Origin of the sequence: Enterobacter sp. EGD-HP1 (genome assembly GCF_000733275.2) — a bacterium.
GTDB lineage: Bacteria > Pseudomonadota > Gammaproteobacteria > Enterobacterales > Enterobacteriaceae > Enterobacter.
Map to the genome: position 1 here is coordinate 1 of NZ_AVOP01000006.1, position 56328 is coordinate 56328.

Sequence of the window (56328 nt, forward strand, 5' to 3'; positions counted from 1 at the left end):
GTGTGATCAAACCATTTACATAATATCATTAAATTTTTATATCTTACATTCATGAAAAAGCTCTTTTCAAGAGGATAGAGCAACTAATTAGACAAGACAGAAATTTAACAAATAGTGATATGAGAAGAATGACTTGGTGCCGAAGGCCGGACTCGAACCGGCACGTATTTCTACGGTTGATTTTGAATCAACTGCGTCTACCGATTTCGCCACTTCGGCACTGAAGGGGATGCGGAAACGTTGTGGATTATACCTGTCGCGCGCCGCCATGCAAGCGACGACGCGCTAAACCCGCGCTAAGTGCCCAAAAAACCAGCGTCCTTCGTCACTCCAGCTCAGACACCGCCAGCCGAATCACCCCTGCCGCCTTCTGCTCCGGCAGCGCCAGCACCTTCGCCCACATCTCCTGCACCATATCGCAGGAGAGCTTCTCTTTGCCCGCCGCCTTCTCCGGCATCTGCAGCAGCTGGATGTCCTCGCCGTACTTATCGGCAAGTGCCTTCATAATCGGTCGCACATCTTCGACAGCCGCCTCGCGTTCGGCCGCGGTCACGGTGTGGCGGTTTTTGCCGTAGGCCGCGCGCATCATGTCGGCGTCGGCCTGCATGCGTCGCGCCATCAAATCTTTATCCAGCATGCGCATCGGGTTAACACCGCCCTTCACCATCGGGTAGAGGAAGCGGAAGCAGGCGTCGTCGCTCACTTTCTGGATGGCAGCAGTCTGCTCCATGTTGATGGTCATGTAGTTCACCACGTTGGCGTCCGGGGCGTTTTGCAGGCGCGACATCTGCAGATGCAGGATCTGCGGCTGGATGGTGTCGATAATCTGCTGCTCCGGCTCGCCCGCTTTTTGCAGGGCGGCCATCTGGTCGAGGATGCGCTGATGCAGCGCGGGCTCCTGCTCCTTAATCACCTGCCAGGCGGGCATCGCGTTGAGGGCGGAATCCATCTGCCGTTCAGGGGCGCGCTGCCTGTCGAAAAACACCCAGAACGCCACGGCGGCAGCCGCAATGACGACAATCACAATACGGGTCCACGTTTTATTCATCTCGCATCCTTATCCTTGAGTTATGCCGGTTTACACCGGCACGCCGCTGTGGAAGCGAAACTCGTGGTCCGGTGTCGAGATAAGTGTGGCTTCAATTTCGCCAAAAAGCTTTATGCGCGGTGAGATATCGTCGTCGCTCACCTGCCGGGCAAGCGTCAGGTAGTCCTGATAGTGCCGCGCTTCCGAGCGCAGCAGCGAGAGATAGAACTTCTGCAGGTCGTCGTCGAGGAACGGGGCCAGCGCGGCGAAGCGTTCGCAGGAGCGGGCTTCGATGTAGGCGCCGCAGATGAGCTTGTCAATCAGCGTCAGCGGCTCGTGGGTGCGCACTTCCTTCAGCATCCCTTTGGCGTAGCGGCTGGCGGTGATTTTGACGTACGGAATGTCGCGGGCCAGCATCGCCTCGCGCACCTGCCAGAAGTGGTGCAGCTCCTCTTTAATCAGCAGCACCATGCTGTCGATGAGCGCCTGGCCCCACGGGTCGTCGGTTTTGGGCATCACGCTTTTGCCAATCTGCCTGTGCAGGGCGATGAAGTCCGGCTCCGGGCCGTCGCGGAAGGTGAACTGTTCGTAGGGTTTGAGCCAATCGAGCAGCGCGTCGGCACCGCTTTCGTCGGCGACGTATTTACGCACCAGCAGCAGCGCGGTCTGGGCGGCCTTGAGCTCGCATACCATGTGGTCGGTGAGCAGCAGCGGCAGGTTCGCCGGGTCGCGGGCTTTATCAATCCATGCTTGCGGGGTTGGGCACTGGAGGAAGTTGAGTACGGGGGCGAGTATCTGCGGGTAATCCATGGTTCTGCCTTGAAAAAGCGGTGGCGCGCGCCACCGCCTGAAACGCTTAGTGACGCACGCCGTCGTCGTCTTCGTCGACGTAATCTTCGTCGTCGCCTTCTTCGCCGTCTTCACCGTTCGGATCTTCGAAGTAGGTTCCCCAGCCGTCGTATTCCACTTCAAACTTCTCGGCCAGGTTCATCAGCTGTTCTACCTGCGCGTCGATCAGCTCCGCCTTCAGCGCGCCTTCGCTCAGAATGTCGCAGCAGATGACGGTGTCGCCCTCTTCCACTTCCAGCTCTTCCGGCTCGGTCACTTCGTAACCCAGCTTGAAGGCTTCCACGGCCAGCTTTTCCAGCGCGTCGAAATCATCCGCAGAGAAATGGTGCTCGATGGTGTACAGCGCGTCCGGATCGCTACCGTCTTCCAGCAGTTCTTCAATAATCAGACGCGTCTCTTCGCGTTGCTCTTCCAGGTGTTCCGGGTTTGCCATGGCTCAATCCTCTTTAAAGTGCGGCAGATACTTCTATTTTCACACACGGACGGGTTTGCCTCCACCTTTGTTGGAAAGATTTGTGAAACGGGGTTGCAAATGAATAATTACACATATAAAGTGAATTTTAATTCAATAAGTGGCGTTCGCCATGTGAGGATAAAATGTCTGATCTGTACAAGAAACACTTTCTGAAATTGCTCGACTTTACCCCTGCACAGTTCACTTCTCTGCTGACCCTTGCCGCACAGCTCAAAGCCGATAAAAAAAATGGCAAGGAAGTACAAAAGCTTACTGGCAAAAACATCGCGCTCATCTTCGAAAAAGACTCAACCCGTACACGATGCTCTTTCGAAGTTGCCGCATTTGACCAGGGTGCGCGCGTTACCTATTTAGGGCCGAGCGGCAGCCAGATTGGGCATAAAGAGTCAATTAAGGACACCGCGCGCGTGCTCGGACGGATGTACGACGGCATTCAGTATCGCGGCCACGGCCAGGAAGTGGTTGAAACGCTGGCGCAGTATGCGGGCGTGCCGGTGTGGAACGGGCTGACCAACGAGTTCCACCCAACGCAGCTGCTGGCGGACCTGCTGACCATGCAGGAACACCTGCCGGGCAAGGCGTTTAACGAGATGACGCTGGTCTACGCGGGCGATGCGCGCAACAACATGGGCAACTCGATGCTGGAAGCGGCGGCGCTGACCGGGCTGGATCTGCGCCTGGTGGCCCCGAAGGCATGCTGGCCGGAAGAGAGCCTGGTGGCGGAGTGCAGCGCGCTGGCGGAGAAGCACGGCGGGAAAATCACCCTGACGGAAGACGTGGCGGCAGGCGTGAAGGGCGCGGACTTTATTTATACCGACGTGTGGGTGTCGATGGGCGAAGCCAAAGAGAAGTGGGCGGAGCGTATCGCGCTGCTGCGCGGGTATCAGGTGAACGCGCAGATGATGGCGCTGACCGGCAATCCGGACGTGAAGTTCCTGCACTGTCTGCCGGCGTTCCATGACGACCAGACCACGCTCGGCAAGCAGATGGCGAAGGAGTTCGATCTGCACGGCGGGATGGAAGTGACGGACGAGGTGTTTGAGTCGGCGGCGAGCATCGTGTTTGACCAGGCGGAAAACCGGATGCATACGATTAAGGCGGTGATGGTGGCGACGCTTGGGGAATGATTGACTCCTCTGCGGCCTGATGCCCTCACCCCGGCCCTCTCCCACAGGGAGAGGGAGAAAACACTAAAAACAACAACAGCGTTATCGTCAGGCAGAAAAATTCATTTTACTGACGCTTTCTCAGATACGCATTAACCATAATAAGAATTTATGTTTTTATTAACCATTATTTATTGAGTAGATAATGGTTAATATCAGGTCATTATCAATTACAAAACACCGTATATTATCGGCGTAATATTTCCTTATTGCTGCATTTCGTTAATAAGGATTATTCATGTCATGGAATAAGCATGAAGCTGTGTCATACGCCCGTAGCCACGCACTAACCCATACTGGACACTATTGCGCTCGAGCAATCGCCGCCGCCATTCGAGCCGGAGGGCTTAAAATCGAAGGGGCAAACGCTAAGGATTTCTGGCGTTCTCTTGAAAAAGCAGGGTTCTCAAAAGTCTATGGCACCCCCATAGAGGGGGATATCGCGGTGATTGATGCCTTGCCCGGCCAGAATCAGTACGGGCATGTCTGTATTTACGATGGCGCTGGAACCTGGTATTCAGATTTTAAACAGAGAACACTGTACCCGGGGCCAACCTATCGCCAACTCCAGCCAGCAATAACCTTATACAGGCATTATTAATATGAATAAGCTCATCTTAATTGTGTTATTCAGCACAGCCGCATTGGGGGCCGAAGATTTTCAGATACCGATGCAGCGCGCCCTTGAATTCAATCGCTGGTACGTCAAACAAGTGAACAACGATCGTTATCCCATCCAACAGGGAAATGAAATCGATAAGTTCGTTACGGCCAGCACCATGAAAAAATTACGTCATGCAGACGATCCCCGTTATGCCGACGCTGAATTTTACGAGGCTGATTTTTTTATGAAATCGCAGTATATCGGCGAGGACTGGGCTGAGAATGTGGCTATTGATTCGTATGATTCAGACCCGGTCTGTGTAAACGTGAATATCACGTTTGGCAAAAAGACCCAGCACACAGTCATTGATTGCATGGTGAAAGAAGATGGGATCTGGAAAATTCAGTCTGTCGCCGCTCGGGATAATAATTGATGCCCCCCGCTAACAATAATGTAGCCGGGTGGCGCTGCGCTTACCCGGCCTACACAACCCGTAGGCCCGTGCAAGCGAAGCGCCGCCGGGCAAACCGGCGCCATTTCATTGATTTTTCACCCCGAAAAAGGTACGTTTTCGCCTTAATTCCAGCGTGGACATACCAGCATTATGCCGATTATTCAGTCTGTTGAACGTGCGTTGCAGATCCTCGACCTGTTCAACGAGCAGGCCACCGAGCTTAAGATCACCGACATCAGCAAACTGATGGGGCTGAGCAAGAGTACCCTCCACTCGCTGCTGAAAACCCTGCAGCTTCACGGCTATATCGATCAGAACCCGGAGAACGGTAAGTATCGCCTCGGCATGAAGCTGGTCGAGCGCGGCCATTTTGTCGTGGGCTCCATCGATATTCGGCAGAAGGCGAAAGGCTGGCTGACAGAGCTGTCCCAGCGGACCGGGCAGACCACCCATCTGGGGATCCTGGACGGGCGTGAAGGGGTCTATATCGAGAAGATTGAAGGCAAGCTGGCCGCCATCGCCTATTCGCGCATCGGCCGCCGTCTGCCGGTTCACGCCACCGCCATCGGCAAGGTGCTGATTGCCTGGCTGGGCGAACCCGAGCTGAACGCCCTGCTGGAAGGCTATCAGTACACCACCTATACCCCTTCCACCCTCGCCTCTCGTGAAGAGCTAATGGCCGCCCTGACGCTGACCCGCGAGCAGGGCTATGCCCTGGACAGCGAAGAGAACGAGCAGGGCGTGCGCTGCGTGGCGGTGCCGGTGTGGAACCACGAGTCCCGCGTCATCGCCGCCCTGAGCCTGTCGACGCTGACCTCCCGGGTGGACGACGCCGAGCTGGCTAACTTCCGCGAACAGCTTCAGCAGGCCGGGCTCCAGCTCTCACGCGCGCTGGGCTACCCGGCCTGAGCCGTTAGGCCGGCTCGTAGGTGAAGTAGTCGAAGTCCGCGTGGCAGCCGTCGCCGCTGATGTCCTCGCAGTGCAGCCCCACAAACGCGCCGGTGAAGAAGCCGCGCCCGCCGATGTAGTCGTCCGACAGCTTCCACGCCTCATAGGTTACCGGCACGGCGTGCCACGTCTCGCCGTCGAACGAGTAGCTGTAGCGGTAGACCAGCGTATCCACATCTACCCGCAGCCAGACGCTCTCCGCACTCTCCGGCACCGGAATCGGCTGCTCGTGCAGCGGCCACGACGGCACGTTGTGGTCGAGCTGGATCACCTTAATCGTTCTGCCCTGCCCCTCCTCGTAGTCCACAAAGCAGTAGCTCCAGTTTTTGCTGTTGTAGTAGCAGGTCAGCCCCGCGCTCTGCTGGAAGTGGACCGGCGAGAACTGCATCCGCGTTTCTGAGCGGAAAGCGAAGTGCTGCCAGCGGCGCGCCACGGTCGACTGGGTAAAGGTCGAGTTGAGCGAGTCGTTGCCGTAGAGCCGTAAATAGCCGAGGCGGGCGGTGAGCGAGCCGAGGGTGTCGTCGAACGGAATGCGCAAGGTCTGCAGTTCCGGGTCGAGCGAACTGGCGTCGAAATCGTCCCGCCAGCTGCTCTGAACGGCAGCGGTCTGCTCGGCCATCTGCGGGCCGGGCACGGTCAGCTGCGCGTGCTTGCCGCCTTCCACGTACGGCCAGCCGTCGCGCCACTCAATGCGGGCGATACCGGTCTCACGGCCCAGCGGGCAGTAGCCGCGTCCGCCGGAGGCCAGCAGCGGCACGCCGGGCAGGCGCAGCGGGCGGCTGGTGAGGTAGGCCATGTACCACTCTCCAGTGTGGGTCTGCAGCAGCGAGCCGTGGCCGCTCTTCTGCAGCGGGTTCTCCGGCAGGTGCCAGCTGGTCATCATCGTCACGTCCGGGTGAAGCTCGTACGGCCCGTCGATGGTTTTTGCACGCAGCATCACGACGGCGTGCTCGTAGCTGGTGCCGCCTTCGGCGACCATCAGGTAGTACCATCCCGCGTGGCGATACAGGTGTGCGCCCTCGGTGTAGCAGAGCGGCGTGCCGGTAAACAGGGTTTTGCGCTCGGGCGAGAGGGTGCCGGTCTGCGGGTCAAACGCCTGCAACACGATGGTGTTGTGCGGGTTGCTGTGGTGGCGCGGCCCCCACGGGCGGTAGATATAGTACTTGCGGCCGTCGTCGTCGTGGAACAGGGACGGGTCAAACCCGCCGTTGCCCATCGGGATCGGCTCGCTCCACGGCCCCTCGATGGACGGCGCGGTAACGAGGAAGTTGCGGCCGTTTTTCCACGGCGAATCGACAATCTTCACGTCGGTGTAGAGCAGCCAGAATTTGCCGTCGGCGTAGCTCAGGCACGGTGCCCAGATGCCGCCGGAGTCCGGGTTGCCCTTCATGTCCAGCATCGACACGCGGTCCAGCGGGGTGCTGACCAGCGACCAGTTTTTCAGGTCGCGGGAGTGGTAGATGCGCACGCCCGGGAACCACTCGAAGGTCGAGGTGGCGATGTAGTAGTCCTCGCCCTGGCGGCACAGGGACGGGTCGGGGTTGAAGCCGGTGAGTATCGGGTTAGTGATTTCCATATTGCCTCCGGTTAATGGGATGCGGCTGTCGCAGCGTCGGGAACGGCCTCGCCCTGCGCCGCGCGGTGTTTGATCAGCTGCTGGCTGATGGCCTCCACGCGGGCGTCGGTGAGCTTATAAAACGAAAGCATGATGAACATGCCCGCGTAGAGCACCACCGGCACCACGCAGAACAGAATTTTGATGGTGGTCAGCACCTCGACCGGCTGCACGCTGCTGCTGGCGGAGTAGTTCACGTACGCGAGGATCCAGCCCACCACCGCCCCGCCAATCGCCAGGCCAATCTTCAGGCTGAACAGGTAGGTGGAGAACACCAGCCCGTCGAGGCGGCGCCCGCTGCGGCTCTCCTCGTAGTCCACCACGTCAGAGGCCATCAGCCACTGCAGCGGCGTGGTGGTGTTAAAGACGAACAGGAACAGGATGTTGAGGGCGAAAATCAGCGCGATATGCTCGGCCGGGGTGACGAAAATCAGCAGGCTGATCAGCGAGTAGGCGACGATGATCCACTTGAAGGCGGTAACGCGGTCAAAGCGGCCCAGCAGGCGGGAGGAGCAGAGCGAGCCGAACATGGTGGCGAGGCTGCCGTAGAGTAAGAACTGGGTCGCCATCTCCGGGTGATCCATCACGTATTTCACGAAGTAGAGCGTCGCCCCGCCGCGCACCACGTTAGAGCAGGTCGCCATCATCTTGAACGCGCACATGATCCGCCACTGGCTGTTGCCCAGCAGCAGCTTAAGATCTTTCGCCACCGACGAGCCCGGCTGCACCTCAAAGGTGTAGCGCTCTTTGGTGGTGAAGAAGCAGACGTAGAGCAGCACCACGCCGCTCAGCCCGAGTACGCACATGGCGCCGAAGTAGCCCACCTGCTCGTTCCCTTTGCCAATGATGCTCACCAGCGGCAGCGCGATGCCGCTGATGGCGAGCGAGCCCGCCGCCGCCAGGAAGAAGCGCCAGGACTGCAGGGCGTGACGCTCTTTCGGGTCGGCGGTAATGACGCCCGGCATGGCGCAATACGGCACGTTAACGAAGGTGTAAACTAGGGTCAGGAGAATGTAGGTCACGCAGGCGTAGATGATTTTGCCCTGCGCGGAGAAGTCCGGCGTGTAGAAGGTCAGCACGCAGACGATGCCGAACGGGATGGCGCCCCACAGCAGGAACGGGCGGAACTGGCCGTGCCGCGTGCGGGTGCGGTCTACCAGCAGCCCCATCAGCGGGTCGGTGACGGCGTCGAGCACGCGGGAGACCAAAAACAGCGTGCCCATTATGCCCGCGGAGAGACCGAACACGTCGGTGTAGAAATAGGCCAGCAGGAACATCGTGGCCTGCCAGACGAAGCCGCAGGCGGTGTCACCCAGCCCGTAGCCAATTTTGTCTTTCATGGTTAATTGCGTCATCAGAATTACACCCTTATGTAGTGTGCTGAATTACAACATCGTGTTAATGGAGTGTAATGAGCTGTTCAATTAACCAGCAATGGTCATATCTTATTTCTGAATTACGTTATTTTGCTTTTGTGACGCCAACGATATATCGCAACTTATTGTTTAAATTGATAAATAACAGGAACAGAAAAACCGCCCGCGGAATATTTCCCGCAGACGGTTTTATCTCTGAAAATAATTAAATGCCGAGCGCTTTTTTACCGGCGTTAATTACCTCAATGATTTTATCGGTGTCATAAATGCAGCCTTTCCAGGTGCCGCCGCTCACCGACTGCAGCGCCGCCCACAGCCGGGTATCGTCCGGCAAAAAGTCGTGGGCGTGCAGGTCCGGGTGCGTCTGCCGCCGTGCCAGCTCGCGCGCCCCCTCTTCCGGCATCAGCGGGTTGTCCGCGGTGCCGATAAAGTTGACGCTGCCAGTTAACGTCAGACGATCCACGGCAATCTCGATGATGTCGTTATCGCGCAGCTTGCCAATCGGCCCGCCCTCCAGCGCCTCCGGCGACACGTGGCCGAAGCAGGCCCCCGTCGACACGCCCGAGAAGCGGGCATCAGTAATGAGCGACACCGTTTTGCCCCACGAGATATGTTTGAGCGCGGAGGTGAGCTGGTAGGTCTCTTCCATGCCGGTGCCGGACGGCCCGCCGCCGATCACCACCATGATATCGCCCTGCTTAATCTCTTCCCGCTTGATGGCCTTAATCGCCTGCGCTTCCGAGACAAACACCCGCACCCGGCCGGTGTGGCGGTAAACGCCATCTTCGCCCACCACCGACGGGTCAATGGCCGTGGCCTTGATCACCGAGCCTTCCGGCGCGATGTTGCCCGTCGGGAAGCAGACCGTCGAGGTCAGCCCTTTCGCTTTTGCCTTCTCCGGCGGCAGGATCACGTCATCCGGCTCCACGCCGTCCTGCTCGCGCAGGCACTGGCGGAAGCGCGCCCGGCGCTCGGACGCCTGCCACCAGTCGAGGTTCTCGCCCACCGTCTGGCCAGTAACGGTCATCGCATCAAGATGCAGCAGGCCGAGATCGCGCAGGTGGAGCATCACCTCCGGCACGCCGCCCGCGAGGAAGGCGCGCACGGTCGGATGATAGTCCGGGCCGTTGGGCAGCACGCTCACCAGGCGCGGCACTCTGCGGTTGACGCGCGTCCAGTGCTCAACGTCCGGAATAGTGCAGCCCGCCGCGTGGGCGATGGCCGGAATGTGGAGCAGTAAATTGGTGGAGCCGCCGAACGCCGCGTGGATCACCATCGCGTTTTCGATGGCTTTGTCAGTCAGGATATCCCGCGTGGTGATGCCGCGGTTATCCAGCTCGCTGACCGCGCGCGCCGACTGGCGGGCGATCTCCAGCCACACCGCCTGTCCGGACGGCGCCAGCGCGGAGTGCGGCAACGCGAGACCCAGCGCCTCCGCGACCACCTGCGAGGTGCCCGCCGTGCCGAGGAACTGACACCCGCCGCCCGGCGAGGCGCAGGCGCGACAGCCCAGCTCGGCGGCCTCCTGCAGGGAGAGTTCGTGGTTGGCGAAGCGCGCGCCGATGGTCTGGACCTTGCCCGCGTCTTCTCCCACGGTCGGCGGCAGCGTCGCCCCGCCCGGCACCAGAATGGTCGGCAGGTCGTGCATGGAAGCCAGCGCAATCATGGTGGCGGGCAGCCCTTTATCGCAGGTTGCCACGCCGATCACCGCCCGGCGCGTCGGCAGGGAACGGATCAGGCGGCGAAACACGATCGCCGCGTCGTTGCGGTACGGCAGGGAGTCGAACATGCCGTGCGTGCCCTGAGAACGGCCGTCGCACGGATCGCTGACGAAGGCCGCAAACGGGATCCCGCCGTTGCGGGTGATCTCCTTCGCCGCCGCCTGCATCTGCATGCCGATTTCCCAGTGCCCGGTGTGGTAGCCCAGCGCAACCGGACGCCCGTCTCCGGCGCGGATCCCGCCCTGGGTGCCGATGATCAGCACCTCTTTGCCGGTGAGCTTGCTGGCATCCCAGCCCATCCCGGCGTTCTGCGTCATGCCGAACAGATTACCGCTGGGAGATTCCATCAGCATCTGCGGAGTCAGCGGCAGCGCGCCCTGCGGCCCCGCCGCGTGGGTGATCACTGCATAAAACGCGTCGTCCTGTGGGGTGAAAATTTTCTCAATAGTCATCGTTATCGTCCGGCTCAGCAAAGCTTGAGCTGTTGCAGCAGGGTTTTCAGCTGCGCCTTACGCGGCTCGTCCAGCGCAGAGGCGGGCGGCAGCACGTGGGTAGAAATCGGGCGGCCGCAGAGCACGATCGCCTCTTTAATGACGTTCACAAACGGCGTATCCAGCTGATACATCTGCGGGATTTGCAGTAAGGTCTGATGATACTCGGCCGCTTTCGCCACGTCTTTATCCCGCCAGGCTTTCAGAAGATTCACCGACACCTGCGGAGCAAAGTTGACGCTGGCCGAGATCGCCCCGTCGCCGCCGAGCAGCAAGGTATTAAACAGATGATCGTCATAGCCGCACAGCACGGTGAAGTGCGGGTGGGCGGCTTTGACGGTGTGGATCATGCTGCGCAGGTGGGCGACGGAGTCGATGGTGTCTTTGATGCCGATAATATTGCTGCGCGAGTCGGCCAGGGTTTTCACCAGCGCCGGGGTCAGATCCTGCCCGGTCAGCGCCGGGAAGTTGTAGAGCATCACCGGCAGCGTGACGCTGTCCGCCACCTGTTCGAAATAGCGGATCAGGTTCGCTTCCGACACTTTCCAGTAGTAAGGGTTGATCACCACGATGCCGTCCGCGCCCGCCTGCTGCGCGTGCTGGCTGAGTTCGATGGTTTCCCGGGCGTTGGTGCCGCCGGTGCCGATCAGCACCGGCACGCGACGATCGACATGATCGATAGCAAAGCGCGCAATGGTTTTACGCTCTTCGGCGCCGAGCTGGGAGAACTCGCCGCCGCTGCCCAGGAAGAACAGGCCGTCAACGCCTGCTTTGATCAGATCGTCGATCAGCGCGGCGGTGCCCGGCTTATCGAGCTGGCCGTCGGCGGTAAAAATGGTGGAGACAGGGGGAATGATTCCCGTGAACAACGCGGACTGCGGCATGAGATCTCCTTGCTGAATCATTTTGTTCTACATTATAGAACAGTGTTCATTAAATTAACGATCATACTATGACGCAGAAAAAGCGCAGGTAAATGGGAGATGAGGAGGGAGTGCGGGAAATATAAGCTGGATCACATTATGCGTGGGTGCGGTCTGGTGCCCTCTCCCCGTGGGAAAGGGGACTTTTACACCCTCTCCCTCTGGGAGAGGGCCGGGGTGAGGGAAAATAACTCCACCAGCATTTTAACGACCACTTTCCTGACCTTAGCAGGCGCTCCCACCGCGCACAGCGGCTTATGCATTTCGCCCGGCCAGAACACCACAAAATCCCCTTCGCTCAGCACCACGGTTTTCTCCTGCTCGCCTTCCGGCAGGAACGCGATGTCTTTGTCCGCCAGCCAGTCGGTGTCCGGCGTACCGTGCGGCAGGGTGCTGAAGGTCATCCCTTCCTGGCCTTTCATAATTATCTGGATATCCAGATAGCGCGCGTGGTACTCAGCGCGGCGCTCGGCGAACGGCTGGGTCGTATCTTCGGAGACCAGATAAAACAGGCTGTTGCCGTTGATGTCGTGTTTCCCGAGCGGCGTGGCGTCGGTGACGTGGGTTTTGACGTGCTCAATGGCCTGACGCAGATCGTCAGGCAGCCAGGACTGCAAATGGTGGATGTTGCCGATAATCATGTTTCAATCCTCAATATAAAACAATGTTTCATTTTTATCTTTTATACGAGAATCCCGGCTGCCATACCAGCCCTTTTTAGACGTGGTTTGCGCGAGCGCATGTTTATCGGGAATGGTGTTAATTTGCTGTTAACCCTGCCCAGGCATTTATGCAGGGGTTATGCATAACCTCGATCCGCGTTTATCGCACGGCCGTTCTAACCTCTTGATCATGCTCTCTAATTAACAAAACCCGTTGCCGCCTCACACTTTACTGTTTTGATAATTTGCTCTAAAAAACCATAACTATTTATTGATTTTTCTTAAGTCAAAAATAGTTAATTACGTTAATTGCATAGCCATTCTCATGCATAATATTTATCATTTAAAATCAGCCACATAACAACATATTTCAAAAGATTAAAATCTACAAAATAATAACAACCTCAAATAATGCCAGCGGATCCTGCTTAGCTATTCACCCCTCAATAATATGAAATTAATCATTATCTGATGCGAATCATGCAAATGAAAACAAACTCCTTAATATCCGGTTTCGCGTGAGCAGTATCACATTACTGATTATTTAACTGCCTAGTATGAATCACGAAATCAATTGAGCTTAGCCGCCATGAAATTAAATACATCGCATGGCGCATGCCCTTTTTATTCTGAAAAACAGTTAAAGGAATAATTATGGAAAAGCATTACGTCGGTTCTGAAATTGGTCAATTGCGTAGCGTTATGCTGCACCGCCCAAATTTAAGTCTGAAACGTTTAACGCCGTCAAACTGTCAGGAGCTGCTATTTGACGACGTGCTCTCGGTTGAGCGGGCGGGTGAGGAGCATGACATCTTCGCAAACACGCTGCGCGAGCAGGGTGTGGAAGTCCTGCTGTTGACCGACCTTCTAACACAAACCCTTGATATTGCAGAAGCGAAAGCCTGGCTGCTGGATACGCAAATCTCCGACTACCGCCTCGGCCCCACCTTTGCCGGCGACGTGCGCGGCTGGCTGGCGGATATGCCGCACCGCGAACTGGCGCGCAGATTAAGCGGCGGATTAACCTACGGCGAAATTCCGGCGGCCATTAAAAACATGGTCGTCGATACCCACACGGCGAATGATTTTATTATGAAGCCGCTGCCGAACCATTTATTTACCCGCGATACCTCGTGCTGGATTTATAACGGCGTCTCTATTAACCCCATGGCGAAACCGGCCCGTCAGCGTGAAACCAATAACCTGCGGGCAATATATCGCTGGCACCCGGCGTTTGCCGACGGCGATTTTATTAAGTATTTCGGCGACGAGAATATTAATTACGACCACGCCACCTTAGAAGGCGGCGACGTACTGGTTATTGGCCGCGGCGCGGTCCTGATCGGCATGTCCGAGCGCACGACGCCGCAGGGCGTGGAGTTCCTCGCCAACAGCCTGTTTAAACATCGCCAGGCCGAGCGCGTGATCGCCGTTGAGCTGCCAAAACACCGCTCCTGCATGCACCTCGACACCGTCATGACCCACATCGACGTGGATACCTTCTCCGTCTACCCGGAAGTGGTGCGCAAGGACGCCCAGTGCTGGACGCTCACCCCGGACGGACGCGGTGGCCTGCAGCGCACGCAGGAAACCGACCTGCTGCACGCCATCGAGAAAGCTCTCGGCATTAACCAGGTGCGCCTGATCACCACCGGCGGCGACGCCTTCGAAGCCGAACGCGAGCAGTGGAACGACGCCAACAACGTCCTGACCATTCGCCCGGGCGTGGTGATCGGCTACGAGCGCAACGTCTGGACCAACGAGAAGTACGACAAGGCGGGTATCACCGTGCTGCCCATCCCGGGCGACGAACTCGGACGCGGCCGCGGCGGCGCGCGCTGCATGAGCTGCCCACTGGAACGCGACGGAATTTAAAGGAGCCATCATGGAACGAAAACCCACTCTGGTTGTGGCGCTTGGCGGCAACGCGCTGCTCAAGCGCGGCGAGCCGCTGGAAGCGGATGTCCAGCGCCAGAACATCGAACAGGCCGCCCGCACCATCGCCGGGCTGACGGAACAGTGGCGCGTGGTGCTGGTACACGGCAACGGCCCGCAGGTCGGGCTGCTGGCGCTGCAGAACAGCGCCTACGACAAAGTGACGCCCTACCCGCTGGACGTCCTCGGTGCCGAAAGCCAGGGAATGATCGGCTACATGCTCCAGCAGGCGCTGAAAAACAACCTGCCCCAGCGCGAGGTGAGCGTCCTGCTCACGCAGGTGGAAGTGGACGCCGCCGACCCGGCCTTCCGCAACCCGACCAAGTACATCGGCCCCGTCTACAGCGAAGCCCAGGCGAAAGCGCTGGCGGCGGAAAAAGGCTGGGTGTTTAAGGCCGACGGGAGCTACGTCCGCCGCGTGGTGCCGTCACCGCAGCCGAAGCGCATCGTCGAGAGCGACGCCATCACGGCGCTGATTCAGCGCGACCACCTGGTGATCTGCAACGGCGGCGGCGGCGTGCCGGTGGTGGAAAACGCCAACGGCTATCGCGGGATTGAGGCGGTGATCGACAAAGACCTCTCCGCCGCCCTGCTGGCGCGCCAGATTGAGGCGGATGCCCTGCTGATCCTCACCGATGCCGACGCGGTGTACCTCGACTGGGGCAAACCGACCCAGCGCCCGCTGGCGCAGGTGACGCCGGAGCTGCTCAGAGGCATGCAGTTCGACGCCGGATCGATGGGGCCGAAAGTGGCCGCCTGCCGCGAGTTTGTTGAGGCCTGCAACGGCATTGCCGGGATCGGGGCGCTGGCCGACGGCGCGGAGATCCTCGCGGGCGAGAAAGGCACGTTGATTCGTAAATGAACACTCATTTTAAAAAGGATTTACCCATGACCATCAACCTGAAAAACCGCAACTTCCTGAAACTGCTGGACTACACCCCGGCGGAGATCCAGTACCTCATCGACCTCGCCATCGAACTCAAGGCCGCCAAAAAAGCCGGGCGTGAGAAGCAAACCCTGGTCGGGAAAAACATCGCCCTGATTTTTGAAAAAACCTCGACCCGCACCCGCTGCGCCTTCGAAGTGGGCGCGTTTGACCAGGGCGCGCAGGTCACCTACCTCGGCCCAAGTGGATCGCAGATCGGCCATAAAGAGTCGATGAAAGATACCGCCCGCGTGCTGGGCCGCATGTATGACGGCATCGAATACCGCGGCTACGGCCAGGCCATCGTCGAAGAGCTGGGCGAGTATGCGGGCGTACCGGTGTGGAACGGCCTGACCGACGAGTTCCACCCAACGCAGATCCTCGCCGACCTGATGACCATGCTGGAGCACGCACCGGGCAAAACCCTGCCGGAGCTGAGCTTTGCCTACCTCGGGGATGCGCGTAACAACATGGGCAACTCGCTGATGGTCGGCGCGGCCAAGATGGGGATGGATATCCGCCTCGTCGCGCCGAAATCCTTCTGGCCGGAAGTCGGGCTGGTCGAGCAGTGCCGTGCCATCGCGAAAGAGACGGGCGCGCGCATCACCCTCACCGACGACGTGGAAGAAGGCGTGCGGGGGACCGATTTCCTCTACACCGACGTGTGGGTCTCTATGGGCGAGCCGAAGGAAGCCTGGGCCGAGCGCGTCAGCCTGATGAAGCCGTATCAAATCAACGCGGACGTGATGAAGGCCACCGGCAACCCGAACGTCAAGTTTATGCACTGCCTGCCGGCGTTCCACAACGAGCACACCAAAGTGGGCCGCGAGATCGAGATGGCGTACGGCCTGAAGGGGCTGGAGGTAACGGAAGAGGTCTTCGAATCACCGAACTCCATCGTCTTCGACGAAGCAGAGAACCGCATGCACACCATTAAAGCGGTCATGGTGGCGACACTCGGCGACTAATCACCGCCCGGCGCGCCAAGGGGTGCGCCGGGTTTAAGGAGCACATCATGGGCAAGTTTAAGTTTCCCTCCGCTTACACCATTCTCTTTTTTCTGATTGCCGTTGTGGCGGCGCTGAGCTGGGTCGTCCCCGCCGGGCAGTACCAGATGGCAATGAACGAAACCCTCGGTAAAGAAGTCCCGATTGCCGGAACGTACGCGCACGTGGCGGCGCATCCGCAGGGGCTGGTTTCGGTGCTGATGGCGCCGATTGCCGGGCTGTACGATCCAGAATCTGGCCAGGCCGGGGCGATCGACGTGGCGCTGTTTATCCTGATCATCGGGGGATTTCTCGGGATCGTCACCAAAACCGGGGCGATTGACGCCGGGATCGAACGCGTCACCACCCGGCTGCGCGGACGCGAGGAGTGGATGATCCCGATCCTGATGGCGCTGTTTGCCGCAGGCGGGACGATTTACGGCATGGCCGAGGAGTCGCTGCCGTTCTATACCCTGCTGGTGCCGGTGATGCTGGCCGCCCGTTTCGACCCGGTGGTCGCCGCCTCCACCGTGCTGCTTGGTGCAGGGATCGGCACCCTCGGCTCCACCATCAACCCGTTTGCCACGGTGATCGCCGCCAACGCCGCCGGGATCCCCTTCACTAACGGCATCGCCCTGCGCGTGGCGCTGCTGGTTATCGGCTGGATCATCTGCGTGGCGTGGGTAATGCGTTACGCCCGCAAGGTGCGCCAGGATCCGTCGCTGTCGATCGTGGCGGATAAGCAGGAAGAGAACCGCGCCCATTTCCTCGGCGACAAGGGCGAACAGTCGCTGGAATTTACCCCGGTGCGCAAAATCATCCTGGTGATTTTCGCCCTCGCCTTCGCGGTGATGATCTACGGCGTGGCGGTGCTGGGCTGGTGGATGGCAGAGATTTCGGCGGTGTTTCTCGCCAGCGCGATTATCGTCGGCCTGATTGCCCGCATGAGCGAAGAAGAGCTGACGTCGACGTTTATCAACGGCGCGCGAGATTTGCTGGGCGTCGCGCTGATTATCGGCATCGCGCGCGGTATCGTAGTCATCATGGATAAGGGCATGATTACCCACACCATTTTGCACAGCGCGGAAGGGCTGGTCAGCGGGTTGTCCACGGTAGCGTTTATCAACGTGATGTACTGGCTGGAGGTCGTGCTGTCGTTTCTTGTGCCTTCTTCGTCCGGCCTGGCCGTTCTGACGATGCCGATCATGGCGCCGCTTGCCGATTTCGCTAACGTCAACCGCGACCTGGTGGTGACGGCTTACCAGTCGGCCTCCGGCATCGTGAACCTGGTCACTCCCACCTCTGCCGTAGTGATGGGCGGGCTGGCTATCGCCCGCGTGCCCTACGTGCGTTATCTGAAATGGGTGGCGCCGCTGCTGGGCATTTTAACGGTAGTGATTATGGCGGCGTTAAGCCTGGGGGCGGTGTTGTGATGTTTTGAAGTTGTAGGCCCGGTAAGCGTAGCGCCACCGGGCGTTTTGTTTCAGCCACTTACATGGGAAATAGTTATGACGGAATATGGTGATTACTCTCCAAAAGAACAGCTTCAGCTGACAGTCTGCCAGCGTCTGATCGCAGAAAAGAGTTATCTCTCTCAGGAGGAGATCCGCCGGGATTTGCAGGAGCGTGGTTTTGAGACCATCAGCCAGTCCACCGTTTCACGTCTGCTTAAATTGCTCGGTGTCATAAAAATTCGAAATGCCAAAGGGCTAAAGATTTATTCGCTGAATCCCCAGCTGCGCCCTGCCCCCGACGCCGCGCGTACCGTGTCCGAAATGGTGGTCAGCGTCGAGCACAATAGCGAGTTTATCCTTGTTCATACCGTCGCCGGATATGGCCGCGCGGTGGCGCGTATTCTGGATTATCACCAGCTGCCGGAAATTTTAGGCGTGGTGGCTGGCAGCAGTATCGTCTGGGTCGCCCCTCGCGTCGTGAAGCGCACCGCGCTGGTGCATAAGCAAATTAATTATTTACTCAGAACGCATTAATATTCATAAAGAACCGTTTGCATTGAGTAAAGCGTGCATTAAATCGCTTGATCCGAAAAGCGAGCTGCGTATAATGCCCGACAATTTGCCGGGAGGAAGCATGGTCAAGCGTGTACGACATAACGTCTTACCGCGTCTGAAATCAGACGCTGGCCTGCCGTTTTTCTTCCCGTTGCTAAACCTATTCCCAGAGCCCCTCATTTGAGGGGCTTTTTTTTGCCCGGCGTCAGGAGATAAACATGAATCCGCTTTATCAAAAACACATCATTTCCATAAACGACCTCAGCCGCGAAGAGCTGGAACTGGTTCTGGAAACCGCGGCAAAACTGAAGGCCAATCCGCAACCGGAGCTGCTGAAGCACAAGGTGATTGCGAGCTGCTTCTTCGAAGCCTCAACCCGCACCCGCCTCTCCTTTGAAACCTCCATGCACCGCCTGGGCGCGAGCGTGGTGGGCTTCTCGGACAGCAGCAACACGTCGCTGGGTAAAAAAGGCGAGACCCTGGCGGATACCATTTCAGTGATCAGCACCTACGTCGACGCGATTGTGATGCGTCACCCGCAGGAGGGCGCGGCGCGTCTGGCGACCGAGTTTTCCGGCGGCATTCCGGTACTGAACGCCGGCGACGGTGCCAACCAGCACCCTACGCAGACCCTGCTGGATCTGTTCACCATTCAGGAGACGCAGGGCAAGCTCGAGAACCTGAATATCGCCATGGTCGGCGACCTGAAGTACGGCCGCACCGTCCACTCCCTGACCCAGGCGCTGGCGAAATTTAACGGCAACCGCTTCTTCTTCATCGCGCCGGACGCGCTGGCGATGCCGCAGTACATTCTCGACATGCTGGATGAGAAAGGCATTGCGTGGAGCCTGCACGCCAGCATCGAAGAGGTGATGGGCAACGTGGATATTCTCTACATGACCCGCGTGCAGAAAGAGCGTCTGGACCCGTCCGAATACGCCAACGTGAAGGCGCAGTTCGTGCTGCGCGCCAGCGACCTCGAGGGCGCGCGCGACAACATGAAGGTGCTGCATCCGCTGCCGCGCATCGATGAGATCGCCACAGACGTGGACAAAACGCCGCACGCCTGGTACTTCCAGCAGGCCGGAAACGGCATCTTCGCCCGCCAGGCGTTACTGGCACTGGTTCTGAATCGCGAATTGGCACTGTAAGGGGAAACGACCATGACACACGATAACAAACTCCAGGTTGAAGCCATCAAGCGTGGCACCGTGATTGACCACATCCCTGCGCAGGTCGGCTTTAAGCTGCTGACGCTGTTCAAACTGACCGAAACCGACCAGCGCATCACCATCGGCCTGAACCTGCCGTCAGGTGAAATGGGCCGCAAGGACCTGATCAAAATCGAGAATACCTTCCTGACCGACGAGCAGGTTAACCAGCTGTCGCTGTACGCGCCGGACGCTACCGTCAACCGCATCGACGAGTATGAAGTGGTCGGCAAATCCCGCCCGAGCCTGCCGGATCGTATCGAGCGCGTGCTGGTCTGCCCGAACAGCAACTGCATCAGCCATGCGGAGCCGGTTTACTCCAGCTTTGCAGTGAAAAAGCGCGCCGATGACATCGCGCTCAAATGCAAATACTGCGAAAAAGAGTTTTCTCATTATGTGGTGCTGGCCAACTAATTGAGGTTGGTAATGAAATCCCGGCTGTTATAATGGCCGGGAACATTCTTAACGCTGTAATTCTGGAGAAAACATGAGCAAAGTACTCGCGACGGAAAATGCACCAGCCGCTATCGGACCCTACGTTCAGGGCGTTGATCTGGGCAGCATGATCATCACTTCAGGTCAGATCCCGGTAAACCCAAAAACTGGCGCGGTGCCGGAAGACGTCGCGGCGCAGGCGCGTCAGTCGCTGGAAAACGTGCAGGCTATCGTTGAATCTGCCGGTCTGAAAGTGGGCGACATCGTGAAAACCACCGTTTTCGTGAAAGATCTGAACGATTTCGCGACCGTTAACGCCACTTACGAAGCGTTCTTCACCGAGCATAATGCGACTTTCCCGGCGCGCTCCTGCGTGGAAGTAGCCCGTCTGCCTAAAGACGTGAAAATTGAAATCGAAGCGATCGCCGTACGTCGTTAATTCGCTTTGGCGATAAAAAAAGGCAGCCCAGGCTGCCTTTTTTGTTGCTTGCTACTGATTCCGCGTCGCGCGCAGCAGCGTTTCCAGCGGGTACACCGCCGCAATCACCACTTCGTCCTGAACCTTCGCCGCGTTGTCCAGTTCGCTCTGAATCGAGGCGATCTCTTTGTCATCCAGCGTGCCCTGGCGCGCCACCAGATCCGTCAGCCGCAGGCCAATCGAGGCCAGCTTATCCACCTCCTGAATCACCGGCTTCATCGCCTTCAGCTGATAGCTGTTGTCGCTTAGCGCCAGCGCGTCGCTGGTGTTGTTCTGCCACCGGTTGAAAACGTGGCGCAGCGCGTCTGCGCTTTCCGCGTCTTCCGCATCGCTCACCAGACGGTCCGCCCATTTGTGCATCTGGCGCACGGTGGCGCTTTCGGCGTTCAGAGCATCCGCGAAGCGGTTGAGCGGCTCAAACTGATGGTAGTTTCCGGCCTGGAACTTGAGGTGCTGACGGGTGTAATACTGCGCGGGCTCTACCGCCTGCGCGAGGATTTGCAGCGGCAGCGTGTCGGCATTACCGGCGAGGCGCGTGAACTGCACCTGCTGCTGGGTATGCTGCTGCAGCCCGACCGACACCGTCGACCAGCTGTCCATCGCCTGCAGGCGGGTGAACATGTTATCGACGTCGTTGACATCCTGTGCAGACCACAGCCGCTCCGCCACCGCAAAGGCGCGCGGCCACAGGCGGATATCCAGCACCGGTGCTACCACGTTTTCCGCCCACAGCGCGGCCTCACCGCCAAGCAGGTTGGCCTGATTCGCCACGTCCGGCACGACCGGCGGAATGCCTTTCGGCACCTCGTCCAGACGCGTGCCGCTGATGGGGTAGCGCGTATTCCCCACCAGGAAATAGCCGGTGAGCGTGTCGTTATCGACGGAGACCACCGGGCGCGTTTCGCCCATCCAGGTGTCGACGGTAAAGGTCACCTGATTGTCGTCACGCCATTCAATATCCTGCACCGCTCGACGGGATTTCCCGGCAAAATCAATAAATCCGCGCCAGCCTGCGTCCCCTTTCACCAGCGTGAAGCTCCCCTCCACCGGCTTGCCCTTCAGGCGCGGCATGGAGAAGGCCCAGCTCTGGACGCTGTCGGTGTCTGCAATCACATCCACGCCGTTCAGCCCCTGCGGGACAATTTCGTTGCGATAGTGATAGGCGGTGGACTGGGGCTGGTCGAGATAGAAGCCCGTCGAGAGAATGCCCTTGTAGCCGTTCTGCGCCACCTGCCCCAGCGCGTCCTGCCCCTGCCAGGACTGGATCAGAATGCTTTTCGGCAGATCGGGATGGTAGATCTCGTCCCAGCCGACCATCTGGCGGTGATGCTTCTCGAGGATCGTTTCCAGCTTGCGGTTGAAGTACGCCTGCAGCGCGTGGCTGTCCGCCAGCCTGTTGTCGCGCATGAAATTCTGGATCGCGGCGTTCGCTTTCCACTGGCTGTCGTCCACCTCATCGCCGCCGATGTGCAGATACGGATCCGGGAAGATCGCCGCCAGTTCGCTGACCATCGCGTCGGCAAAGGCGTAGGTTGCCTCTTTTGTCGGATCCAGCACCGGCTTCAGCACGCCCCAGTGGCGCTCCATTGCGTACGGCCCCGGGGCGCTCATCAGCTCCGGGTAGGCCACAGCAATCGCCGAGGCGTGGCCCGGCATGTCGATTTCCGGCACTACGCGAATGCCGCGTTCGGTGGCGTAACGCACCACCTCGCGCATCTGTTCAGGCGTGTAGAACAGCCCGTCGCTGGCAAGCTGCGTCAGCTTAGGGTAGCGCTTCGAGCTGAAGCGCCAGCCCTGGTCGTCGGTTAAGTGCCAGTGCAGCACGTTGAGCTTTGCCGCGGCCATGCCGTCGATCTGGCGCTTGATATCCGGCAGCGGAATAAAGTGACGCGCCGAGTCGAGCAGCAGCCCGCGCCACGGGAAGCGCGGCGAATCTTCAATGGTGACCCACGGCAGCGAGGTGTTTTCCGCGCCGTTCTGCATCAGCTGGAGCAGCGTTTCCATGGCGCGCATGGCACCAAAGCGGGTATTGGCGGAGATAGTTACGCCGTTGGCGTCCACCGTGAGCGTATAGCTTTCATCGCTGTCCGGCAGCGGCTGCGGCTTCACCTTTTTAGCAACCGCGATGCGAATGGTCGGCTTTTCAGGCTTGTCGACCTGCGGCTGCAGCGTCCAGCCGGTTTGCAGGGCGATGCGCTGGCGCAGGCGGCTGACGGCGTCGCCGAGATCGTCCCCGCTGACGCTAATGGATACGTTGTTGCTGAGCACCAGCGCGCCCTGGGTCGTCGGGCGTTCGACCTTGGCAGGCCAGGGCATTAAGGGGAGATCCCCTGCCGGGGCAGCAAAGGCAGAGGCGCCGAGCATCAGCCCGGCGGTTAAGAGACTGTACCGTAACATGAATGTTCCTTATCTGACGGGCCAAATATACCCGTCATACTTCAAGTTGCCTGTGCGTTGGCTGCACTCGTTCACCCCGGTCACTTACTTATGTAAGCTCCCGGGGATTCACTCCCTTGCCGCCTTCATGCAACTCGAATTATTTAGGGTATAAAGGCAAAACATTCTGTTAACATGCGCTCAATTTGTCGTCAAGCGAATGCGCCGACGGAGATCACAGGTTGTTGAATTTGAGAGGAAAGCTATTGCCCGGTGGCGCTGCGCTTACCGGGCCTACGTTTCGAGAGTAGGCCGGGTAAGGCGAAGCCGCCACCCGGCAAACATAACTTACTGCCACCCATACCGACGCGCATAGAACCCTTTCACCATCTGGGTCAGCACCATATAACCGGCGAGGATCGCTACCAGCCACGGGAAGTAGCTCAGCGGCAGCGCCTGCAGCTGCAGGTAGCCAGCCAGCGGCGAGAACGGCAGCGCGATGCCGAGCGCCATCACAATTCCCGTCATCACAATCAGCGGCCACGCGGCGCGGCTCTGGATGAACGGAATGCGGCGGGTGCGGATCATATGCACAATCAGCGTCTGCGACAGCAGACCCACCACGAACCAGCCGGACTGGAACAGCGTCTGATGTTCCGGGGTGTTGGCGTGGAACACAAACCACATCAGGCAGAAGGTCAGAATGTCGAAAATGGAGCTGATCGGGCCAAAGAACAGCATAAAGCGCCCGAGATCTGCCGGGTTCCAGTGCTGCGGCTTCTGGATCTGCTCGTCGTCGACGTTATCAAACGGGATCGCCACCTGAGAGACATCGTACATCAGGTTCTGGATCAGCAGGTGCAGCGGCAGCATCGGCAGGAACGGCAGAAACGCGCTCGCTACCAGCACGCTGAAGACGTTACCGAAGTTGGAGCTGGCGGTCATTTTGATGTATTTGAGCATGTTGGCGAAGGTGCGGCGCCCTTCGATGACACCCTCCTCCAGCACCATCAGGCTCTTTTCAAGCAGGATGATATCCGCCGCTTCGCGGGCGATGTCCACCGCGCCGTCGACGGAGATACCAATATCCGCCGCACGCAGCGCGGGCGCGTCGTTGATGCCGTCGCCCATAAAGCCCACCACGTGCCCTTCGCGACGCAGCAGCGTGACGATGCGCTCTTTGTGCATCGGGGTCAGGCGGGCAAACAGCGTGGTGCGCTGGGCAAGCTTCGCCAGCTCGTCATCAGAGAGATGTTCAATATCGCTCCCCACCACCACGTCGCCCGCGTCCAGACCCACTTCATGGCACACTTTGGCCGCCACCAGCTCGCTGTCGCCGGTGAGGATTTTCACCGTGATACCGCTCGCCTTCAGCGCCTTCAGCGCCGGCGCGGTAGTCTCTTTCGGCGGATCTAGGAAGGCGATGTAACCCTCGAGGATCAGATCGGATTCGTCGATACGCTGATAGTCACCCTCCCGCGCGGGCAGGAACTTGCTCGCGACCGCCACCACGCGCAGCCCCTGACGGTTCAGGTTGTCGGTGACGCGCTTGATGCGGCGCAGCATGGTGTCGTCCAGCGGCACGATCTCGCCGTTATGGCGCACCTGCGTCGACACGTTCAGGATCTCCTGCAGCGCGCCTTTGCAGATCAGCTGATGCACGTCCGTCTGCTCGCTCACCACCACCGACATGCGGCGGCGCTCAAAGTCGAACGGGATCTCATCCACCTTCTGCCAGCGGCCGGAGAGCGTGCGGGCGGATTCTTCATCCACCCCTTCCAGCACCGCCACGTCGAGCAGGTTTTTCAGCCCGGTCTGGTAATGGCTGTTCAGCCACGCGCTGTGCAGCACGCGCTCGCTGGTTTTGCCGGAGATATCGGTGTGGTTCTCCAGCACGATTTTGTCCTGCGTCAGGGTGCCGGTTTTATCGGTGCAGAGGATGTCCATCGCGCCAAAGTTCTGAATGGCGTCGAGGTGTTTGACGATCACTTTCTGTTTAGAGAGCTTCACCGCCCCGCGCGCCAGCGTGGAGGTGACGATCATCGGCAGCATTTCCGGCGTTAAGCCGACGGCCACGGAGAGCGCAAACAGTGCCGCCTCCCACCAGTCGCCCTTGGTGTAGCCGTTGATCAGCAGCACGATCGGCGTCATCACCATCATAAAGCGAATCAGCAGCATGCTGACGCGGCCAATGCCTTTCTGGAAGGCGTTCGGCTCGCTCTCCTGCTCGCTGACGCGTCCGGCAAGCTGTCCGAACCAGGTGTTGCCCCCGGTAGCGGTGACAATCGCCTGCGCCGTGCCGCTGACCACCGTGGTGCCCATAAAGCACAGGGTGTCGCACTCGAGCGGGTTCATCTGCTGCGGGTCGCGGCTGCGCGCCACCTTTTCAACGGGCAGGGATTCCCCGGTCAGGGAGGCCTGCGCGACGAAGAGATCGCGCGCCTGGATGATGCGTAAATCCGCCGGGATCATGTCCCCCGCGGCCAGCTTCACCAGATCGCCCGGCACCAGCTGGTCGATAGGCAATTCCACCCAGGCGTTTTCGCCGAGATCGTTAATCACGCGCGAGACGGTCGCGGTGTTGCTGACCATCGCCTTCAGGGCGTCCGCCGCTTTGGTGGAGCGGGCCTCCTGAATAAAGTTCAGCAGCGTGGAAATGCCCACCATCAGGGCAATCACCCCTGCAGCAAACAGATCTTCCGTCGCGTAGGAGATGAGGCCGAGCACGGTCAGCAGCAGGTTGAACGGGTTGCGGTAGCAGAGCCACAGGTGTACCCACCACGGAGAGGGCTTCTGCGCCGGGATCTGGTTATCGCCGTGCACGGCGCGGATTTTTTCCACTTCGGCCGCGTTTAGCCCTTCCGGGTGTCCGCCGAACGCGCGCCAGACTTCGTTTTCATCCATCGCCGCCACGTTCAGGCAGCGTTCGGTCAGGGACGCGGGGATCGCGGTGCCCGCCATGTTTTTAGCATTGGGCAGCGGGTCGCGCTGAACAAGACGGTGTGGCAGGTGGCGGCTCAGCAGGGCCTGCAGCTGCCGGGTGATATTTTTAAACATAGTCATTCCTCCGCATCCGCGAATGCGGACGCAGCATTTCCTTCAGGCGTGGCAAGGCCGTACCTGAGAGGCACTTAATTTTTCAAGCAGGAACGTTTGTGGCGTTGCTGCCTCACATCACCGGTGAGTCAGCAACAAAGCTGGCTTACCGGAAAGAACGCATTCTCCCGTTCAGGAGAGGTGTGGGATCGGGATCCATGAAGCCTCCGGTAAGTAAAAAGTAGGGTGTCGTCGCGCAGTATAGGGATTTAAGCGTACCCTTTGTGACGATTCGGGCGGTATTATACCCCCCTGCAAATAAACCGAACGTAAACCAGACTTTGCCCATAGCGAAATCGCGCTATAGCATTAGGCTCAATTCACTACATCGTCGTTGTTACAGGGAATACAGCATGCAGAACCGCCTTACGATTAAAGACATCGCGCGTTTAAGCGGCGTGGGGAAATCGACCGTCTCACGCGTGCTGAACAACGAAAGCGGCGTCAGCGAACGCACCCGCGAGCGCGTTGAGGCGGTCATGAATCAGCACGGGTTTTCCCCTTCCCGCTCCGCGCGCGCCATGCGCGGGCAGAGTGACAAAGTCGTCGCCATCATTGTTTCGCGTCTGGATTCCCTGTCAGAAAACCTCGCCGTGCAGACCATGCTGCCCGCCTTCTACGAGCAGGGCTATGACCCGATCATGATGGAGAGTCAGTTTTCTCCGCAGCTGGTGGAAGAGCATCTGGGCATGCTCCAGCGGCGCAACATTGATGGCGTGGTGCTGTTCGGCTTTACCGGCATCAAAGACGAGATGCTGAAACCCTGGCAGCCTTCGCTGGTGCTGCTGGCGCGCGATGCCCACGGCTTTGCCTCCGTCTGCTATGACGACGAGGGCGCGATAATCACCCTGATGCAGCGCCTGTTCGACGAAGGCCACCGCCACATCAGCTTCCTCGGGGTACCGCACGCGGACGTCACCACCGGTAAGCGCCGCCACGAGGCCTACCTGACCTTTTGCAAAAACCACAATCTCTCCGCCGTGGCCTCCCTGCCGGGGCTGGGCATGAAGCAGGGTTACGAGCAGGTCGCCAACGTCCTGACCCCGCAGACCACCGCGCTGGTGTGCGCCACGGATACGCTGGCGCTGGGTGCCAGCAAATATCTGCAGGAGCAGCGCATCGATAACCTGCAGGTGGCGAGCGTCGGCAGCACGCCGCTGATGAAGTTCCTGCACCCGGAGATCATCACCGTCGATCCGGGCTACGCCGAGTCCGGCAGACAGGCCGCCGCGCAGCTGATCGAGCAGATCAACGGGCGCGCTGAGCCGCGTCAGATCGTCATTCCTGCCCACCTCTCTTAACCCCCTCTCAACGGATTATTGTGATCTTCGCCCGATTTCGGGAACGTTCCCATTTTCGCCGTCACGCTGAAGGAGTAGGCTTGCGCTCAGGTCATTACCCCCCTCACCATCTGTCATGAGGTTTCATGATGAGTAAAGTCAAACAAGCAGATATCGATCGGTTGATCGTCCTGGTCGGCGGCCGCGAGAACATCGCCACCGTCAGTCATTGCATTACCCGCCTGCGCTTCGTGCTGAACGATCCGGCCAAAGCCAACCCGAAGGCCATTGAAGAGCTTTCCATGGTCAAAGGCTGCTTCACCAACGCCGGTCAGTTCCAGGTCGTGATTGGTACCGAAGTGGGCGATTACTATCAGGCTCTGCTGGCGACAACCGGGCACTCCTCCGCCGATAAAGAGCAGGCGAAGAAGGCCGCGCGCCAGAATATGAAGTGGCACGAGCAGCTGATTTCCCATTTCGCGGAGATCTTCTTCCCGCTGCTGCCGGCGCTGATCAGCGGGGGCTTAATCTTAGGCTTCCGTAACGTCATCGGCGATGTGCCGATGAGCGACGGCAAAACGCTGGCGCAGATCTATCCGGCGCTGAAAACCGTTTACGATTTCCTGTGGCTGATTGGCGAGGCCATCTTCTTCTACCTGCCGGTCGGGATTTGCTGGTCCGCGGTGCGCAAAATGGGCGGCACGCCGATTCTTGGTATCGTGCTGGGCGTCACGCTGGTCTCTCCGCAGTTAATGAACGCTTACTTACTTGGTCAGCAGGTGCCTGAGGTCTGGAACTTCGGCCTGTTTACCATCGCCAAAGTGGGCTATCAGGCGCAGGTTATTCCGGCCCTGCTGGCGGGCCTGGCGCTGGGCTTTATTGAAACGCGCCTGAAGCGCATCGTGCCGGATTACCTCTATCTGGTGGTGGTGCCGGTTTGCTCGCTGATTCTGGCGGTGTTCCTGGCGCACGCCTTTATCGGTCCGTTTGGCCGCATGATTGGCGACGGCGTGGCCTTCGCGGTGCGTCACCTGATGACCGGCAGCTTCGCGCCAATCGGTGCCGCGCTGTTTGGCTTCCTGTACGCCCCGCTGGTGATCACCGGCGTGCACCAGACCACGCTGGCTATCGACATGCAGATGATTCAAAGCCTCGGCGGCACGCCGGTCTGGCCGATTATCGCCCTGTCTAACATTGCGCAGGCCTCTGCGGTGACCGGCATCATCATCGTCAGCCGCAAGCACAACGAGCGTGAGATCTCTGTTCCGGCAGCTATCTCCGCCTACCTCGGCGTCACCGAACCGGCGATGTACGGTATCAACCTGAAATACCGCTTCCCGATGCTCTGCGCGATGAGCGGTTCCGGTCTGGCGGGCCTGGTGTGCGGCCTGAACGGCGTGATGGCGAACGGGATTGGCGTCGGCGGCCTGCCGGGCATCCTCTCCATCCAGCCCGCTTACTGGCAGGTGTTTGCCCTGGCGATGGCCATCGCGATCATCGTCCCAATGGCGCTCACCACCGTGGTTTACCAGCGCAAGTTCCGTCAGGGCTCGCTGCAGATTGTTTAACGTCTTCTTTCGGGGCGCAGTTGCGCCCCTTCGCATTTGCAGGAACGCACTATGAATACTCTTCCTCACTGGTGGCAGAACGGCGTCATCTATCAGATTTACCCAAAGAGTTTCCAGGACACGACCGGCAGCGGCACCGGCGATCTACGCGGCGTGACGCAGCGTCTGGACTACCTGAAAACCCTCGGCATTGACGCCATCTGGCTGACGCCGTTTTATATCTCCCCGCAGGTGGATAACGGCTACGACGTGGCGAATTACACCGCCATCGACCCCGCCTACGGCACGCTGGATGATTTCGACGAGCTGGTTGCCGAGGCGCACGAGCGCGGCATCCGCATTGTGCTGGACATGGTGTTTAACCACACCTCCACGCAGCACGCCTGGTTCCGCGAGTCGCTGAACAAAGCGAGCCCGTATCGCCAGTTCTACATCTGGCGCGACGGCACGCCGGAGCAGCTGCCCAACAACTGGCGCTCCAAGTTTGGCGGCAATGCCTGGCGCTGGCATGCCGAGAGCGAGCAGTACTATCTGCATCTGTTCGCCCCGGAGCAGGCGGACCTCAACTGGGAGAACCCGGCGGTGCGCGCCGAGCTGAAAAAGGTGTGCGAGTTCTGGGCCGATCGCGGCGTGGACGGCTTGCGTCTGGACGTGATTAACCTGATTTCAAAAGATCAGGACTTCCCGGACGACAGCATCGGAGACGGCCGCCGCTTCTACACGGACGGGCCGCGCATCCACGAATACCTGCAGGAGATGAGCCGCGACGTCTTCACCCCACGCAACCTGATGACGGTGGGCGAGATGTCCTCGACCTCGCTGGAGAACTGCCAGCAGTACGCGTCGCTCGACGGCAGCGAGCTGTCGATGACCTTTAACTTCCATCATCTGAAGGTGGACTACCCCGGCGGCGAAAAATGGACGCAGGCGAAGCCGGACTTCGTCGCGCTGAAAACCCTCTTCCGCCACTGGCAGCAGGGGATGCACAACAAAGCCTGGAACGCGCTGTTCTGGTGTAACCACGATCAGCCGCGCATCGTGTCGCGCTTTGGTGATGAAGGGGAACACCGCGTGGCTGCCGCGAAGATGCTCGGCATGGTGCTGCACGGCATGCAGGGTACGCCGTATATCTACCAGGGCGAGGAGCTGGGGATGACGAACCCGCACTTCAGCCGCATCACCGATTACCGCGACGTGGAGAGCCTGAATATGTTCGCCGAACTGCGCGCCAACGGCCGCGAGCCGGATGAATTGCTGGCGATTCTGGCGAGTAAGTCACGTGATAACGGACGAACTCCAATGCAGTGGGACGCGTCGCACAATGCGGGCTTTACCGAGGGCGAGCCGTGGATTGGCGTCTGCGATAACTACGAGACGGTGAACGCCCGCGCCGCGCTCGACGACCCGGATTCGGTGTTCTACACCTACCAGTCGCTGATTAGCCTGCGCAAAACCCTGCCGGTGCTGACGTGGGGAGATTATGAGGATATCCTGCCGGAACATCCTTCTCTTTGGTGCTACCGTCGTCAGTGGCAGGGTCAGACGCTGATGGTGGCGGCAAACCTGAGCCATACGCCTCAGGAATGGCAGACAGACGCTCTCAGCGATAAATCACAGGTGCTGATGAGTAACTACCCGGCACCGCAAACGACGTCGCTCCGTCCGTTTGAAGCCGTCTGGTGGCTGCAGCAGTAACCTTCTCGCCGGGTGCAGCCCAGCATCCGGCTTATTTTACTGTTTTTGTTGAATAATTAATCAGATTTTTCTCGCGCGCCTTTACAATCGCTGAAGCGCCCGTCGTTTGTACTCTCGTCTTTTTACTTTGTTCTGCATCAAATAAATCGCAAACATGTTTGATGCAAATCACTATATGTAGCACTTAAAATGCACGCCGACCCAATATCTTGTATTTATCGTCTACTATTCCAACAACAAGACGGCGCTTACGCTGGCCGGAATTGTGGATAACACGAGCTGGGAACGCGGGAAGTCTTTGGCCCGGCGGGGAATACGCCCGGTGAATACTTCTCCACCTCTGTGGATAACCTGTTTTCAAAAAATGGAGTGATCATGACACCGCATGTGATGAAACGTGATGGCTGTAAAGTGCCGTTTAAATCAGAGCGCATCCAGGAAGCCATTCTGCGTGCAGCTAAAGCAGCGGGAGTCGATGACGCAGATTACTGCGCCACCGTCGCAGAAGTCGTTAGCAGCCAGATGAACGAACGCAGCCAGGTCGATATCAATGAGATCCAGACCGCGGTTGAAAACCAGCTGATGGCGGGGCCTTACAAGCAGCTGGCGCGCGCCTACATTGAGTACCGTCACGATCGTGACGTGCAGCGTGAGAAGCGCGGTCGTCTGAACCAGGAAATCCGAGGCCTGGTGGAGCAGACCAACTCCGCCCTGCTCAATGAAAACGCCAATAAAGACAGCAAAGTGATCCCGACCCAGCGCGACCTGCTGGCCGGTATCGTCGCCAAACACTATGCCCGTCAGCATCTGCTGCCGCGCGACGTGGTGTCTGCGCACGAGCGCGGCGAGATCCACTACCACGACCTCGACTATTCGCCGTTCTTCCCGATGTTCAACTGCATGCTGATCGACCTGAAGGGCATGCTGACCCATGGTTTTAAAATGGGTAACGCCGAGATTGAACCGCCTAAGTCGATCTCCACGGCCACCGCCGTCACCGCGCAGATTATCGCCCAGGTTGCCAGCCACATTTACGGCGGCACCACGATTAACCGCATTGATGAAGTGCTGGCCCCGTTCGTGACGGCAAGCTTTAACAAGCATCGTAAAACCGCCGAAGAGTGGCAGATCCCGGACGCGGACGGCTACGCGCACTCCCGTACCGAGAAAGAGTGCTACGACGCCTTCCAGTCGCTGGAATATGAGGTGAACACGCTGCACACCGCCAACGGTCAGACGCCGTTTGTGACCTTCGGCTTTGGTCTGGGCACCAGCTGGGAATCGCGCCTGATCCAGCAGTCCATCCTGCGCAACCGTATTTCCGGCCTCGGCAAAAACCGTAAAACCGCCGTGTTCCCGAAACTGGTGTTCGCCATCCGCGACGGCCTGAACCACAAGTTTGGCGATCCGAACTACGACATCAAACAGCTGGCGCTGGAGTGCGCGAGCAAGCGCATGTATCCGGACATCCTGAACTACGATCAGGTCGTCAAAGTGACCGGTTCGTTTAAAACGCCAATGGGCTGCCGCAGCTTCCTCGGCGTGTACGAAGACGAAAACGGCGAGCAGATCCACGACGGACGCAACAACCTGGGCGTCATCAGCCTGAACCTGCCGCGCATCGCGCTGGAAGCGAAAGGCAATGAAGCTGAATTCTGGACACTGCTGGATGAACGCCTGCAGCTGGCGCGTAAGGCGCTGATGACCCGTATCGCGCGCCTTGAAGGAGTCAAGGCCCGCGTGGCGCCGATCCTCTATATGGAAGGGGCCTGCGGCGTGCGCCTGAAGGCGGACGATGACGTGTCGGAGATCTTCAAAAACGGTCGCGCGTCCATTTCTCTGGGCTATATCGGTATTCACGAGACCATCAACGCCCTGGCGGGCGATACGCATATGTACGACAGCGAGGCCCTGCGCGAAAAAGGCATCGCCATCGTTCAGCGCCTGCGCGACGCGGTTGACCAGTGGAAAGAGGAAACCGGCTACGGGTTTAGCCTCTACAGCACGCCGAGCGAGAACCTGTGCGACCGCTTCTGCCGTCTGGACACCGCCGAGTTCGGGATTGTGGAAGGCGTGACCGACAAAGGGTATTACACCAACAGCTTCCACCTCGACGTGGAGAAAAAGGTGAACCCGTACGACAAGATCGACTTCGAAGCGGCCTATCCGCCGATCGCCAGCGGCGGCTTCATCTGCTACGGCGAGTACCCGAACATTCAGCACAACCTGAAGGCGCTGGAAGACGTGTGGGATTACAGCTATCAGCACGTGCCGTATTACGGGACCAACACGCCAATCGACGAGTGCTACGAGTGCGGCTTTACCGGTGAGTTCGAGTGTACGAGCAAAGGCTTCACCTGCCCGAAATGCGGCAACCACGACGCGGCCCGCGTCTCCGTGACCCGCCGCGTGTGCGGCTATCTCGGCAGCCCGGACGCGCGTCCGTTTAACGCCGGCAAGCAGGAAGAGGTGAAGCGCCGCGTGAAGCATCTGGGGAATGGGCAGATCGGGTAAGTTCTGCGCAGGGTTTTCCCCCTCACCCTACCCCTCTCCCTCAAGGGAGAGGGAACCGATCGAGCACATTGTTATTCCGGCCACCGATTTTCTCCCTCTCCCTGTGGGAGAGGCCCGGGGTGAGGGCATCAGGTTAACGCTATGAATTATCATCAATACTACCCCGTCGACATCGTCAACGGCCCCGGCACCCGCTGCACCCTGTTCGTCTCAGGCTGCGTCCACGAATGCCCCGGCTGCTATAACAAAAGCACCTGGCGTCTAAACTCCGGCATGCCGTTTACCGCTGAGATGGAAGACCGCATCATCAACGACCTCAACGACACCCGCATCAAACGCCAGGGGATCTCGCTCTCCGGCGGCGACCCCCTGCACCCGCAAAACGTGCCGGATATCCTGAAGCTGGTGAAGCGCATTCGGGCAGAGTGTACGGGAAAAGATATCTGGGTCTGGACAGGCTACAGGCTGGAAGAGCTGAACGCGCAGCAGATGGAAGTGGTGGATCTGATTAACGTGCTCGTCGACGGCAAGTTCGTGCAGGATTTAAAAGACCCGGCGCTGATCTGGCGCGGCAGCAGCAACCAGGTTGTGCATCATCTGCGTTGAACAAAGGCGGATGTTATCCGTCCGCCCTTACCTCAAAACCGGCTCAAACTCTCCATTGCCACCGCCTTAAACTCGGCAAAATCTCCGCAGCTACAGAGCCGCGACATCGCCCGTTCACGCAGGAAAGTGACAAAGATATCGTAAATCGCCATCGCCTCTTCGTACTCGCTTTTGCTGATGGCAAGCAGGAAGATGACGTGCGCGGTTTCGTCGCCCCACGGGACGCCGTGCGGGGCGAGTACGGTATAGACCACCGTTTTCTGCGCCAGCAGGCCGAGGGAGTGCGGCAGCGCGATGCCGTCGCCGAGCATGGTGCTGACGATGGCTTCACGCTCGACGACGGAATCCAGGAACTCCGCGCCGACAAACCCCTCGCCTTCAAGCTGCGCGCACAGCTCGCGAAACAGCGTTTGCTGATCAACGGGCGTGTCGATAATGCGGAAATGGGCCGCGTCGAAGTATTTATCCAGCATCCACGGCCGGGTGCGGTCCACCAGCACCAGCTTGCCGATCTGCTCTAACTGATAGTCGGTCGGGAACGGGGCGATCGTCACCACCGGTTTCGACTTTTCACTGACGCGGGCGGTGGCGATCACAAAGTCTTCGCCAATCGTTTCCGCCAGCTCGTACTCGCGCAGGGTGAGCGTGCGCGTGACCTCAATTTGCGGGTATTTGCGCTGCAGAACGGCTTCAATCATGCGGACCATGGCATTACCGGCGTCGCACACCAGCAGCACGCGCGGCTGGCGCTGGTAGCCGATGTTGTAGTGACGCTCCAGCCCGACGCCAATGTGCAGCACCAGGAAGCCAATCTCGTTTTCGCTGATCACGTACGGCGTGTATTTGCCCCAGCTCGATACCGCCGCGAGGGTCATATCCCACGCCATCGGGTAGTGCTGCTTGATGTTATCCAGCAGCGGGTTGGGGATCATGATTTGATACCGCACGCGGGTGATCATGGTTTTGATGTGCGTGAGCAGGTCCGCGTGCAGTTGCTCGTCGCTGAGCAGGTTGTAGTTATAGTGGGTGTTGATGTAGCGCAGGATGTAGTTGACCAGCGCTTCGTCGTCGTCTGCGTTAATGGCGCTCGGGGCAATCTCCTGAATCTGCCGCGCCGCAATGTGCACGCAGAGCCAGCTCTCCTCCGAAGGTGAAAGCGCTTTGCCCGCCAGCTGCTGGATAGTGACGGCGATATCCTTCGCCGCCTCGCGCACGTTCTCTTCTACGTCTTCGGCGTGGAATTCCGGCAGCGGATAGCCCTCGCTGATGCGCCGCACCGACACCGCGCAGTACAGGCGCAGGAACAGCTCGCCTTCATCGGTCAGACGGATGTGATGACGCGTCAACGCCTCGTGCAGCACGGGCACCATCTGCTCCGCCACGCCCGCGTTCAGCGCCACGTCGGTCACCAGCGGGTTCAGGCTGTCCTGCTGTGCCAGCTCCCAGAGCAGATCGGTCAGGCAGGCGCGGGTCGACATCTCGCTGCCAAACAGCTTCATGCCGTGGCGCGGACGCGTTTCCAGCGTCAGGTTATAGCGATGGAACCACTCGCGGACTTCCGCCATGTCGCTTTGCAGCGTGGCGCGGCTGACGAACCACTCGTCCGCCAGATCCTCAAGCTTAAGAGAAAATGCCGAGGTGAGAAAACGCACCACCAGATAATGCACGCGCTCCGGTCCGGTCCGGGGAATGCGCAGTGCGCGCGGATGGGATGCCTGCAGCTGCTGGTAGCGCACCACATCATCAATTTTGAGCTGATAGCCGTTGCCCCGGCTCAATATAAACTGCGCGCCGTGGCTTGCCAGCAGCGCGTTCAGGGCGGTGATATCGGCACGGACGGTTCGCGTGGAGACCGACAGCCGCTGCGCCAGCTCGTCCTGCGGCAGCGTCTCGTTTTGCAACAGATCGAACAGTTGCGCTAAACGTTGGTTCGGAAATCGCACGGGTTTGTCCTCTACAGCTTAAGGTGAAATGACCATCTGGGATGGGCTGCCGACCGGGGTGTAGTCTGGCTCGAAGCTCAATTTGCCGTCCTGCGCTACGCGGAAACGGGTGATGTTGTCGCTGCGCTGGTTCATAACGTACAGCCAGCGTCCCTGTTTATCGAGCGTCAGGGTGCGCGGGTAGTCGCCGCGCGTCCACACGTCGTCCTGATGGGTCAGCGTGCCCTCCGCTGTTACGGTAAAGTGCCCGATGCTGTTATGCAAACGGTTAGCCACATACAGCTGTTTGCCGTCGGCGCTTAATGCCAGCCCGGCAGCAAAGCTGGTGCCTTTGTAACCTTCCGGCAGGGCTGAAAGCGTTTTGCCCTCTTTTAAGGTGCCGTTGGCGCTCACGGTATAATGGGTGAGCGTAGACGCCTCTTCGTTAATCAGCCACAGGGCATCCCCTTTTGGCGTAAAGACAAAATGGCGCGGCCCGGCGCCTTTTGAGGAGGCGCTGATAAACGGCGGATCGTTCGGGGTCAGCTTTCCTGTTCGATCGTCAAAACGGTACTGGTAGAGGCGATCCAGCCCAAGATCGGTGGAAAACACGAACTTCCCGCTCGGATCGGCGGCGATCATGTGCGCATGCGGGCCGTTATGATCGCTGATGGCAAAACTGCCCTCCGCTGCCGCTTCCGGCTTCGCCGCACCCGGTTCGCCTTGATCCTGATGAGTGTCCGTGGCCTCACCCAGGCTGCCGTCTGCGTTAACGGGCAGCACTGCGATAGATCCGCTGACGTAGTTCGCCACCAGAAGATGGCGACCGTTCGGCGTCAGCGACAGGTAAACCGGCCCCGCGCCGCCGGAGGCTACCTGATTCAGCTCGCTCAGCGCGCCGTTATCCCCCACCCGCAGCGCCTGCACCACGCCCTGCTCCACTTCGCTTGCCAGATACAGCGTTTTGCCGTCGCGTGAGACGGCCAGCTGCGCGGCGTTCGGCAGCTTGCTGACCAGCGTTTTATTCGCCAGCGCGCCGCTTTGCGGGTCAACGGTAAAGCGGTACAGCCCTTCGCCGTTGGGGTTGTAGGTGCCCACCCAGGCGTATTGCGTCTGGGCGATAGCGGTGGTGGCGAACATTGAGAGTGAAGCAACAAGCAGGGTACGGGTGTGCATGGTGGCTCCTTCAGGTGTGTGCGGTAAGGTTTTATTTTACTTCACCAGCTTCTTCGTCATCGCCAGCAGCGTGCGCACGTCTTCCGGGCGCGTATCGCCGCTGGCTTTGTCGATAATCGAGCTGTAGATATGCGGGATGATTTTGCTCACGCCCGCGTCGAGGGCGATCTGCAGGATCTCCTCATAGTTTTCCAGATCGATACCTCCGGTTGGCTCCAGCCAGAAGTCGTGACGGGCGCAGGCTTCCGCCACCGCTTTGTACTCGTCGCGGCACTTCAGGCCGCCCATCGGGAAGTATTTGATGGAGCTGCCGCCGAAATCCTTCAGCAGGGCAATCGCGGTTTCAACCGGCACGATGCCGTCAGGCGCGGCGCTGCTCAGCGGTCCGGTGGAGATTTTGACCATCCCGACGGTGCCGGTCGGAGAGACCAGACCGTTGACCACGGAGTCGTTCTGCCCCAGCAGCGCGCGGCTGGTAGCCACGCCGGTAAAGACCTGGTTGACGTGCTGCGGCTGCACCTGACGGGAGATTTCACTCACCATCGCCGACTGGTTCGGATCCCCCGCGCCGAGGCCGACGGAGAGCGCGTTATCAATCAGCGCCGCGTATTCGCGCATGTCCGCAACGGCGCTCGCCACGTCCGGGTAATTTTTGGAGAGCACGCCCACCAGCACATGACCTTCCGCCGCCTCGTAAATGGCGCTGGCGTTGGCCTTTGAGCCTGCCAGCACGTTCAGGCAGACGCGGTCACGGTAAAAGTTGGGGGTCAGTTTCATGCGTTTTTCTCCTGTCCTAATACTTCGCTAATGCGGCGGTACACGATGTTCAGCTGGTCAGCATTCACGCTGCGCACGTCCGCCTCGATAATCCCTTCGTTGGCCTTGTAGCCGCGGAAGTAAATGGCGTATTCACCCTGTTTCAGCTTCGCCACCAGATCGCCCGTGCCGACGCCCGTTGCGGCTTCGTCGAACTTGATCTCGGTGCGGGCGATATCGCGACCGGCACTGTCCCAGACCACGCGCGCGGTCACGCCGTTCAGGGTGTTGAGCGCCTCGATAAACGGCGTCATCTTCGCCACCATCTCGGCCCCGCTCTCTTTGGTCGCCGTCAGGTAGTGCTCGATGGCGCAGGTCAGGCCAAGAATGCCCTCTTTACCCACCTTCATCGCGCGGCCAATGCCCGCGGTCTGGCGCTTCACCCACTCAACGTACTGGGTTTTGCCGATCACCAGACCGCTGGTTGGGCCTTCGATCGCCTTCGCGCCGCTGTAGATCACCAGATCGGCGCCGGATCGGTAGTACGCGTGCAGATCTTCTTCCGCCGCCGCATCGACGATCAGCGGGAGATCGTGCTTGCGCGCCACAACCGCCGCCTGCTCGACGCTGAGCATGCTTTTCTGCACGCAGTGGTGCGATTTGATGTAGAGGATCGCCGCCGTGCGCGGGGTGATCGCCGCCGCCAGCTGATCGGCGGAGCATTCGTTGGCGTAGCCCGCCTCCACCAGCTTGCCGCCGCCCAGCGCCACCATGGTGCCCACCGGCGCGCCAAAGTTTACGTTGTGGCCTTTCGGCAGGACGATTTCGTTGTTCTCAATCGGGGTCACATGCAGGTTTTCCAACAGCCAGTCGCTGTCTTTGACCAGCACCGCCGCCACCGACTGGGCTATACCCGCCGACGCGCAGGAAACCACCGTCGCGCCTTCCACATCCAGCAGCTTCGCGATGTATTCCCCGGTTTTATTGACCAGATCCTTCATCTCGAAATAGTGATTCATGCCGTCCATTGCCGCCTGCACCACTTCCGGGCGCGGCGTGGAGACGCCCAGCGCCGTCATGCGGCCGGAGGTATTGATCACCTGCTTTAAGTTGTACTTCTCATAAATCGAAGGCATGTTCCGTGCTCCCTTGTTCGGTCATGTAGCCCTTGCCCGCGCGGATCGCGGCAAGCGGCACCAGAATGTGTTCAGCCTGCAGGCTGTCGTTTTCGGCATCCGTCAGCACCGTCGGCTGGCGTTTGAGCGTGAACAGAGTCAGGTCGGCGTCGAGACCCGGCTGGATGCGGCCCTTGCGCGCCAGGCGCAGGCCGTCGGCGGCGTTCGCAGTCACGCAGTCAATCACCTGCGGCAGCGACATGCCGATAGCGAGAAACTTCGACATCACGCTCGCCAGCGAGCCGACCGGACCGTTGATGCGGTTGCGGCAGTAGATATCCGAGCTGATGGTATGCGGCAGAATGCCCATCGCGATGGCGCGTTTCGCCACCTCAAAGCTGAAGCTCGCCGTGCCGTGGCCGACGTCCAGACGCACGCCGCGCTTCAGGGCGGAGGTGATGGAGGCGCGCAGCTCGCCGGAGGGCGTCAGAATGCGGTTAGGCTTGCCGTTGTAGCAGTGGGTGATGATGTCGCCGGAGCTCAGCAGCTCGGCAATTTCGTCAAGGTTCGGCGGGTTGTTGCCAATGTGCACCATCAGCGGCAGGTCGCCGTTCTCTTTCTGAATGGCTTTCGCCCGCTCCAGCGGCGTGATGCCGTTTTCACCCACCACGCTGCTGCTCATGCGCGCCTTCAGGCCAACGATAAAATCAGGGTGGCGCTTCACCGCCTGCTTCACCGCGTCGGCGTCGATATTCGCCATGTTGGCCAGCTCGTTTTGGGCAATCAGCCCCACGCGGGAGATGTTCAGCAGGGCAAACACCTCGGTGGAGGCCCTGCGGGTGATGTCGTAGAAATCGTCCACGTCATCGGCGCCGGTGCTGCCCGCGTCCACCACGGTGGTGACGCCGGTGGCAATGCCGACGCTGTCCGGCTCGTCGTGGTAAATCGGGGAGTTCGGGTAGCAGTGTACGTGGGAGTCAATCCAGCCTGCGCTGACGAACACGTCGCCGTTCAGCTCAACCGTTTTATGCGCGGGGGCGTCAATCTCGCCCAGCGCCGCGATTTTCCCGTTCTGAATGGCGATATCGGTCAGGGTATCGTCGGCAAGGCGCGCACGGCGCAGGAGTAAATCAAACATGAGGATCTCCTGATAAGGCGGGCGCCTGAGCGCCCGCGGGTATTAAAGGGCGACCGGGAACAGCCAGCCCAACAGCATTGCGCCGAGGATCGCGCCACCGGTGATCGGCTTCTGCCAGATGTAGAACACCAGTGCACCCAGCAGGGAACCGACGCCGATAGGAATGGAGGCGGTCATGGCGCTGAGGATAATCAACGGCCCGAGGAAGCGGCCGGAGGCGTTACCCGCGCCCATCATCACGTCTGCACCGTAGGTAGAGTTGCTCTGGTTGATGGTGAACTTACGCGCCAGGATGATGACGTAGCCAATCGCCAGACCAATCACCAGGCCGGTAATCAGCGCGGCAATGAAGTTGGTCACCGGGAACATGATCCCCGCGCCCAGCAGCAGCGCCGGTACGCCGAGGCCTACGCCAGTCTGGATCGCCCCGCCGATATCAAGAATACCCACCAGCGACCCTTCGATAATGCGGGCGAACAGGAAGCTCGCGCCAAATGCCGCCACCGCGCCGTAGACGCCGGTATCTATCCCCGCCTTCAGCATCGCCACGAAGGCCACTTCGTTAAACGCGCCGATGCCGTAGAGGTAGTACATGTGCGTCCCGGCGAAAACGCCCGAGGAGAGCAGGCCAACGAAGATCGGGAACGACCAGTCGGCATACCAAAAACCTTTATTCTGTTCCATTTAGAGGCTCCTGTTATTTACCGCTGAGCGAGTTGTGGATCATGTCGAGCCAGTTCGGCACGGTCAGATGGAAGGATTCGATCATCTTCATGTCGAAGCCGCGGAAGAAGCCGCTCAGCACGAAGAGCAGGACGATGGCCGCCATCATCACTTTGGTGACGTGGTTCCAGCCGCTCTCTTCCACGCCTTTACCGATCAGGATCCCCAGCACCAGGCCCGGTACGGCGTTCCCCATGATCAGCTGCGCCGCGCCGCCAAAGATGGTGGCCCAGAAGCCTGATTTTTTACCCGCGTCGATGGCCGCCAGCCAGAAGATCACCGGCATCACGGTGTTCACCAGCAGGTTAGCCGCCGGTACCAGCACCTTCACGGCGGTGACCTGAAGCGCTGCCGGAACGGAGGAGGCGGTCAGGTTCAGGAAGGTGACGACGAGCATGCCAATCACGCCGCAGGCAATCGCCATTTTGCGCGGGTCGTGCAGCGTTTCGCCGACGTTACGGTTTTTGATCATCAGTGCAGCAGCACCCCAGTTCGGGATGATGCGGTGGTCAACGTCCTGTGTGAAGGCACCTGCGGCCACGGAAGAGGCCCAGGCGTTAAAGAAGAAACCTAACCCAAAGGAGAAGTGAGACGCTGGGTCCCCTTCGCAGGAGTTAAGTTCCCCCAACGTACGAAACGCGCCCATACCCTGTGTGGTAGGCGCATGAAACATGCGTGCAGCCCCGGCTCCGACACCGACGCCAACCAGGCCGCCAATGATGAGCGATTTTATTAATATAATTAAGAACATCAGTCTGCCCTTTTATGAATAATCAGCGTTGCGTGACGAAATCCACCTGGTCGAGATTGATGGCGGTCACGTTGACGGTCACATCCAGCTCCACGCTGTAGGTGCGTCTTTCCCGGCGCAGAAAGAAGAACAGAAACGCTTCTTTTCGCACCGCTTCTTGCGCCTGAACGACCTGCACATCCTGTGGCTCAATACGCAGTAAGATATGCGGTGAGGCTTTCATCACCGCTGCCTGAACGTGGTTGAGCGCGTCGGCAAAGGCGCGCGCTTTGGCGTCGCCTTTGCCCTTCACTCTCACCGTGGTTGTGAACTGTTCTTTCATGCTTATGCGCCGTATTTCTTCTGCCACGCCTGTACCAGACGCTCGCCCAGCTCTTCTTTATCCATGAAGCCGAAGCCCAGCACGTTGCAGCCTTCGTTGATGGCGGTCACGCCCTCTTCCACGGAACGCATGCCGTATTTAGCCTTGTAGCCATATTTCGTTTGGGCTGTGATGGCACCCGCGCCGCCGCTGCCGCAGAAGGAGATGCCGAAGGTGGCGTTTTCCGCTTTCATCACGTCGCCGAGCTTCATATCGGCAGCCATACCCGGTACGACAACCGCGCGTCCACCTGCTTTTTCCACACCGGCGGCCACTTTCTGACCTTTGCCCAGGCGATCGCCAATCACGACTGTAATCTGTTCCATGTGTTGCTCCTTAAAGGTTGTCTTTCGCGACTTCAAAGTGAACGGAGAGCAGCCAGGCTTCTTCATCAGGAAGATTGCCAAACTGCGCGACCACTTCACGGGCGAGCCGCATTGAATCCGGTGAAATTTCGTCAAACAGCTCTGCTTCAACCTCCGGCAGTGGCTCGCCGGTCACGGACCGGTGCGCCATTGCGCGAACGTGGGAGGTCAGCATCTGCTCCTGTACCGCATTGGGGATGATGTCGTGCCGGGCCAGCAGGGCATAAACCTGCTGCAGCATGGTGTTCGCGAGCTGTTCTGTTTGCTCCGCCTGTTCCCCAACGTCGTTCATTACCGCTCCGTTAATCACTGGTCTTACCCCGTTAATGGCTCTGGAATAAAACTAACGTTGGGGGGGAATGGTTTGTAGCGAGTTGTTTTCCACTTCGAAGTGGAAAGGCGAGCCGCAGCAGTGATCTGTGCCACATAAATGCGGTGAATCTGGATAAACCGCTGTATTTACGTGATGAATATCACGCTATTAAGCGGCAATGAACAGGTCAGCGAAGTGGAAAAGTTTCCGAGCGGGCTCGTAAAAATGTGACGTGGATAAGGTTTTCTTATAGGGATTCGCTAGAGTGGCGATGGGTGCTTGAGACTGACCGTCTCAGGCATGGGACGGAAAGTGGAAAGCCCCTACCTGAATGTAAATCAGGACGGGGCTGTAAACGACACGTCTAGCCACGCGATGTTTGCTACCTCGCCCGCTTTAAAGCAAGGAGGCATCCATGAAACGCCAATCCCCAAGTATCGGGGTTTTGATGATTATTTCTTTGACGATAATCATCTTAACGCTGGTGACGAGGAAAACACTGTGCGAGATCCGTTTTCGAAACGGCTCGCTTGAAGTGACAGCGCGAATGGAGTGTCGCTCCGACCGGTAGGGAGCAAAGATGCGGGGGCGCGTAATGCGCCTCCGCATACGGAGAAAGGACGTACAGCTCAGGCACCCAATTAACGATACTTTTGATGATACGTGTTGCGCGTGGTCACAAACTGCTCGGCCGCCGCCTGGGCTTCCTTCACTTTGCCTTCGTTAGCCAGCTTCAGCGCGCCGTCGATCTGGCCGACCAGCACGTCAAAGCCGTGGCGGTAGTCTTTCATCTCTGCGCTGTCTGCCGCTTTGCTTTCCAGCTTCGGAGGCGTCGCTTTTTGTGCGTCCAGCGCCGCTTCACGCATTTTGGTCAGCGCGTCTTTCATTTCAGCCGCATTGTCGGTTTTCTGCACCACCTTCAGGTTTTGACCGAGGATGCCCATGTCGTCTTCAAGATCGGCAGCAAACGCAGAAGAGCCAAGAACCAGCGTTGAAGCCGCGACGATCGCTAACAGATGTTTACGCATTGCTCACTTCCTTTTTTATTATTAAAACGCCTTTACGGGTATTACTGACCGGCGATTTTCATTTCCGGCAGAAGTACAGAACCACACTGTATATTGCTACGTGTTTCAATATCGTTACCGACCGTAACGATATTGCGCCACATGTCCTTCAGGTTGCCGGCGATGGTAATTTCGCTCACCGGATACTGGATTTCACCGTTTTCCACCCAGAAGCCCGCCGCACCGCGCGAGTAGTCGCCGGTGATGCCGCTTACGCCCTGGCCCATCAGCTCGGTGACCACCAGACCGGTGCCCATCTCTTTCAGCATCTGCTCAAAGTTCAGGCCCTGTCCGGCAATGCGCCAGTTGTGGATGCCGCCAGCGTGTCCGGTGCTTTTCAGCCCCAGCTTGCGCGCGGAGTAGTTGGTCAGCAGCCACTGGGTTAGAATACCGTCTTTGATGATATCGCGACGTTCGGTGCGCACGCCTTCGCTGTCGAACGGCGTGGAGGCCAGCCCCTTCAGCAGGTGCGGATGTTCTTCAATGGTGAGCCATTCCGGCAGGATTTGCTTGCCCAGCGAGTCGAGCAGGAAGGTCGATTTACGGTAAACCGAGCCGCCCGCAATCGCGCCGACCAGATGGCCAAACAGGCCGGTGGCCACTTCGTTGGCAAAAATGACCGGAGCCTTCATGGTGGAGAGTTTGCGCGGCGACAGGCGTGACAGCGTGCGTTCGGCACACTCTTTACCCACCCACTCAGGAGACTGCAAATCCCCCAGCGCGCGGCCAATGGTGTAGGCGTAGTCACGCTCCATGTCACCGTTCTCTTCGGCGATGACGCAGCTGGAGAGCGAATGGCGGGTGGAGCAGTAGCCCTGCAGCATGCCGTGGCTGTTGCCGAAAACTTTGATGCCGTAGTGGCTGTTGAAGCTGCCGCCTTCGGTATTGGTGATGCGCTTATCCGCCTGCAGGGAAGCCTGCTCGGCGCGCGCGGCCAGTTCAATGGCTTCGTCCGGGGTCACTTCCGCCGGGTGGAAAAGATCGAGATCCGGCGCGTCAAACGCCAGCAGGTCTTTATCCGCCACGCCTGCGTAAGGATCCGGGGAGGTATAACGGGCGATATCCAGCGCCGCCTGCACCGTACGGGCAATGGCATCCGGGCTGAGATCGGTGGATGACGCGCTGCCTTTGCGATTCTGGTGATACACCGTGATCCCAAGCGCGCCATCGCTGTTGAATTCGACGTTCTCCACTTCACCATAGCGGGTACTCACGCTGATGCCGGTGGTTTTGCTGACCGCCACTTCGGCGCCATCTGATTTTTCTGAAGCAAGCATCAGCGCGGTGGAGACGGCTTCTTCAAGAATCTTACGCTGCGCTTCAACTTGTGAGGTTACTTTCATCGCAAATGCCATACTGTAAGAGAGAGTTATCTGAAGTCTAACAGAGAACCGTTTTTCAGTGCGCGTCTTAACTGGTAACATTAGCCTCTTTTTTTAAGGAGCCTGACATGACTAAGCAGCCCGAAGACTGGCTCGACGACGTTCCCGGTGATGACATCGAAGACGAAGATGATGAGATCATCTGGGTCAGTAAAAGTGAAATTAAACGTGACGCCGAAGAGTTAAAACAGCTTGGCGCAGAAATGGTAGAACTGGGTAAAAACGCGCTGGACAAGATCCCGCTCGACCAGGATCTGCGTGATGCCATTGAACTGGCACAGAAAATCAAAAAAGAAGGCCGTCGTCGCCAGCTTCAGCTTATCGGGAAAATGCTGCGTCAGCGCGACGTCGATCCGATCCGCCAGGCGCTGGACAAGCTGAAAAACCGCCACAACCAGCAGGTTGCGTTTTTCCACAAGCTTGAGCAGATCCGCGATCGCCTGATTGAACAGGGTGATGATGCCGTACCGGAAGTGCTGAACCTGTGGCCGGATGCCGACCGCCAGCAGCTGCGTTCCTTGATCCGCAACGCGAAGAAAGAGAAAGAAGGGAATAAGCCGCCGAAGTCTGCGCGCCTGATTTTCCAGTACCTGCGCGAGCTGTCTGAGAACGAAGAGTAATCTGTTCCCCTCACCCCGGCCCTCTCCCCGGAGGGGCGAGGGAGAAAACACGGGAAAGTAGGCCCGGTAAGCGTCAGCGCCACCGGGCTTTTTTTTACTCTGCGGCTGCCGCTTCCGCTTTCTTCGCCAGACCGTCCAGCAGCTTCTGATGGATCCCACCAAAACCGCCGTTGCTCATCACCAGAATATGGTCACCGGGCTGAGCGGCTTTCACCACCATATCCGCGAGCGCATCCACATCCGCACTCCAGTGCGCAGGCTGAATGCAGGCATCGGCCACTTCAGCCACCTGCCACGGAATGTGCTGCGGCTGCAGCAGGAAGACCTCATCGGCACGTCCTAACGACGGCGCGAGGTCATCTTTGCAGATGCCCATCTTCATGGTGTTCGAGCGCGGCTCCAGCACTGCCAGAATGCGGGCTGTGCCGCCGACCTTGCCACGCAGGGCGGCAAGCGTGGCCAGAATGGCCGTTGGGTGGTGCGCGAAATCGTCATACACGGTAACGCCGTGGGCTTCACCGCGCAGCTCCAGGCGGCGACGGGCATTGATAAACGAGCCCAGCGCATTGGCCGCATCCGCAGGCTGAACGCCCACGTGACGCGCCGCAGCAATGGCCATCAGGCCGTTGTGCATATTGTGCTCACCCACCAGACCCCACTTCACCTCACCCACTTTCTCACCGTCGAGCAGCACTTCCCACTCGGAGGCATCGGCGTTGAGTTTCTTCGCCTGCCAGTGGCCCTGCTCGCCCACCAGCTCCTGCTCGCTCCAGCAGCCCATCGCCAGGGTCTGCTTCAGGTTGATGTCGTTCTCCGGCAGGATGATGCGTCCCTGGCCCGGCACGATGCGCACCAGGTGGTGGAACTGCTTCTGAATGGCTTTCAGATCGTCAAAAATATCTGCGTGGTCGAACTCAAGGTTGTTGAGGATCAGCGTGCGCGGGCAGTAATGCACGAACTTAGAACGCTTGTCGAAGAACGCGCAGTCGTATTCGTCGGCTTCGATCACAAAGAACGGGCTGTCGCCCAGACGTGCAGAAACGTCGAAATTACCCGGTACGCCGCCAATCACGAAGCCCGGCTTGTAGCCGCAGGCTTCGAGGATCCAGGTGGCCATGCCCGCGGTGGTGGTTTTGCCATGGGTACCGGCAACGGCAACCACCCAGCGGTCGCGCAGGACGAAGTCATGCAGCCACTGCGGGCCGGACATGAACGGAATATTGCGTTCCAGTACCGCCTCAACGCACGGATTGCCGCGGGTCATGGCGTTGCCGATGATCACCAGGTCCGGCTCGGGATCCAGCTGGCTGGCATCGTAGCCCTGAATTAACGAGATGCCCTGTTTCTCCAGAAGTGTGCTCATTGGCGGATACACATTGGCGTCCGAACCCGTCACTTCGTGGCCCAGCGAGCGCGCCAGCATTGCCAGTCCGCCCATGAAAGTGCCACAAATCCCCAATATATGAATGCGCATACGTCACTATCCTTCTTCAATGTGGCGCACATTTTACTCACATGTTAGCGGGTGTGAAACGCATTTCAGGTAAATCCGTATGTTGCTGGCGCGATTCACCTCTGCGCTACTATTTGAATATTTGTTAAGATTGTTGGGCTTTAGTCGTTTTAGTGAACATACAATCGCTCTACTCACAAAGATGCAGGGAAAGTGTTATGAAAACGTTAGGTGAATTTATTGTCGAAAAGCAGCACGAGTTCTCTCATGCTACCGGTGAACTCACTGCTTTGCTGTCGGCAATAAAGCTGGGCGCTAAGATCATCCACCGCGATATCAACAAGGCCGGTCTGGTCGATATCCTGGGTGCCAGCGGTGCCGAGAACGTTCAGGGCGAGGTTCAACAGAAGCTCGATCTGTTCGCAAATGAAAAATTGAAAGCTGCACTGCGCGCGCGCGACATCGTTGCGGGTATCGCCTCTGAAGAAGAAGATGAAATTGTTGTTTTCGAAGGGTGTGAACACGCTAAATACGTTGTTCTGATGGATCCGCTCGACGGCTCCTCAAACATCGACGTTAACGTTTCTGTCGGTACCATTTTCTCCATCTACCGCCGCGTCACGCCTGTTGGCACGCCGGTAACCGAAGAAGATTTCCTGCAGCCGGGCATTAATCAGGTTGCTGCCGGTTACGTCGTTTATGGCTCCTCCACCATGCTGGTATATACCACCGGGTGCGGGGTTCACGCCTTTACGTACGATCCTTCACTGGGCGTTTTCTGCCTGAGCCAGGAACGCATGCGCTTCCCGGAGAAGGGCAACACCTACTCCATCAACGAAGGTAACTACATCCGATTCCCGAACGGCGTGAAGAAGTACATTAAATTCTGCCAGGAAGAAGATAAAGCGACCCAGCGCCCTTACACGTCCCGCTATATTGGCTCTCTGGTCGCGGATTTCCACCGTAACCTGCTGAAAGGCGGTATCTACCTCTACCCAAGCACCGCCAGCCACCCGGACGGGAAACTGCGTCTGCTGTATGAGTGCAACCCGATGGCGTTCCTCGCCGAACAGGCGGGCGGCAAGGCGAGCGACGGTAAAGAGCGTATTCTGGATATCGTGCCGGAAAGCCTTCACCAGCGTCGTTCATTCTTCGTCGGCAACAACCACATGGTTGAAGACGTTGAACGTTTTATCCGTGAGTATCCGGACGCGTAATACCTCTCTACAGGGGAGCCGTTCTGGCTCCCCTGGTCATTTATATATTTTACCGTATAAGTGTTTATAAAAAACATGCTTTAATATTCACCACTGCTCCTGCATTATTTCCATAACAGTTTGACAGATATTTCGTGGAGCAGAATCGCAATGAAAAATTATTCCCGTGCTAATACCGGTATTGATTTAAATCTTATCCCTGTATTTATTGAAATCGTCCGCTGCGGCAGCATGGCAAAGGCCTCTTTGCGTCTGGAGATGTCCCGCCCCGCGGTGAGTCTGGCATTAAAGCGTTTTAATCAACTCTTTGATGAGCCATTATTTTTCCGCAAAGGTTTATATCTTGAACCGACGGAAAAAGCGTTAGCCTTAACCCGTTCGCTGGAAATATTAATGGGTGAAATTCACGATAATATTGCGGCGGTTAATTCCGGTGGAAATAAAACCCCGGCACAGAGCGTACCGGGGCTGGGTAATATTATACAGCGGTCTGAGTCGTCACTTTGAAGGATGACATGGCTTCCATCAGCTGACGCGACTGTTCCTCAAGGGAGCGGGTCGCGGCGGAGGATTGCTGCACCAGCGCCGCATTCTGCTGCGCGGTTTCGTCCATCTGATTCACCGCAATATTTACCTGCTCAATGCCGCGGCTCTGCTCCTGAGACGCAGTCGCAATCTCGCGCATCAGTTTGGTCATGCGCAGCACTTCTGTTGCGATCTCGTCCATCGTTTCGCCAGCCTGCTGGGCCAGCTCGCTGCCCTCGGTAACGTGGGTCTGCGAATCACTGATAAGCGTTCGGATCTCTTTCGCCGCGTCGGCGCTGCGGCTGGCGAGGTTTCGCACTTCGCCCGCAACGACGGCAAACCCGCGCCCCTGCTCGCCCGCGCGCGCCGCTTCCACGGAGGCGTTAAGCGCCAGGATATTGGTCTGGAAGGCAATACCGTCGATCACGCTCAGGATATCGGCGATGCGCGCCGAGCTGCCGGAGATATCGCGCATTTTTTCAATCACGTAGCAGACCATCTCGCTGCCGTGATCGGCCGTGTCGGACACCGACTTCGCCAGCTGGTGCGCCTGCTCGGCGTTATCGGCATTGAGCTTCACCGTGGCGGTGATCTGTTCCATGCTGGCCGCCGTCTGCTCCAGCGACGTGGCGGTGGATTCCGTACGCTCGGCAAGATCGCGGTTTCCCAGCGTCAGCTCGCGGCTACCGGTATCAATCTGCGCGCTGGCGTCGCGTACCCGCATAACCGAGTTCATCAGCGACTGTCGCATCTCCTCTATCACCGCGTTGAGGCGGTTAAACTCCTGGCTTGCGGGGGCATTCAGCGTGTGGGTTAAATCCCCCGCCGCCACATTCTCCAGTTGAGCAATGGAGGCCGAAAGCGGCTTGAGCAGCATATGGCGCAGCACCAGCCAGGCGAGTACGATAATGCCCGCCGTCAGCAGCGCGGCGACGATAATCAGGATCAGTACGCGGGTTTTGCTCGCCTGCACGGCGCTCACTTCCGCCTGACCGCGCGCTTCGCTCCATTTCTGAAACGCCTGCATATCGTTATCAAACTGCTTCGCCACCGGTATCAGCGTCTTCTCCAGCAGATCGTAATACCCGTCCGCACTCTGATCATTCAGGGTTTTCAGCATCGGGTTGATCCCCTGCTGGTTATACGTCGCCAGGCTGGCCGCCACGTTATCGAGCAGCTCTTGCCCCTGTGCGTCAGCCACGCCGCCGTCGATCACGCCTTTCAGCGTTTTCTGGGCCAGGGCAACCTCCTGATTGATGTTTTTTACCGCGTTGGCCGCATCGTCCAGCATGCCGATTTCCATCATGCGGACGGCCTGGCCCGCCTCATTGCGCGCGCGCAGGATCAGCGTATAGCCTGAATTAAGCTGCACCATCTGCTCACCCTGAAGGTGGTTGATACGCTGCAGCGAAGAAGAACTCTGTGTGAGGGCATAAATGCCGATGCCGCTGACAATCAGCAGCAGAAGGGTCATAACGGCCAGTAAAGAGAGCAAGCCGGTACGAATCGATAGCGTTTTAAGCATGATATTATTTCCGGTAGCGAGATATTTCTGGGCATAAAAAAAGAGTATCGGCCGCTACCGGAAAATGTTTAGACTTTAAGCAAATTCAGCGTGTTATCGCTCTGTTACCGATGTGTTTACACGGGTAACAGGCGAGCTTTGACGGTTCTCCCAGAGCACCGTCAGACCCCGCTGCAGGGCAATAAAAATAAACAGCAGAATGCCGATGGCGATCTTCGTCCACCAGGAGCTGAGCGTGCCGTCAAAGTTGATGTAGGTCTGTATCAGCCCCTGAATCGCCACGCCGAACAGCGTCCCCAGCACCGTACCCACCCCGCCGCTGAGCAGCGTGCCGCCGATAACCACAGAAGCAATCGCATCCAGCTCAACGCCCACGCCTGCAAGGGCATAGCCCGCCTGGGTATACACCGAGAAGACGATACCCGCCAGCGTCGCGAGGCCGGTCGAGAGCATATAGATGCGGATGGTGGTGCTGCGGGTTGAAATGCCCATCAGGTTGGCCGACGTGGCGTTACCGCCGATGGCGTAAACCTGATTGCCAAACCGGGTACGGTGGGCGAGGAAGATGCCAATCACGACCACGCCCAGCATCAGCAGCCCCATCGCGCTCAGGCGGCCGCCGCCGGGAATTTTCCACGCCAGGCTGGAGAGCGTGTCGTAGATGGGGTGGTTAATCGGGATCGACTCTTCCGACACCAGATAGCTCACCCCGCGCAGGAAGAACATTCCCGCGAGGGTAATGATAAACGCCGGGATTTTTAACGCGTCGATCAGCAGCCCCATAAAGGCACCAAACGCGCAGCCCATCGCCAGTACCAGCGGGAACGCCACCAGAGGAGAGATCCCCCAGAAGCCGATCGCCTTCGCGAGGAACACGCCGGTAAACGCGATCACCGACCCAACGGAGAGATCGATCCCGCCGGAGAGGATCACAAAGGTCATCCCAACGGCGATGATGCCTAAAAAGGCGTTATCGGTCAGGATATTGCAGATCACGCGCGTCGAGGCAAAACCGGGGAACTGGGTCAGACAGTAGAGATAGCCCAGCACAAACACGCCCAGCGTGATCATTAGCGGTAAATTACGTTTTATCATGGCCACGGATCCCCTTAATGATGCTGACAAAGCGCGGCGACTGGACGATCAGCACGCAGAGCACAACCACCGCCTTCACCACCTGGTTGAGCTCCGGCTGGAATCCCGAAAGCAGGATCCCGGTGTTCATGCCCTGAATGATCAGCGCGCCGATCACCGAGAGCAGCAGGTTAAAGCGCCCGCCCATCAGCGACCCGCCGCCGATCACCACCGCGAGGATCGCGTCCAGCTCCAGCCAGAGCCCCGCGTTGTTGGCATCGGCTCCGCGAATATCCGCCGCGACGATGACCCCGGCAATGGCGGCGCAGACGCCGCTCAGCACGTAGGTCAGCATTACCATCAGCCGGGTGTTGACCCCGGCGTTGCGCGCGGCGCGGATGTTGATCCCGACGGCCTCAATGAACATGCCGAGCGCCGTTTTGCGGGTGAAAAGCCAGAAGACAACGAGCGTAGCCAGAGCAATAATCACCGGCGTCGGGAAGAACAGAAGGTTGCCGCTACCGAGCCACGCCAGGCTCGGGGAGTTAAAGGTGACAATCTGTCCGGAGGTAATCAGCTGCGCCACGCCGCGCCCGGCCACCATTAAGATCAGGGTGGCGACAAAGGGCTGGATTTTCAGTACTGCCACCAGAATGCCGTTCCATAATCCTGCCAGCACGCCGGTGCCTAAGGTCGCCAATAAAACGACCGGCAGGCTGTGCCCGGCCACGGTCATGGAGGCTGCCGTGGCCCCGGCGATCGCCATCACCGCGCCGACGGAGAGGTCAATCCCGCCGGTGGCAATGACCAGCGTCATCCCGATGGCCAGCAGCGCCACGGGGGCGGCACGGTTTAAAATGTCTATCGGGCTGCCAAACAGGCGGCCATCCTGCACGATAATCTGGAAGAAATGCGGCGCGACCAGGCTATCCACCAGTAAAACCACCAGCAGCGCCGCGATTTGCGGCGTGCCGGTCGGCCAGCTGAAGCGGCGCTTTGACTCACCTGTTTGCGAAAGCGAACGGGGCATCACGATTCACTCCTTATGCCGCGATGGCATTCATGATCGCCGGAACGGACAGCTTATCCAGCGGGATCTCTGCCACCTGTTTACGATCGCGCATGATGATGACGCGATCGGCATAGCCCACCAGTTCCTCAAGCTCGGAGGAAATGACCAGCAGCGCCAGACCGTCCGCACACAGGGTTTCAATAAGCCGGATAATTTCAGCGTGCGCCCCCACGTCAATGCCGCGGGTCGGTTCGTCGAGGATCAGGAACTGGGGTTTGGTCAGCAGCCAGCGTGACAGCAGCACTTTCTGCTGGTTACCGCCGGAAAGAAACTCAATAGGCTGTTCCGCGCTCGGGGTGCGGATGCCGAGCTGGCGGATAAAGCGCTCGGCGATGGCGTTCTGCTCTTTGCGTGGGATCGGCCGTAGCCAGCCGCGCTGGGCCTGCAGGGCCAGAATGATGTTTTCCCGCACCGAGGCCGCGGCGATAATACCGTCCGTTTTCCGGTCTTCCGGGCAGAAGCCCACTCCCATGCAAGAGGCCTGATGCGGCGATCGCAGGGTTTGCGGTTTGCCCTTGATCAGCGCGCTGCCGCTGTCAGCAGGCTTGATCCCGAAGATCACCTCGGCGGTTTCGGTCCGGCCGGAGCCCAGCAGGCCCGCCAGGCCGACAATTTCGCCTGGTCGCACCTCAAGGTTAAACGGTGAGATCACCCCTTTCTTGCCGTAATCGCTGAAGGCGGCGACCGGTTTCTCGCTCAGCAGCGTGCGGCCTGCGCGCTGAAGGGCGTTGGTTTCCAGCTCGCGGCCGAGCATCATTTTGACCAGCTCGATCTGCGGCAGCTCGCGGGTTTCGCGGCAGCCGACAAAGCTGCCGTTGCGCAGCACCGTAATGCGATCGCTCACCTCATAAACCTGATCGAGGAAGTGCGTCACGAAGATCAGGCTCACGCCCTGATCGCGCAGCTGGCGCATCAGGGTAAAGAGCATCTCCACTTCCTGGGTATCGAGGCTGGCGGTGGGTTCATCCAGGATCAACACCTTTGCCGAGAGATCGATAGCCCGGCAGATGGCGACGATCTGCTGCATCGCCACGGAAAAGCGGTTCAGCGGCTCGCGGACGTCGAGGGAGAAGCCGTACGATTCCATCAGCTTTGTCGCCCGCGCCTCCATCTCTTTGCGGCGCAGCAGGCCAAAGCGGCGTGGTTCACGGCCAATAAACAGATTATCCGCCACCGACATATTCGGCAGCAGGTTCACTTCCTGGTACACCGTCCCGATCCCCAACTGTTGGGCATGGGCGGTATTTTTTGGCGAAATGGCGTTGCCTTCCAGCCAGATGGTGCCACGATCGGCGTGATAGACGCCGGTCAGCGCTTTAATCAGCGTCGATTTCCCCGCGCCGTTTTCGCCCAGCAGCGCCATAATCTCACCGCGCCGCAGGCTGAAATCAACGCCATCCAGCGCCTTTACGCCGGGGAAGAATTTACTCAAGCCCTCCGTGCGGAGGATTTCCTGGTGTTGTTCAGTTTTCATATTTACGCCCCCGGCACGTTCCCGTAGGCCGGGTAAGCGCAGCGCCACCCGGCAATTTCACTGGATCAGTAGCCCATATTTTTCTTCTTCTCTAACTCTTCTTTCGCCGTATCCGGCAGGTAGAGCGTGGACTTGGTGACCGTCACTTTCTCAGGCATCGTGCCGTCTTTCTTGAATTTCTCCAGCGCGTCGAATGCCGGGCCCGCCATGTTTGGCGTCAGCTCCACGCTGGCGTTGGCTTCGCCGTCGATCATCGCTTTATAGATGTCCGGCACGCCGTCGATAGAGCCGGTGAGGATATCTTTGCCCGGCTTCAGGCCCGCTTCTTTAATCGCCTGAATCGCACCGATCACCATGTCATCGTTGTGGGCGTAAACCATGCAGATGTTCTTGCCGTTGTTTTCAGCCTTAATAAAGCTCTCCATAACCTCTTTACCTTTACTACGCGTAAAGTCGCCGGACTGAGAGCGGATGATCTTGATGTTTGGCGCTTTCGCAATGGCTTCAGCAAAGCCTTTTTTACGGTCGATGGCCACGCTCGCGCCGACGGTACCCTGCAGCTCAACGACGTTACACGGCTTGCCGTCGACCTGCTTCACCAGCCAGTCGCCAATCAATTGCCCTTCAAGCACGTTGTTGGCGGTGACGGTGGTCATATAGAGGGATTTGTCTTTGACGTCGATGGAACGGTCGAGCAGGAAGACCGGGATCTCAGCGTCTTTCGCTTCCTTCAGTACGGGTTCCCAGCCGGTCGCCACGACGGGTGCAATAAAGATGGCATCCACGCCCTGGGCGATAAAGGAGCGCACGGCTTTGATCTGATTCTCTTGTTTTTGCTGACCATCGGCGATTTTCAGGGTAATGCCGCGTTTCTGAGCTTCGCTTTTCGCCACGTTGGTTTCTGCCGCTCGCCAGCCAGATTCAGAGCCGACCTGCGAAAAACCTACGGTTAAGGGAGCGGCCATCGCCATAGACGACATGGCTGCCGAAACTGCTGTGACCAGGAGTAAGCGCTTCCACATATTAACGTCCTCGTAGGGTGAGTTATTGTTGGTTAAAAGATGTTCTGCGGAATGACTATAGCCCATGAAATATGTAACGAATTGCGTTACATCACACTTCAGAAAAGTGAATAAATCGTTAATCACAAGTTTGTAATCGCTTTCATTTCGCCATGAAAAATGCGGCTGAGTTTATGGATTTTCCTGTCATGGAATCGGTCTGAAAAGTGGAGAAAGCGGGGAGAGAAAGCGAAAACAGGCGGAGACATTCAGCGCGAGTTGGCTATAATACCTGCCACTTGTTTACCATCCATTTTAAAGGACACCGACATGAGCTTACTCAACGTCCCAGCGGGTAAAGAACTGCCAGAAGACATCTACGTAGTTATCGAAATCCCGGCTAACGCAGATCCGATCAAATACGAAGTGGACAAAGAGAGCGGCGCCCTGTTCGTAGACCGTTTCATGTCTACCGCGATGTTCTATCCGTGCAACTACGGCTACATCAACCACACCCTGTCTCTGGACGGTGACCCGGTTGACGTGCTGGTCCCAACGCCATACCCACTGGAGCCAGGCTCCGTCATTCGCTGCCGTCCAGTTGGCGTGCTGAAAATGACCGACGAATCCGGTGAAGATGCGAAGCTGGTTGCGGTACCGCACACCAAGCTGAGCAAAGAGTACGATCACATCAAAGATGTGAACGACCTGCCAGAACTGCTGAAAGCGCAGATCACTCACTTCTTCGAGCACTACAAAGACCTCGAAAAAGGCAAGTGGGTTAAGGTTGACGGCTGGGACAACGCAGAAGCGGCGAAAGCAGAAATCATCGCCTCTTTCGAACGCGCTGCTAAGAAGTAATTCTTACTGCCGATCGATAAAGCCCCGCTGGTCGGGGCTTTTTTATTTCGTTGGTTAAAAGCGGTACAAACGGATTATTTAAGAAAAATCCCATTCCTTTTGGTTTGGATATTAAAAAAAAGAAAAGACGCCCTATCATTTATGGTGGGAGTGGTTGAATAGCCAGGCTGTTCGCAACATACTGTCATGATGAACATTAATCCCCCTTCCTTACAGGATTCATATGTCATCCATTAACATTGACGTTGCCCGCCCAACTGGGATTTATTTTATTATTGAACGGCTTTATTCCCGCGATGGTCTTATGCCTTCTATTGGGGAAATCAGCCCCTCTTTAACACAAGTGCACCGTACTGTCATTCAGCTAAAACGCAAGCAAGATATGTTTATGGATGGCGTTAAGGTTTCCCCTAAAGATATTACCCTTTGGCAACAGATAAAATATATTACGGGTTCAAAAGTAACGACCAAAGATACAGATGCGTTAGTGTATACGACCGATTTTATTGGCTCTCTTGTTGCCACAACGCCTTTAGGTAATATTGAGCATGAAAATATTCCTCGGTTCCTCACGACAGAGTCTATCCACTCCCTGCCACAGGCGGTGAGCTATGGGCGGGATCCCATCCCACAAGTTCTTCTTTATGGTCGTAAGGATATTGTCTTCTTTATGGACAATGGTGGTAAAGGTACGCCAACCGCTATTGCAAAATATAACCACAATACTCGTGACCTTGCCATAATCAAAGATCAGCTAGAAGCCAGTAAAACGATGAAGGAACTGCTATCTAAGGGAGCAAAATTATGAGTAAGAAAAGCCATATTGTGAGCCTATTCATCCTTATTGTTGCCTCCTTTATCTTTGGCAGAAGTACGTATATTGAATATCTGTCATGGTACTATGGAAGCGATAATTTAATATTCAGCGAAATAAATAGTTCTTTACTATCTAGTTTATTTAACGGACTTTACTTCGCTCTATCAGCAAGTATTATTTATGCATTACTCACTC

The 56328-nt window shown here is 58.3% G+C and carries 54 protein-coding genes, 1 tRNA gene and 1 pseudogene (1 of these 56 only partly in view); 26 read left to right on the forward strand and 30 right to left on the reverse strand.

The genetic code is table 11. The features are described 5' to 3' along the window. Positions 1–134 precede the first annotated feature (134 nt). From N037_RS06495 to rraB, 4 genes are all read right to left on the reverse strand, one after another. Positions 135–219, reverse strand: a tRNA-Leu gene (locus N037_RS06495). Positions 220–325: 106 nt separating this feature from the next. Beyond that, on the reverse strand, positions 326–1048 hold the full coding sequence (locus tag N037_RS06500) for a hypothetical protein (RefSeq protein WP_032639796.1): 723 nt from the start codon (positions 1046–1048) through the stop codon (positions 326–328). 30 nt (positions 1049–1078) lie between these two features. Beyond that, positions 1079–1837, reverse strand: coding sequence for a tRNA isopentenyl-2-thiomethyl-A-37 hydroxylase MiaE (miaE, locus tag N037_RS06505; protein ID WP_032639800.1), 759 nt, complete (start codon positions 1835–1837; stop codon positions 1079–1081). 46 nt (positions 1838–1883) lie between these two features. Further along, positions 1884–2309 carry a ribonuclease E inhibitor RraB gene (gene rraB / locus N037_RS06510; protein WP_029739283.1) on the reverse strand — a complete coding sequence of 142 codons (426 nt, stop codon included), beginning with the start codon at positions 2307–2309 and terminating at the stop codon, positions 1884–1886. A gap of 99 nt (positions 2310–2408) precedes the next feature. Here rraB and argL point away from each other — a divergent pair, with 99 nt between their 5' ends. The 5 genes from argL to xynR all read left to right on the forward strand — a co-directional run bounded on the left by argL (position 2409) and on the right by xynR (position 5484). Further along, positions 2409–2504: a putative translational regulatory protein ArgL gene (argL, locus tag N037_RS25150; protein ID WP_213014347.1), complete on the forward strand. Its 96-nt coding sequence runs from the start codon at positions 2409–2411 to the stop codon at positions 2502–2504. Next, complete coding sequence (gene argF, locus N037_RS06515; protein WP_010427327.1) at positions 2474–3478, forward strand: ornithine carbamoyltransferase; 1005 nt, start codon at positions 2474–2476, stop codon at positions 3476–3478. The genes argL and argF (N037_RS06515) overlap by 31 nt, the downstream gene beginning before the upstream one ends. A 277-nt stretch (positions 3479–3755) precedes the next feature. Beyond that, complete coding sequence (locus tag N037_RS06520; protein WP_032639802.1) at positions 3756–4118, forward strand: hypothetical protein; 363 nt, start codon at positions 3756–3758, stop codon at positions 4116–4118. 1 nt (position 4119) lies between these two features. After that, positions 4120–4554 carry a DUF3828 domain-containing protein gene (locus N037_RS06525; RefSeq protein WP_023334327.1) on the forward strand — a complete coding sequence of 145 codons (435 nt, stop codon included), beginning with the start codon at positions 4120–4122 and terminating at the stop codon, positions 4552–4554. 171 nt (positions 4555–4725) lie between these two features. Beyond that, positions 4726–5484 carry a DNA-binding transcriptional repressor XynR gene (xynR, locus tag N037_RS06530; RefSeq protein WP_023334326.1) on the forward strand — a complete coding sequence of 253 codons (759 nt, stop codon included), beginning with the start codon at positions 4726–4728 and terminating at the stop codon, positions 5482–5484. Between the two features lie 4 nt (positions 5485–5488). Here xynR and N037_RS06535 read toward each other — a convergent pair whose 3' ends face one another. The 5 genes from N037_RS06535 to N037_RS06555 all read right to left on the reverse strand — a co-directional run bounded on the left by N037_RS06535 (position 5489) and on the right by N037_RS06555 (position 12290). Then, positions 5489–7099: a glycoside hydrolase family 43 protein gene (locus N037_RS06535; RefSeq protein ID WP_032639805.1), complete on the reverse strand. Its 1611-nt coding sequence runs from the start codon at positions 7097–7099 to the stop codon at positions 5489–5491. Positions 7100–7110: 11 nt separating this feature from the next. Next, positions 7111–8493 (reverse strand): MFS transporter, encoded by a 1383-nt coding sequence (locus tag N037_RS06540; RefSeq protein WP_023334324.1) that lies wholly within the window; start codon positions 8491–8493, stop codon positions 7111–7113. 226 nt (positions 8494–8719) lie between these two features. After that, on the reverse strand, positions 8720–10687 hold the full coding sequence (gene yagF, locus N037_RS06545) for a xylonate dehydratase YagF (RefSeq protein ID WP_032639808.1): 1968 nt from the start codon (positions 10685–10687) through the stop codon (positions 8720–8722). 14 nt (positions 10688–10701) lie between these two features. After that, positions 10702–11610: a 2-keto-3-deoxygluconate aldolase gene (gene yagE, locus N037_RS06550; RefSeq protein ID WP_032639810.1), complete on the reverse strand. Its 909-nt coding sequence runs from the start codon at positions 11608–11610 to the stop codon at positions 10702–10704. 185 nt (positions 11611–11795) lie between these two features. Next, on the reverse strand, positions 11796–12290 hold the full coding sequence (locus tag N037_RS06555; protein WP_050511219.1) for a YhcH/YjgK/YiaL family protein: 495 nt from the start codon (positions 12288–12290) through the stop codon (positions 11796–11798). A 675-nt stretch (positions 12291–12965) separates the two neighbouring features. On the opposite strand from N037_RS06555, the gene arcA reads away from it, so the two are divergent. The 5 genes from arcA (at position 12966) to N037_RS06580 (ending at position 18145) form a co-directional block, all read left to right on the forward strand. After that, entirely contained in the window at positions 12966–14186 is a 1221-nt protein-coding gene (arcA, locus tag N037_RS06560; protein ID WP_023334320.1) for an arginine deiminase, read from the forward strand. A 10-nt stretch (positions 14187–14196) separates the two neighbouring features. Further along, a complete protein-coding gene (gene arcC, locus N037_RS06565) occupies positions 14197–15108 on the forward strand; it encodes a carbamate kinase (RefSeq protein ID WP_032639812.1) in 912 nt (303 codons plus the stop codon). Positions 15109–15134: 26 nt separating this feature from the next. Beyond that, positions 15135–16139 carry an ornithine carbamoyltransferase gene (argF, locus tag N037_RS06570; RefSeq protein ID WP_032639814.1) on the forward strand — a complete coding sequence of 335 codons (1005 nt, stop codon included), beginning with the start codon at positions 15135–15137 and terminating at the stop codon, positions 16137–16139. 47 nt (positions 16140–16186) lie between these two features. Continuing rightward, a complete protein-coding gene (locus tag N037_RS06575) occupies positions 16187–17590 on the forward strand; it encodes a YfcC family protein (RefSeq protein WP_032639816.1) in 1404 nt (467 codons plus the stop codon). Positions 17591–17665: 75 nt separating this feature from the next. Next, positions 17666–18145 (forward strand): arginine repressor, encoded by a 480-nt coding sequence (locus N037_RS06580; protein ID WP_023334317.1) that lies wholly within the window; start codon positions 17666–17668, stop codon positions 18143–18145. Between the two features lie 3 nt (positions 18146–18148). Here the strand turns inward: N037_RS06580 and N037_RS24805 are convergent. Next, a pseudogene (locus N037_RS24805) lies at positions 18149–18266 on the reverse strand (hypothetical protein). Here N037_RS24805 and N037_RS23545 point away from each other — a divergent pair. The 4 genes from N037_RS23545 (at position 18246) to ridA (ending at position 20251) form a co-directional block, all read left to right on the forward strand. Next, entirely contained in the window at positions 18246–18350 is a 105-nt protein-coding gene (locus N037_RS23545) for a pyrBI operon leader peptide (RefSeq protein ID WP_022646880.1), read from the forward strand. The pseudogene N037_RS24805 and the gene N037_RS23545 sit on opposite strands and share 21 nt — an antisense overlap. Positions 18351–18384: 34 nt before the next feature. Beyond that, positions 18385–19317: an aspartate carbamoyltransferase gene (gene pyrB, locus N037_RS06585; RefSeq protein ID WP_032639818.1), complete on the forward strand. Its 933-nt coding sequence runs from the start codon at positions 18385–18387 to the stop codon at positions 19315–19317. Positions 19318–19329: 12 nt separating this feature from the next. Beyond that, positions 19330–19791: an aspartate carbamoyltransferase regulatory subunit gene (pyrI, locus tag N037_RS06590; RefSeq protein WP_023334315.1), complete on the forward strand. Its 462-nt coding sequence runs from the start codon at positions 19330–19332 to the stop codon at positions 19789–19791. A 73-nt stretch (positions 19792–19864) separates the two neighbouring features. Next, positions 19865–20251 carry a 2-iminobutanoate/2-iminopropanoate deaminase gene (ridA, locus tag N037_RS06595; protein WP_008501391.1) on the forward strand — a complete coding sequence of 129 codons (387 nt, stop codon included), beginning with the start codon at positions 19865–19867 and terminating at the stop codon, positions 20249–20251. A gap of 51 nt (positions 20252–20302) precedes the next feature. On the opposite strand, the gene N037_RS06600 is transcribed toward ridA, so the two are convergent. Further along, on the reverse strand, positions 20303–22687 hold the full coding sequence (locus N037_RS06600) for a beta-N-acetylhexosaminidase (RefSeq protein WP_032639820.1): 2385 nt from the start codon (positions 22685–22687) through the stop codon (positions 20303–20305). A gap of 327 nt (positions 22688–23014) precedes the next feature. After that, positions 23015–25723 (reverse strand): magnesium-translocating P-type ATPase, encoded by a 2709-nt coding sequence (mgtA, locus tag N037_RS06605; RefSeq protein WP_032639822.1) that lies wholly within the window; start codon positions 25721–25723, stop codon positions 23015–23017. 392 nt (positions 25724–26115) lie between these two features. On the opposite strand from mgtA, the gene treR reads away from it, so the two are divergent. The 5 genes from treR (at position 26116) to nrdG (ending at position 33425) form a co-directional block, all read left to right on the forward strand. Then, entirely contained in the window at positions 26116–27063 is a 948-nt protein-coding gene (treR, locus tag N037_RS06610; RefSeq protein ID WP_023334312.1) for a trehalose operon repressor TreR, read from the forward strand. A gap of 128 nt (positions 27064–27191) precedes the next feature. After that, positions 27192–28610: a PTS trehalose transporter subunit IIBC gene (gene treB / locus N037_RS06615; RefSeq protein WP_032639884.1), complete on the forward strand. Its 1419-nt coding sequence runs from the start codon at positions 27192–27194 to the stop codon at positions 28608–28610. Between the two features lie 51 nt (positions 28611–28661). Continuing rightward, positions 28662–30305 carry an alpha,alpha-phosphotrehalase gene (treC, locus tag N037_RS06620; RefSeq protein ID WP_032639824.1) on the forward strand — a complete coding sequence of 548 codons (1644 nt, stop codon included), beginning with the start codon at positions 28662–28664 and terminating at the stop codon, positions 30303–30305. 375 nt (positions 30306–30680) lie between these two features. Next, positions 30681–32819, forward strand: a complete 2139-nt coding sequence (gene nrdD, locus N037_RS06625) for an anaerobic ribonucleoside-triphosphate reductase (protein WP_023310191.1) — start codon at positions 30681–30683, stop codon at positions 32817–32819. 141 nt (positions 32820–32960) lie between these two features. Next, positions 32961–33425, forward strand: a complete 465-nt coding sequence (gene nrdG / locus N037_RS06630; protein WP_032639827.1) for an anaerobic ribonucleoside-triphosphate reductase-activating protein — start codon at positions 32961–32963, stop codon at positions 33423–33425. 32 nt (positions 33426–33457) lie between these two features. On the opposite strand, the gene N037_RS06635 is transcribed toward nrdG, so the two are convergent. The 10 genes from N037_RS06635 to N037_RS06680 are packed head-to-tail and all read right to left on the reverse strand — an operon-like array spanning position 33458 to position 42042. Beyond that, a complete protein-coding gene (locus N037_RS06635; protein ID WP_032639829.1) occupies positions 33458–35368 on the reverse strand; it encodes a BglG family transcription antiterminator in 1911 nt (636 codons plus the stop codon). A gap of 18 nt (positions 35369–35386) precedes the next feature. Beyond that, positions 35387–36523 carry a lactonase family protein gene (locus N037_RS06640; RefSeq protein WP_032639831.1) on the reverse strand — a complete coding sequence of 379 codons (1137 nt, stop codon included), beginning with the start codon at positions 36521–36523 and terminating at the stop codon, positions 35387–35389. 36 nt (positions 36524–36559) lie between these two features. Then, a complete protein-coding gene (gene dagF, locus N037_RS06645; protein ID WP_023334305.1) occupies positions 36560–37300 on the reverse strand; it encodes a 2-dehydro-3-deoxy-phosphogluconate aldolase in 741 nt (246 codons plus the stop codon). Continuing rightward, positions 37297–38415 carry a DgaE family pyridoxal phosphate-dependent ammonia lyase gene (locus tag N037_RS06650; protein ID WP_032639833.1) on the reverse strand — a complete coding sequence of 373 codons (1119 nt, stop codon included), beginning with the start codon at positions 38413–38415 and terminating at the stop codon, positions 37297–37299. The genes dagF and N037_RS06650 overlap by 4 nt, the downstream gene beginning before the upstream one ends. Further along, positions 38399–39532, reverse strand: a complete 1134-nt coding sequence (locus N037_RS06655) for an amidohydrolase/deacetylase family metallohydrolase (protein WP_032639835.1) — start codon at positions 39530–39532, stop codon at positions 38399–38401. The genes N037_RS06650 and N037_RS06655 overlap by 17 nt, the downstream gene beginning before the upstream one ends. A gap of 42 nt (positions 39533–39574) precedes the next feature. Next, positions 39575–40216, reverse strand: a complete 642-nt coding sequence (locus N037_RS06660) for a DUF4310 family protein (RefSeq protein WP_023310183.1) — start codon at positions 40214–40216, stop codon at positions 39575–39577. Positions 40217–40229: 13 nt separating this feature from the next. Beyond that, complete coding sequence (locus N037_RS06665) at positions 40230–41006, reverse strand: DUF4311 domain-containing protein (RefSeq protein WP_023310182.1); 777 nt, start codon at positions 41004–41006, stop codon at positions 40230–40232. A 22-nt stretch (positions 41007–41028) separates the two neighbouring features. Continuing rightward, complete coding sequence (locus tag N037_RS06670) at positions 41029–41328, reverse strand: DUF4312 family protein (protein ID WP_006810338.1); 300 nt, start codon at positions 41326–41328, stop codon at positions 41029–41031. Positions 41329–41330: 2 nt separating this feature from the next. Further along, positions 41331–41693 carry an SFCGS family glycine-rich protein gene (locus N037_RS06675; RefSeq protein WP_023293430.1) on the reverse strand — a complete coding sequence of 121 codons (363 nt, stop codon included), beginning with the start codon at positions 41691–41693 and terminating at the stop codon, positions 41331–41333. Positions 41694–41703: 10 nt separating this feature from the next. Then, positions 41704–42042, reverse strand: coding sequence for a glycine dehydrogenase (locus N037_RS06680; RefSeq protein ID WP_156369711.1), 339 nt, complete (start codon positions 42040–42042; stop codon positions 41704–41706). Between the two features lie 451 nt (positions 42043–42493). On the opposite strand from N037_RS06680, the gene N037_RS06685 reads away from it, so the two are divergent. Further along, positions 42494–42616, forward strand: a complete 123-nt coding sequence (locus N037_RS06685) for a Hok/Gef family protein (protein WP_231686671.1) — start codon at positions 42494–42496, stop codon at positions 42614–42616. Positions 42617–42686: 70 nt separating this feature from the next. Here the strand turns inward: N037_RS06685 and cybC are convergent, their stop codons facing one another. After that, positions 42687–43073: a cytochrome b562 gene (gene cybC / locus N037_RS06690; RefSeq protein ID WP_023334302.1), complete on the reverse strand. Its 387-nt coding sequence runs from the start codon at positions 43071–43073 to the stop codon at positions 42687–42689. Positions 43074–43114: 41 nt separating this feature from the next. Further along, positions 43115–44467 carry a metalloprotease PmbA gene (pmbA, locus tag N037_RS06695; RefSeq protein ID WP_023310180.1) on the reverse strand — a complete coding sequence of 451 codons (1353 nt, stop codon included), beginning with the start codon at positions 44465–44467 and terminating at the stop codon, positions 43115–43117. Between the two features lie 95 nt (positions 44468–44562). Here pmbA and yjgA point away from each other — a divergent pair, with 95 nt between their 5' ends. Next, positions 44563–45114, forward strand: coding sequence for a ribosome biogenesis factor YjgA (gene yjgA, locus N037_RS06700; RefSeq protein ID WP_023334300.1), 552 nt, complete (start codon positions 44563–44565; stop codon positions 45112–45114). A gap of 94 nt (positions 45115–45208) precedes the next feature. Here the strand turns inward: yjgA and mpl are convergent, their stop codons facing one another. Continuing rightward, entirely contained in the window at positions 45209–46588 is a 1380-nt protein-coding gene (mpl, locus tag N037_RS06705) for a UDP-N-acetylmuramate:L-alanyl-gamma-D-glutamyl-meso-diaminopimelate ligase (RefSeq protein WP_032639841.1), read from the reverse strand. Between the two features lie 197 nt (positions 46589–46785). Between mpl and fbp the strand changes: the two genes are divergently transcribed. Together fbp and N037_RS06715 are read left to right on the forward strand one after the other, a co-directional pair. After that, positions 46786–47784 (forward strand): class 1 fructose-bisphosphatase, encoded by a 999-nt coding sequence (fbp, locus tag N037_RS06710; protein WP_023310178.1) that lies wholly within the window; start codon positions 46786–46788, stop codon positions 47782–47784. Between the two features lie 150 nt (positions 47785–47934). After that, positions 47935–48291 carry a helix-turn-helix domain-containing protein gene (locus N037_RS06715; protein WP_023334298.1) on the forward strand — a complete coding sequence of 119 codons (357 nt, stop codon included), beginning with the start codon at positions 47935–47937 and terminating at the stop codon, positions 48289–48291. Here N037_RS06715 and N037_RS06720 read toward each other — a convergent pair. The 5 genes from N037_RS06720 to ytfQ form a co-directional block, all read right to left on the reverse strand. Continuing rightward, positions 48263–49834, reverse strand: a complete 1572-nt coding sequence (locus N037_RS06720; protein ID WP_023334297.1) for a methyl-accepting chemotaxis protein — start codon at positions 49832–49834, stop codon at positions 48263–48265. The genes N037_RS06715 and N037_RS06720 overlap by 29 nt on opposite strands. A gap of 93 nt (positions 49835–49927) precedes the next feature. Further along, positions 49928–50929: a galactofuranose ABC transporter, permease protein YjfF gene (yjfF, locus tag N037_RS06725; RefSeq protein WP_023334296.1), complete on the reverse strand. Its 1002-nt coding sequence runs from the start codon at positions 50927–50929 to the stop codon at positions 49928–49930. Continuing rightward, entirely contained in the window at positions 50916–51941 is a 1026-nt protein-coding gene (ytfT, locus tag N037_RS06730) for a galactofuranose ABC transporter, ATP-binding protein YtfT (protein WP_181012992.1), read from the reverse strand. Before ytfT ends, yjfF begins: the two co-directional genes overlap by 14 nt. Positions 51942–51951: 10 nt before the next feature. Further along, positions 51952–53454: a galactofuranose ABC transporter, ATP-binding protein YtfR gene (gene ytfR / locus N037_RS06735; protein ID WP_023334294.1), complete on the reverse strand. Its 1503-nt coding sequence runs from the start codon at positions 53452–53454 to the stop codon at positions 51952–51954. A gap of 65 nt (positions 53455–53519) precedes the next feature. After that, the gene (gene ytfQ / locus N037_RS06740; protein ID WP_014882271.1) at positions 53520–54476 is read right to left on the reverse strand and encodes a galactofuranose ABC transporter substrate-binding protein YtfQ; all 957 of its coding nucleotides are present in this window, start codon (positions 54474–54476) and stop codon (positions 53520–53522) included. 309 nt (positions 54477–54785) lie between these two features. On the opposite strand from ytfQ, the gene ppa reads away from it, so the two are divergent. The 3 genes from ppa to N037_RS23560 all read left to right on the forward strand — a co-directional run. Further along, a complete protein-coding gene (gene ppa / locus N037_RS06745) occupies positions 54786–55316 on the forward strand; it encodes an inorganic diphosphatase (protein WP_010427397.1) in 531 nt (176 codons plus the stop codon). 223 nt (positions 55317–55539) lie between these two features. Further along, entirely contained in the window at positions 55540–56124 is a 585-nt protein-coding gene (locus N037_RS06750) for a hypothetical protein (RefSeq protein WP_023334293.1), read from the forward strand. Then, on the forward strand, positions 56121–56328 hold the 5' portion of the coding sequence (locus N037_RS23560) for a hypothetical protein (RefSeq protein ID WP_023334292.1). Its footprint extends 263 nt past the window's final position; the window shows 208 of its 471 coding nt (coding positions 1–208); it begins with the start codon at positions 56121–56123; the stop codon falls past the right edge of the window. The genes N037_RS06750 and N037_RS23560 overlap by 4 nt, the downstream gene beginning before the upstream one ends.

Excerpts from the sequence above, each read along its gene's own strand:
- argF (WP_032639814.1), top strand. The coding sequence starts at position 15,135 with ATGACCATCAACCTGAAAAACCGCAACTTCCTGAAACTGCTGGACTAC.
- argF (WP_010427327.1), top strand. The coding sequence starts at position 2,474 with ATGTCTGATCTGTACAAGAAACACTTTCTGAAATTGCTCGACTTTACC.
- N037_RS06600 (WP_032639820.1), bottom strand. The coding sequence starts at position 22,687 with ATGTTACGGTACAGTCTCTTAACCGCCGGGCTGATGCTCGGCGCCTCT.
- N037_RS06535 (WP_032639805.1), bottom strand. The coding sequence starts at position 7,099 with ATGGAAATCACTAACCCGATACTCACCGGCTTCAACCCCGACCCGTCC.
- ytfR (WP_023334294.1), bottom strand. The coding sequence starts at position 53,454 with ATGAAAACTGAACAACACCAGGAAATCCTCCGCACGGAGGGCTTGAGT.
- yagE (WP_032639810.1), bottom strand. The coding sequence starts at position 11,610 with ATGCCGCAGTCCGCGTTGTTCACGGGAATCATTCCCCCTGTCTCCACC.
- mgtA (WP_032639822.1), bottom strand. The coding sequence starts at position 25,723 with ATGTTTAAAAATATCACCCGGCAGCTGCAGGCCCTGCTGAGCCGCCAC.
- pyrB (WP_032639818.1), top strand. The coding sequence starts at position 18,385 with ATGAATCCGCTTTATCAAAAACACATCATTTCCATAAACGACCTCAGC.
- N037_RS06715 (WP_023334298.1), top strand. The coding sequence starts at position 47,935 with ATGAAAAATTATTCCCGTGCTAATACCGGTATTGATTTAAATCTTATC.
- N037_RS06500 (WP_032639796.1), bottom strand. The coding sequence starts at position 1,048 with ATGAATAAAACGTGGACCCGTATTGTGATTGTCGTCATTGCGGCTGCC.
- N037_RS06655 (WP_032639835.1), bottom strand. The coding sequence starts at position 39,532 with ATGTTTGATTTACTCCTGCGCCGTGCGCGCCTTGCCGACGATACCCTG.
- mpl (WP_032639841.1), bottom strand. The coding sequence starts at position 46,588 with ATGCGCATTCATATATTGGGGATTTGTGGCACTTTCATGGGCGGACTG.
- rraB (WP_029739283.1), bottom strand. The coding sequence starts at position 2,309 with ATGGCAAACCCGGAACACCTGGAAGAGCAACGCGAAGAGACGCGTCTG.
- N037_RS06660 (WP_023310183.1), bottom strand. The coding sequence starts at position 40,216 with ATGGAACAGAATAAAGGTTTTTGGTATGCCGACTGGTCGTTCCCGATC.
- nrdG (WP_032639827.1), top strand. The coding sequence starts at position 32,961 with ATGAATTATCATCAATACTACCCCGTCGACATCGTCAACGGCCCCGGC.
- N037_RS06580 (WP_023334317.1), top strand. The coding sequence starts at position 17,666 with ATGACGGAATATGGTGATTACTCTCCAAAAGAACAGCTTCAGCTGACA.
- dagF (WP_023334305.1), bottom strand. The coding sequence starts at position 37,300 with ATGAAACTGACCCCCAACTTTTACCGTGACCGCGTCTGCCTGAACGTG.
- ppa (WP_010427397.1), top strand. The coding sequence starts at position 54,786 with ATGAGCTTACTCAACGTCCCAGCGGGTAAAGAACTGCCAGAAGACATC.
- N037_RS06720 (WP_023334297.1), bottom strand. The coding sequence starts at position 49,834 with ATGCTTAAAACGCTATCGATTCGTACCGGCTTGCTCTCTTTACTGGCC.
- ytfQ (WP_014882271.1), bottom strand. The coding sequence starts at position 54,476 with ATGTGGAAGCGCTTACTCCTGGTCACAGCAGTTTCGGCAGCCATGTCG.
- treB (WP_032639884.1), top strand. The coding sequence starts at position 27,192 with ATGAGTAAAGTCAAACAAGCAGATATCGATCGGTTGATCGTCCTGGTC.
- N037_RS06685 (WP_231686671.1), top strand. The coding sequence starts at position 42,494 with ATGATTATTTCTTTGACGATAATCATCTTAACGCTGGTGACGAGGAAA.
- N037_RS06750 (WP_023334293.1), top strand. The coding sequence starts at position 55,540 with ATGTCATCCATTAACATTGACGTTGCCCGCCCAACTGGGATTTATTTT.
- fbp (WP_023310178.1), top strand. The coding sequence starts at position 46,786 with ATGAAAACGTTAGGTGAATTTATTGTCGAAAAGCAGCACGAGTTCTCT.
- N037_RS06640 (WP_032639831.1), bottom strand. The coding sequence starts at position 36,523 with ATGCACACCCGTACCCTGCTTGTTGCTTCACTCTCAATGTTCGCCACC.
- N037_RS23545 (WP_022646880.1), top strand. The coding sequence starts at position 18,246 with ATGGTCAAGCGTGTACGACATAACGTCTTACCGCGTCTGAAATCAGAC.
- N037_RS06650 (WP_032639833.1), bottom strand. The coding sequence starts at position 38,415 with ATGCCTTCGATTTATGAGAAGTACAACTTAAAGCAGGTGATCAATACC.
- yagF (WP_032639808.1), bottom strand. The coding sequence starts at position 10,687 with ATGACTATTGAGAAAATTTTCACCCCACAGGACGACGCGTTTTATGCA.
- xynR (WP_023334326.1), top strand. The coding sequence starts at position 4,726 with ATGCCGATTATTCAGTCTGTTGAACGTGCGTTGCAGATCCTCGACCTG.
- treR (WP_023334312.1), top strand. The coding sequence starts at position 26,116 with ATGCAGAACCGCCTTACGATTAAAGACATCGCGCGTTTAAGCGGCGTG.
- N037_RS06525 (WP_023334327.1), top strand. The coding sequence starts at position 4,120 with ATGAATAAGCTCATCTTAATTGTGTTATTCAGCACAGCCGCATTGGGG.
- yjgA (WP_023334300.1), top strand. The coding sequence starts at position 44,563 with ATGACTAAGCAGCCCGAAGACTGGCTCGACGACGTTCCCGGTGATGAC.
- N037_RS06540 (WP_023334324.1), bottom strand. The coding sequence starts at position 8,493 with ATGACGCAATTAACCATGAAAGACAAAATTGGCTACGGGCTGGGTGAC.
- ridA (WP_008501391.1), top strand. The coding sequence starts at position 19,865 with ATGAGCAAAGTACTCGCGACGGAAAATGCACCAGCCGCTATCGGACCC.
- N037_RS06670 (WP_006810338.1), bottom strand. The coding sequence starts at position 41,328 with ATGAAAGAACAGTTCACAACCACGGTGAGAGTGAAGGGCAAAGGCGAC.
- argL (WP_213014347.1), top strand. The coding sequence starts at position 2,409 with ATGAATAATTACACATATAAAGTGAATTTTAATTCAATAAGTGGCGTT.
- cybC (WP_023334302.1), bottom strand. The coding sequence starts at position 43,073 with ATGCGTAAACATCTGTTAGCGATCGTCGCGGCTTCAACGCTGGTTCTT.
- N037_RS06665 (WP_023310182.1), bottom strand. The coding sequence starts at position 41,006 with ATGTTCTTAATTATATTAATAAAATCGCTCATCATTGGCGGCCTGGTT.
- nrdD (WP_023310191.1), top strand. The coding sequence starts at position 30,681 with ATGACACCGCATGTGATGAAACGTGATGGCTGTAAAGTGCCGTTTAAA.
- pmbA (WP_023310180.1), bottom strand. The coding sequence starts at position 44,467 with ATGGCATTTGCGATGAAAGTAACCTCACAAGTTGAAGCGCAGCGTAAG.
- treC (WP_032639824.1), top strand. The coding sequence starts at position 28,662 with ATGAATACTCTTCCTCACTGGTGGCAGAACGGCGTCATCTATCAGATT.
- arcA (WP_023334320.1), top strand. The coding sequence starts at position 12,966 with ATGGAAAAGCATTACGTCGGTTCTGAAATTGGTCAATTGCGTAGCGTT.
- N037_RS06675 (WP_023293430.1), bottom strand. The coding sequence starts at position 41,693 with ATGGAACAGATTACAGTCGTGATTGGCGATCGCCTGGGCAAAGGTCAG.
- N037_RS06575 (WP_032639816.1), top strand. The coding sequence starts at position 16,187 with ATGGGCAAGTTTAAGTTTCCCTCCGCTTACACCATTCTCTTTTTTCTG.
- miaE (WP_032639800.1), bottom strand. The coding sequence starts at position 1,837 with ATGGATTACCCGCAGATACTCGCCCCCGTACTCAACTTCCTCCAGTGC.
- N037_RS06520 (WP_032639802.1), top strand. The coding sequence starts at position 3,756 with ATGTCATGGAATAAGCATGAAGCTGTGTCATACGCCCGTAGCCACGCA.
- yjfF (WP_023334296.1), bottom strand. The coding sequence starts at position 50,929 with ATGATAAAACGTAATTTACCGCTAATGATCACGCTGGGCGTGTTTGTG.
- pyrI (WP_023334315.1), top strand. The coding sequence starts at position 19,330 with ATGACACACGATAACAAACTCCAGGTTGAAGCCATCAAGCGTGGCACC.
- N037_RS06555 (WP_050511219.1), bottom strand. The coding sequence starts at position 12,290 with ATGATTATCGGCAACATCCACCATTTGCAGTCCTGGCTGCCTGACGAT.
- arcC (WP_032639812.1), top strand. The coding sequence starts at position 14,197 with ATGGAACGAAAACCCACTCTGGTTGTGGCGCTTGGCGGCAACGCGCTG.